Here is a 57671-nt window from a genome sequence, read left to right as displayed (position 1 = left end):
ATACAAAAGATGCTAAAATCCAAATATAGAGAAAATATAACTTTCGAAGGCGGTTGAAATAAATACATGTTTACTCAAAAAAAATCACTCCAACATACAATTTCTCAATTAGAAGAGCGTATACAAGAATTAGAATTAGAATTAAAACAAAAAGATATTGAAAAACAAGAGACTATTTCTACTATCCACGATCGTGTACAAAGCGTTGTCCAAGAGCATCAACTTGTAAATAACCAACACAATACACTTCAAAGCTTAGTTCAACAATTAAGTTCATGTTTCGAAAATGTTTCAACACGTACGACACATTCCAATGAGTTAAATAATGAAATGTTACAAAAGGAACAAAGCTTAATTCAGTCTATTGCAGAAATTATTGACTGCTCTAATGAAGGAAAAGAATCCGTTCACCGCTTACTTATTGTAATTAATAAATTAGGTGAACAATCTCAACGCACGTCTAATAGTATGAATCATCTAAGCGAACGCTCAAAGGAAATCGAGCAAATTGTAGAAGTCATTCAAAACATTGCAGCACAAACAAATTTACTTGCTTTAAATGCGAGTATTGAAGCCGCGCGTGCTGGAGAGCATGGTAAAGGATTCGCTGTCGTTGCCAATGAAGTAAGAAAACTAGCGGAAAGTACAGCAGAAAGTACAAAAAACATCGGCAACTTAACGAAAAAAATTCAAGAAGAAATTGAAAAAGCATATGATAACACAAAAGATAATTTACATTTAGTTGATGAAGGTGTAGAAATGAGCGCCGATACAAATGCTAGAATTGAAAATATTTTAGTTATGATTCAAACGTTACAAAATGGTGCTACAAATGTTATTAAGGCTATCGAAAACCAAAAGTCTTGTAATGATGACATACTACGGGAATTCGCTAACACACAACAAATGTTCCAAAAATTAAATACTACTATTATGAATCATATTCATGATGCTGAAAAAGTCGATGTTCAATTGTCTAAAAGTCTTCAAGAAACAGTAACTTCTTAATTAAAAATAAAAATCCCTTATACTGCTATAAGGGATTTTTATTTTATTTTGAATATTTATTTCTTTTCAATATTCATCCATATCTTTGTTATAATGGAAAAGTTGTTTCTTTCAACTAATAAACAAGGAGGTTATTATGGAACAATTTTACTACGTTTTAAAATATTTAATTCTCGGTCTGTTCCAAGGACTAACAGAACCAATTCCGATTTCTTCAAGTGGTCATCTCGTTTTAGCACAACATTTGCTAGGACTAAAAATAGAAGGGTTTAGCTTCGAACTACTTGTTAATTCAGCTTCATTATTAGCTGTATTACTTATTTATAGAAATGATTTAATTCGTCTAACGAAGAATGGTCTCTCTTATATATTTACAAGAGCAGAAGACGCAAAATCAGATTTCTTCTTTATTATTTATCTTGTTATTGCAACCATTCCAGCAGGTGTTATTGGTGTTTTATTTAAAGATTACATCGATCAGTACTTAAAAGGTGTGAAGATGGTTGGGATTTCCCTTCTTATTACTGCTGTCGGCCTTTGGATTATTAGAAATTTACGCGGTCGTAAAAATGATGGCGACCTTTCTATGAAAGATGCAATCATCGTCGGATTAGCACAAGCTTGCGCACTGATTCCCGGAATAAGCCGATCTGGTGCCACAATCGTAGCAGCAATGTTACTTGGTATGAAGCAAGAAACAGCACTTCGCTTCTCATTCTTACTATACATTCCTGTTAGCTTAGGTGGCTTATTGTTAAGCATTACAGACATTGCAAATGATCCAAATCTAGACACATTATTCGTACCATATGTCGTTGCATTCATCGCAACATTTATCATGACGTATATTTCACTAAAATGGTTTATGAACATTATGGCAAAAGGAAATTTAAAATATTTCTCTTTCTATTGTATTATCGTAGGTGTACTTACTCTTATTTTCTTATAAAGTAAAACTTACAAATTGAAAGCGAGTCATCTAGTGTAATAGAATGACTCGCTTTTTTATACCTCTATTAAGTTAAAATCTATTATTTACTTAGAATTTTCTGAATAGTATAATATTATTTAAGTTTACTATTACAGTAATTCTATCTTTCCTACTATTATCGTAAAAGAGGTGTTTATATGTTTATAGTTACTAAACTCATTCACATTAAGTACGAATATGAAAATGAGCTACTTTATGGGCTTAAACAATATTATCCTTCCCCTGGAACGAACGGTTGTATTAACATAGAGTTTTCACATGTTCATCGTACAAATGATAAGGCAGAATATATGATTCGTCTGTTATGGAAAACACAACAAGATTACCATACATGGCTTTCTCAAAGAGAAGGCCATGTAACTTTGAAGCACAAAATACAAGGCTATATACTTTCTTCCAAATCAAATGCTACCTATGTGCATTAACCCTTCTCTTTTTATTCCTTACGAGGGGCAAAATGATAAAGTGAAACTTTAATCAGCCCTCATCAATCGGGCTGTTCACAAATAACAAGATAAGGACCCTCTTACTTTTCATACTGTAAGAGGGCTTCTCTTATGCATACACTTTCTTCTCTTGACAATACAAACGAATAACATGTTTATTTTGTTGAAATACATCATGCGTCAGACGAATAATAATAAAGTTTCTTTTTGTTTGATCATCATGAACAAAAATCTGTTCTCCCTCCTGAAAACGCCATGCACTTTCAAAAGTCGTAATATGATCCCCACTTACAGAAAAAAGTTCATATCGCATCTCTTGTACCCTCTCTCAACTTTATAATCATAATATCCTTATATTAAATTTATTATAACTTAATCCCTATAAAATTAGTAATTATTTCTATTTCGAAAGATTTTAACTTTGTATTTAAATATTATTAGCGCTATAATGATAAACGAATTTTCATTGAAAGGAGTTTTACTTTGACTGCATATTTATTTCCAGTAAAAACAGCATTTATTTTATTCCCCTTTTTAGCAATGTTTCTTTTAATCCCTTTTTTAATATTTAATTATCGAAAATACGGTTATTTAAATAAATGGCGCTCATTTATTTTATACTCATTATTACTTTACTTATTAAATGCCTATTTTCTTGTTATTTTGCCGTTACCACAAACGTTTGATACTTGTAGCCTACAACCGGCTAATACACAACACATGCAACTCTCACCATTTTATTTCATACAAGAGATTAGTAGTCATACATCGGCAGTTTTAACGAAACCAGCTACTTATTTCTACTTATTAAAAGAGTCTGCGTTTTTACAAGTTGCATTTAATGTTCTATTAACTGTTCCATTCGGTATTTACTTACGTTATTATTTCCGACGTAGTTTCTTACAAACAATTTGCATTTCCTTTTTCCTTTCACTATTTTTCGAGCTAACACAAGTGACTGGATTATACGGTATATACAATTGTGCATACCGATTATTTGATATCGATGATTTATTTTTAAATACATTAGGTGGCGTAATTGGTTTTATCATTGCACCAATATTTACGTACTTCCTTCCGAAGACAAATGAGTTAGATAGTCATATTGATTTGGAAACGAAACCAGTCGGATTCATTCGTCGCCTTATCGCGATGCAAATTGATTGGATTTTCTTATCTATCGTTGTACCTGTCGTTAAAAACAAAGGAAATTCTTTCTTCGTTTCTAATATGCAATCTTACACGAATATGTATGAACTCATTTTCATTACGTGTTCAATCCTTATTTATTTTATTCTTATTCCATACTTTACAAATGGAAAAACAATTGGGAAAGCATTGCTTCGCATTCATCTGAAAGGAAAATCAGATCGTATTACATTAAAAGAACTATTTATTCGCTACGGTATATTTTATTTTACGTTAGGCGGAATCAATTATATTCTTTCTAGTAGCTCTATGTTAAATCATACAGAACCTTTAGTATTACTCGTTACATTGTTATTCCTATTTATCATTAACGGCCTATTCATTATTCATGTTTTACTGCATGTATTTAGCCGTGATAAACTACTATTTTATGAACATATTAGTCATACAAGAAATGCAATTACACTAAAAAAAGCTGACAAATAATTATTTGTCAGCTTTTTTATATACATAATGTGAAAATTTAATCAGTGGGGGTCTTACTGCCCGGCAAATAGCGGGATAAATAACTTTTCTGCATAAGGATTAAAAAACATTCCAAGTTCATCTAGAGACTTCCTCGCCTGTAAAAACGAATGAAACTCTGGATATATATCTTGTAATTGCTCATACGATAATGTATGCATTTTCCCCCAATGCGGACGCCCTTCATACTTCAGAAAAATTTTTTCCACTTCGCCAAAGTAAGCAGCATATTTCATACCTTTATACATATGAACAGCGATATACGCTGAATCTCTTCCATAGGCTGGACTAAGCCATATATCATCACCTTTCACATAGCGGCATTCGATCGGGAAGTGCACCTTATACTTTTTCTTTTCAATAAGATTTGAGATTTCTTCTACAACCGTCCTCATATACTTTGAAGGAATGCTATACTCCATTTCATAAAATGGTACCGTACGTGATGTAGCAAATACTTCATAGCTCGGGCCAATTATTTTTGTGTTTGGTACAGCTTTAGCTGATAATCGACTCACTCCTTTACTTATAGAAGGAAACCATTTACACCCTTTAGATAGTAAAGAGAACATCCTATTTTCAAGTAACTCCACCTTTAATTTATGCCATTTCAAATCACTGCCTGTATTCGTTGTTTCGTTCGTAAGTTTTACTTGTACTTCATCAGAATAAGGAAAAACGAAAAATTCAAAATGACGATGCTTCTTATATTCTTCTAGTTTGTTCATTACAGTGGATAATGACTGTTTTTCACTTTCATAAACGAGTGAATACGCTGGAATAACCTTTAATTTTATCTTTACAATGATACCTAACATTCCAAGTGACAACTGAAACGCTCTCCAATATTCTACGTTCTCAGTTTCCGAACAAACTATACTCTCACCATTAGATAAAACTGCCGTAATCTCTATAACTTGTGTTGATAAACTCCCAAAGGTAATACCCGTTCCATGAGTCCCCGTACTAATCGCTCCTGCAATAGATTGTGAATCAATATCCCCTAAATTTTCTTGCGCATAGCCTTTTTCCTCAAGTAACTTCCCTAAATCATATAACTTTGTTCCTGCCCATACTTCAGCAACCATCTTCTCTGCATCAATATTCACAATACCCTTCAATTCATCTAAAGAAACTAAAACTTCTTCCGTTTGCACAAGGGGGGTAAACGAGTGTCCTGAACCGACAACACGAATTTTCTTTCCCTTTTTTCGCGCAAGCCCCACAACTTCTACTACATCTTGTATACTTTCTGGATACATCGTATAATGCGGCGTTCCTTCTACATTCCCTGTCCAATTTCTCCACTTTTTCCCCTTTATAGAAAGCATTGGCCATCCCCCCGATATGTTGAATACTCCCCAACAATCTCTCCTTTTTTAACACGATACAAAAAAGGAAAGCGCTCACATAATTCACCAGCCTTACTATGACGAAACAAAATGGACTCTCCTATATCCACTCGTTCCTCGCCGCTATAAAAAATTGGCGTTTGTACCTCGCCAGCACCTTCTAAAGCTAATAGTTTTGCACCCTTCGGTCTCCAAACTTCAGGCTCTTTATCTTTTCCAACTGCTCCTGAAGCAATATATCCACCACCTAGGCAAGTGTAAATAAACTGGACTGGTTTACGCACAACTGGTAATGCAAATCCGACCGCTGGATAAAATTTCACCTCTTTATAATAATCAAACAGCTTCGGAGAATAAAAAGCAGAACCTACTGTAATCTCTGAAACTGAATTATCTTTCTCAGTTGTTTTTATACTTCCTGTTCCGCCTCCATTTACAAACCTTAGCTCAATACCAATGTTTTGTATTGCTTTTACAATATGTTCTCTTCTTTTTTTCACTTCTAGCACTGATTTCTGCTTTAAATACGAAATTACTTTACTTTTCAACCATTGATTCGGTATATGATCTCCCACCCCAGCAATTTGAGCTTCATAACCCATTACACCATCTAACATTAAATATGATGACCTTCTCACCTTTTCTACTACTTTCAACGCATCCTGCACATTTTTTACTGGGGATCTTTGTACACCAAAATGAAATTGAAAGAAACGACTACTCATATCAATATCCAAACAAACACGAAAACATCCTTTAGATTTCTCAGCAATGTTTTCTAAATACACAATATGCTCTTCACAATCCACCATACAAGTTATAATGAAACCTTTCTTTGTTAGCAAACTAATTTCATACAGAGCTCTTTCATCGTAAGCAGGATATCCAAGCAATAAATCATTAAATCCTTGTTCTATTAAAAATAAAATCTCTCTAGGTGAAAAGCACATAACACCTTGAAATCGATCATTTGCAGCTAAAATCTTTTGCATAATTGGAACAGAGCGTAACGATTTACTCGCTATACGAATCTTCTTATTTCCACTTAACTCTATAATCGATTGAATATTTCTATCTAAAGCCATTTCATCCAAAAATGCACACGGTAATGGAACTTCTTTAAAAATTCCTCGATCCACATTTTTCTCTCCTCTTCTCAATATGTCTTATACATATTGGAAAGAAAGTGTGATTTTCCTGTTTGCAAATAAAAAAAGTTTCTTCTTTACGAAGAAACTTTTTGAAACTACTTCATAGAAATAGTCGCCTCTACTGGATAATGATCAGAGTAATCATTATACGTATATTTTTGGAACCATGATGTAACAGTCCATTGTGGAGATTTCGGCTGTAACACCTTATTCTCTATATATGATGGGTTCGCATGGTCTTTACTTGCAATAATATAATCTAAATACTCAGCAGGACTATCAGGGAAATTATATTTTGCAATACTGTTTGTCGTTGCGTCCCAAGTCGCTGTATGTCCAGTATAAGATGGTACAGAAGCGTTCAATGTTTTAAACATAGATGCATACTCTGAATCATTCTTGTTCTCTGCATTAATTTTATTTACGTTCATATCACCACCAATTAACACATATTCATTATTTGGTATATTTTTATTTTTAATAAAGTCTTGAATTTCTTTTAATTGGTCTGTACGTACAGATGCAGGTGAAGTTTTTCCGCACATACTATCTTCCGCTTGCAAATGCGTACCAATCACGTGAACGAAGCGATCATTTTTCTTAATTTTCGTGTATACAAATCCTTTATTAGATAAATTATCTGGCCCGCATCCTTTTGCAAATACATATTGAATCTTTTCAGCGATTGGCCATTTGCTCACAATCGCAACGCCACCATCTTCAGGAGTTGAAGATGAATAGTTTCCCAACGTTTTATCCCATTCACTTCCACTACTACGACCTAATACTGCTGTTTGATTTGGATATTCTTTCTTCAAATTCCCTAATAAACGATCTGAAGCGCTATTATCAAACACTTCATTTAATATAACTACATCTTGATTCTTTATATAATCTGCCGCCCCGATTAAATCAGCACGCTCAGTTTGTCCCCAGTTCGGATATAAGTTTGTTGATAGCATATATACATTATGCGTCATCACTTTTAATGTATCATTTTGATTTGTAGATACTTCTGCTTGAGCTGACGTTCCGCTATATAAAGCTCCTAAACCAACACCTAAGCTAAGTACACCTTTTAGCAATTTACCTTTCACGTTTCATACCTCCATGTATTGTATAGTGATAAAAAGGCCAAATACTCTATTCTGAGATTTGACCTTTTTTAAATACTTAACGATTTCCGTACGTATCAAACCAAAGCTGAATATATCCAGCAGTAACACGTTGTGCATCCATTAAACGCTTACCTGTCATTGGTGTAACTTCAGCGCGCCATTTATCTGCATATTCTTGTGATACAGCAGCTCTCACGAACCAATCTTTCGTATTATCATTTACAATGCCAGCGTAATCTTGTTTCGCAACTACTGCCGCTCCATGAATCCAATCTTCTGGATTCGTACCTTTCCAGTTCCAATATCCATTTCCATCCGTTACTTTATAATTATCTTTTATCGTATCTACAAAGTTTTCATATTTAGAATGGAATCCTTGTGGATAAGAAAGGTTCGTAAAGTTTGCCGCATGCATCGGTTGGTTTACATCCCCTAAATAATGAAGAGATAATCCTAAATAGAAGAACGCTTGTTTCATATCTTTATTTTTATAAGACTCACCAGCTAATTTAAAATATTTAGCTCCTGTTTCCTTTGCTTGCTTTGCATACGGAATATAAGTTTTCCCATTGTCAGGGTCATAGAAATGTGAAGCAAATGTGCTATTATCATAATAAGGATTTTCATAGTCAGCAGCATAAATACCGTTCTCTAACTCAGTACGCCATTCATTTAATAGTGCAACTCGATCTTGTTTTACAAGTGTTGTATTACGAGACATAATATCAATTGCACGGTTTACAATCCATAAATGAGAATTCACGCCTTCTTTATGTTTATCTTCAGCAGACCAGCGCGGAATAACTCCAAATCTCTGTCCCCCATCATTTTCATGAGCAAATGCAACACTTTGTAATGGAGCAACTAATGTAATAGCTGCCGCTAAAGCAAGTACTTTCTTTTTCATATAAAATCCTCCATTTTATAATTGAATTATTGTAAACATTTTGTTAGGATCCTATGATGTCGTCCGGTTAACCTATGACTAGAATATCCCACCTTTCACGAAATTTCTATCACTAAATTAAAATATGCAAATGTTCATATCATTATAACTTTATACACAGTGAATATAATGAATGAATACACTTTCATTTTAATAAACTATTATTAAGGCTTGTCTAAACTAATGTAAAAAAAGAGTAAAGCATACACATGCTTTACTCTTTTTTTCTATTCGATAATATACTTGGCAATTGTACATTAACTGCCAACTTATGTATAAATCCAAACACTAATCCGATCCCTATAAATATGTATAATATCGTAAATATCTTTCCGAAGTCAGTTTTGGGACTAAATTGTCCATCACCGACAGTAGTCAGCGTCATAACGCTAAAATATAAAGCATCCAGAGGACGTAACCCCTCCACTGTACTATAAAAGATTGTACCAGATATTAATGTCAAAATTGTTAATACGAATAACACTTGAAATTCTTTATCTTTCCATGCTCGCAAACAAGCTTTTAGCATCCGTTTCAATGTCAACATAAATGAAAGCATTAGACTTCCCCTTCCAAACAAAATATCTTTAGTTACAGGAAAGTCTATCACCTTTCAGTATAGAAAAAAAGTAGCCCTCTTCTATTTCTAGAAAAGGGCTACTCTATTCGATTCTATCTTATTTAGGTGAAACAAGAATTTTCACTTGTGTTTTATCTTTTACAAGTGCTTCAAATCCTTCTTCAACAACTTGATCCACTGTAATTTTTTTCGTAATTAATTTCTCTGCTTGAATTTGACCGGAGCTAATCAATTTAATAACAGCTGGGAAGATGTGACGGTATCCTAAAATACCAATAACTTCTTTTTCTTTTAATACTAAGTTATTTGGAGTAATTGTTGCGTCTTTTTCCCATACACTAACAATTACAGTTTGTCCTTCGAAGCTTGTACTTTCAATCGCTTGGCGTAGTACAACTTCAACACCTGTTACTTCAAAGCTAACATTTACACCTAAACCATTTGTTAAGTTACGAATTTCAGCTAACACATCTTGAGTTGCTGGATTTAATACATAATCCGCACCTGCTAATTTCGCTAACTCTTGACGTTCTTTAGAAAGTTCAACTGCAATAACAGGAGTTGCTCCTGCTGCTTTAGCTGCCTGGATAACAAGAAGTCCAATTGGACCGCAACCAAATACCGCTACAGCTTCCCCTTCTTTTAATTTACTTTGACGTACTGCATGAACTGCTACTGCTGCTGGTTCTACAAGCGCACCTTGTTCATACGTCATTTCATCTGGAATGTGATGAACCATATCTTCTGGTACTACTGTATATTCAGAGAAACCGCCGCCTTCTCCGCCAAGACCGTGGAAAACAAGTTGTTCACAAACATTGTAATGTCCATGTTTACAAGCTTCACATTTACCACAAGAATAAATTGGCTCTACAACAACGCGGTCTCCCACTTTATGAGATGTAACTCCTTCACCAATCTCTATTACCTCACCACTAAACTCATGACCTAAAATAACAGGTGCTTTCACATGTGTTAATGGATGTTCTTCTGTTGGAATAAAAATAGGCCCTGCTAAATATTCATGCAAGTCTGTCCCACAAATACCACACCATTTAACTTTGATTTTCACTGTTCCTGGTTTTACTGTTGGTTCTGGTACTTCTTCTACTCGTACATCACGTTGATTATGCCAAAGTAGTGCTTTCATTTTATACATCCCTCTCTATGTATATACTTAACCTGGTGAAGTTTACAATTCTATTATAATACTTCTATCCATATATTTCAAAAAAACAATCACATCCCCACTAATTTTTTACAAATAACGTTCAATATTTTGTCACTTTGTACTTTTTTCCACATCTGTTAATTCAATTTCATTGCAGGTGAAATTAGCATTGTGCCATAATAGCATAGGAGAGGTGAATATCGCTTGAAATATTTTATTTACTTTATCGTTATCGTGGCATTTTTAGATACATTTTCACAATTACCTATTATGAGTACTTTCGCTCAAAGCCTTGGAGGAACTCCTCTTATTATCGGGCTAGTTGTCGGTATGTACTCATTCGCTAATATGATCGGTAATATTATTGCTGGAGCCGCTGTCGATAAATTTGGTGCAAAAAAAATCCTTTATATAAGCATGGGAATTACGAGTTTCATAGTCTTGTTATACACCGTTGTTCAAAGTGGTGAACAACTATTAGTTGTGCGCTTTATGCATGGATTTAGTGATGGCTTTTTAATTCCTGCTGCCTTTACATTTTTATCAAAACAAACAAATGCAAAAAGACAAGGAAAAGCAATGGCTCTATCTGGTGCTGCTGTTGGAACAGCCGCAATCGTAGGACCTGCTTTCAGCGGTATTATGAAAGCAACAGCTGGCGTAGAGTGGGTCTTCATTACTATTTCTATTTTAATGGCTCTTGGTACGATCGTATCTCTATTCTTCTTACCAAATAACGTATCAAGAAAAGATACATCAAGAACGCAAATGATGAACAAAGAAGATATGGTTGAACTTTTAAAATCAGAACCGTTATTACAAGCATATATTGGTGCTTTCACATTAATGTTTTCACAAGGAATTGTCACTTATATGTTACCAGTAAAAGTTGAGGCATTAGCGCTTAAAGCATCTACAACAGGCATGATGTTAAGTGTATTTGGTATAACTGCTATCCTCTTCTTCTTGCTTCCAACAAATCGTATTTATGATCGATTTAATCGTTCGAAACTAATGCTAATCGGAATTGCAGTTATGGCATTCGCATTATCTTTACTTGGATTATTTGCTACAAAAGGTATGCTCTTTATCGTAATGATGATTTATGGAATTGGATTCGCAATCCTCTTTCCGTCTATTAACGCTTTACTTGTTGAAAATACTACAGACGATAATCGCGGAAAGGCATTCGGATTATTTTATGCCTTCTTCTCATTAGGAGTTGTTGCTGGCTCCTTTACAGTCGGCGCAATCGGAGCATCACCTAGCATCAGCTTCATTATCGGGACAGCATTTTTATTAACATTTGCTGGGATGATTTATGTAAGAAGCAAAGTAAAAAAGACAATGATGGGATAATCCATCGTTGTCTTTTTTAAAATGCATATTTATATAATCCATAATACAATGGAAGCGTTGGAATAATGCCAATTAATTTAAATATAAAAGGTAATGGCTCATCTCGCTCTTCATATAAACGAAAAATAAAAACTGCAGTTAAAGTCCAACTGACGCTAAACAAGAAGATACATTTCCAAACAATCGAGGTTAATATTTGTATATCAAATACAAAACCAAAGAGCCCTATCGAATAGAACTCTTTTTGCCCAATATATTACTTTTGTGTATAACCAAATAACAATGTAAATAAATTGAGCCGTAAAGGCAATAATACATCTCTTCTTTTAAACAGAAAGTTTATAAATACTGACGATACTTCGACAATTTCCTCGGAAATATTTCCTTTCCCCACATAATTTGATACAGTACACATGAATAAACACTTGTATTACATAAAGTGAAACTTTAATCAGTGGGGGTTTTGTTCCTCCCCACTGATTATTAGTTGAACCAATCGGGCTTTTACGGGCAGTTGATCTCCCAACTAACTTCTTTATTTCCACTGAATTTTGAGGTGGGGATCTTACTGACCGTTAATGCGGGATAAACTAAAATAATAACTTACTGTACAAATTAAAAAGCACACTCTTCATATGAAGAATGTGCTTTTATGTTATTAACGTTTAATCCAAACAGCGCCTGCCGATTTATCTTCTGCCTGTCCAACAACTTGGAATTTAAGTCCAAGGTTTGGAACTTTTCTTCCTGCGTCTGCAATTTGCTTGTTACTATATACTTTTGAATCATCAAAAGTTGTAACACCTTGTAATCCAGAATAGTTAAACTGACCACGTGTTAATGAATTTACACTCCATGCTGGTGTTTTATCAAATGAAAATGCTGCATCTGCAATTTGCATGCCTGTATTACCGTATGCTGGTTTTCCGTTTAAATTACCAACTAGCGCTTCTGGATGAGAATCTACAACACCAAGGAATCCTTCACCTGGATGCACCCCAACCCAGTTATCTTTGAAACTATCATCTGCATACCAAACGACAAGACCTGTATTATACACTGGACCTTTTCCTGCTTTTAAACCATTATCTGATCCCGCATAATTTCTCCACTCTAAGTAGTAATAATGAGCTTTCTTCTCTGTCCCATCAGAAACAACAAAACCATTTAAATTCATTTTAGACTGTCCTTCTGCATCATCAGAAAATACAACTTGTCCATCAACAGTTACATTTACATTGTCCATCGCAAAACCTTTATATGTTACAGCCGGATCTGTAATATAGTCGAATTGTAGTTTCACTTTTTTGCCTTTAAATTGACTTAAATCATATGATTTATCAATCCATTTCCCATCTGTTGTATCTTTATCTCCTTGGACTACTTTTTCCCCAAGTCTATCAATTAATGTTTTCGTTCCATCTTCTGTTACTACATGTACTTCGACGAAATCGCACTCTGCTTCTAACTCATAATTTGCTTTATAATCGAATTTTGCATTTGTTCCCTTTGTTAAATCAAAGAATGGTGTCTCTAACGTTGTATGCATATCATCGCCTCTTGTACTATAATATGCATGCTTTCCAAACTCCGGTTTAATCGTTTCAACACTTTTACCTGGTAAGTTAACACGTACAACGCCTGGACGATTTGATTTCGTAACACTTTGATCAATATAGGTAGGAACTCCCACACCACTCTTAATTTTATCGTAATCTACTTCTAATATTTTTGCCCAGTTGCCACCCATATTCTTTTGTAAGAAGTCTTTATTTTGTGGTGAAAAACTAGTCGGCTCTGTTCCTGCGATTTTCCCTGTCCAACTACCTCCACTCATTAATGACCAAGCTTCGACTGGTGAACCATTTCCAGTATATTTCGTGTCATATTCATCTGGTAATCCAAGATCATGTCCAAATTCATGTGCAAACACACCTACAGCTCCATCTTCTGGTTCAATTGTGTAATCATGTGCTGCTACTTTACCACCAAAGTAATCTACCTTTGATTTCGTACCTTCAATCGCTACTGGATCTACTGCTAATTTTGAACGATGTGACCAGATCGCATCATCACCTAATTTACCGCCACCAGCTTCTTGACCAACACCAGCATGGATTACCATTAAATGATCAATTACACCGTCAGGTTCATTTTGATTCCCGTCCCCGTTTGTATCATATCTATCAAATTGATCAAACTGAGATAAATCTAGTCCTTTCTCAGCAGCTGCATGCAAAGCTTCTTTCACTAAATCACGTGCACCCTTTGGACCTTTATTATCGTGACCGCTGCTACCATCAGCTCCATAATCAGATGCTTTTCCTGGAACAGTTAGCCACTCCGTTACATATCCATCTGTCGTATAACTACCACCAGACTGCTCTTCATAGTATTGTTTAAACGTTTTTACTTTTGAACCATCAAATAAAGTATACGGCTCATTACCGAACAACATCTTTTGATAATGTTCTCTACTAAAGTCTTTCGAATACATATAACCTGGTGTTTGATCAATATTATTATGTTTATAATCACTAAATTCAACGAGTAACACTAATACTTTATCCGATCGAACAGATCCCTTATATGGAGCTTGCTTTGCTTTTGAAGTTGGAACTTGCCCATTCAATTGCTTTTTATTTGGTTCTGGCTTTTGCTCAAGGCTAACATTTTTTTCAGCCTTTTTTACATTTTCCTTTTCTTCCATCTTTTTCTCTTTTACTTTTTTTGTGAAATCAGATGTTTCTTGTGAGTGAGCATCTGGAAGAATTTCTTTATTCGCCTGATCTCCTTGTTTCTTTTCAATATATTGCTCAACAGCTTTTTTCGTCTCTTCTTTAGAAGATGCTGGATTAATTGTTCCTCTTTCTTTCAGAGCTTCCGCTAAACGATCTTCTTGAATTAAATTGTAATCAATTGGTGTTGTAGATACACTATCTTTCTCTTTTGCTACCGTTTCTGCATATGCTAACGGAGCACTCATTACAGATGTACATCCGATAATTGCCGCAATTGCTAATGATGACAACACTTTAAATGGTGCTTTTCTTCTCATTCCATTTCTCCCCTTTATAAAACTTAAAATTCAGATAAATCGGTGCATTTTTGTCCAAATCTCTGTTTACTACCCTCCCTATATAAAAAGACATAATTCTATAAACATTAAGCTTTTTGTTATAGAATCATGCCCTCCAGTTTTCTGGTCAGACCCTCTATCTTTTTATCCCTTGGTTCAATTAATAATCAGTGGGGGGATGAACAAAGCCCCCACTGATTAAAGTTTCACTTTATGTCGAAATATTAAAAATAAAGAGTTATGTGATATATATTAAATATCTTATATAACAAATTTAAAAGACAATATGCAAAATTGCATGAAAATTCTTTTAAATAAAAAAAGAATCCTAGTCAATTAAACTAGGATTCTTGCTTTTCTATTATTTCTCTTGTGTTTTTTCCCAATCAGCTAAGAATTTCTCAATTCCTTGATCTGTTAATGGGTGCTTCACTAATGAAGCAATTACGTTTGCTGGGATTGTTGCAATATGTGCACCGTTTAATGCTGCGTCAGTTACGTGAACGCTGTGACGTACAGATGCTGCGATGATTTCTGTTTCGATACCATGAATTGCAAAGATTTCTGCGATTTGACGAATTAAATCCATACCGTTATGACCGATATCATCTAAACGACCTAAGAATGGTGAAACGTACGTTGCACCAGCACGAGCAGCAAGTAATGCTTGAACTGCTGAGAATACTAATGTAACGTTTGTACGAATTCCTAAATCAGAGAACGCTTTTACTGCTTTTAAACCTTCTGTTGTCATTGGAACTTTTACAACAACGTTTGGAGCAATCTTCGCTAATTCTTTTCCTTCTTCAATCATTTTATCAGCTTCTAAGCTAATTACTTCTGCACTTACAGGTCCTTCTACAACGTTGCAAATTTCACGAATGCGCTCGTGGAAATCTACGCCTTCTTTTGCTACAAGTGATGGATTTGTCGTTACTCCAGCTAATACGCCTAATTCATTTGCCTCTTTAATTTCGTTAATGTTTGCTGTATCAATAAAGAATTTCATTTGTTGTTCTTCCTTCCTAATTTTCATTTTATATTTATTTATTTTTCTTAATAAGCTCTAATTCAATCGGAATAGATTTGTCCACTTTTTTACCTTGTGTTATCTCTTTTGCTGTTTGCATCGCCTTCTCTCCGATTAATTCTGGTTTTTGAGCGACTGTTGCAGCCATACGCCCATCGTTAACCGCTTTCACAGCATCTTCTGTTGCATCAAATCCAACAACTACTACATCTGTTTTTCCAGCAGACTTCAATGCTTCAAGTGCACCTAATGCCATCTCGTCGTTATGAGCAAACACGGCTTTAATATCGCTATTTGCTTGCAAAATGTTTTCCATAACAGATAATCCTTTCGCTCTATCAAAATCAGCCGCTTGTTTGGCAACTACTTTTAAAGACTTATCGGCTACGTTATGGAATCCTTTCCCACGTTCACGAGCAGCAGACGATCCAGGGATTCCTTCTAACTCAGCAACGTTTGCTCCTTCGCCGACTAATTCACGAATGTAATCACTAGCCATTTGACCACCTTCGATATTATTAGATGCAATGTGAGAAACAACCTTACCTGAATTCGCAACGCGGTCTACTGTAATAACAGGAACATTTGCTGCGTTTGCTGCACTTACTGCTGAAGCAACAGCATCTGAATCGGTCGGATTAATAACAACTACATCGACACCCTTTTGAATTAAATCTTCAACATCGTTCGTTTGCTTTGCTGCATCATTTTGCGCATCAACAGCAATCAATTCGATGCCACTATCTTTCGCTTTCTTTTCTGCCCCCTTTTTCAAAGTTACAAAGAAGGGATTATTTAAAGTTGAAACAGAGAATCCAACTTTAATAGTTTTATTTCGACCTTTATCGCTAGAATCCTTTGCCCATTCTGGCGGTTCCATTGAACAACCAGCAGTAATGACCATAATACATGCAACGAGTATAAGTAACCATTTCTTCATGAACTGTCCCTCCATTACGCTTCTTTTCTACGATCAATTAATACAGCTAATAAGATTACAAGTCCTTTTACAACTTGTTGGAAGAAAGAAGATACACCTAATAAATTTAAACCGTTATTTAGTACACCGATAATAAGTACACCGATGAATGTACCAACAATCCATCCTCTTCCCCCAGAAAGACTTGTTCCACCTAATACAACTGCTGCAATTGCATCTAATTCATAAGAAGTACCTGCAGTCGGCTGTGCAGAATCTAATCGTGATGTTAAGACAATACCTGCAAGCGCTGCCAAAATTCCGGAAAGACCGTAAATCATTACTTTAATTCTCGTAACATTAATACCTGATAGTGCTGCTGCTTCTTCATTTCCACCAATTGCAAATGTACGGCGACCAAATGTCGTTTTCTTCAAAATGAAGTACAGTACTGCGAAAGCGATCATCATTGTAACAGCGGGTACCGGAATACCAAGAAAATAACCGCGGCCAAACATTTGGAACATTAAATGATCACCAAGACCAGTGATCGGACGTCCGTCCATATAAACAAGCGTCAACCCACGAAAAATAGTCATTGTTGCTAAAGTTGCAATAAATGGAGCTACTTTTCCTTTCGCAATGATGATACCGTTTACAATTCCCATTACAAGACCTGCTAATAGTCCAACTACCATTGCAAGGAACGGATCCATGCCACTTGCCATCATTCCAGCAACAAGTGCACTTGATAATGCTAAGATAGAACCTACCGATAAGTCAATACCCCCTGTTAAAATTACGAAGGTCATTCCAAATGCAATAAGCGCATTAATCGATACTTGACGCAGTATATTAAATAAATTTGGAATTTCAATGAACGCTGGATTTAAAGCTGTAATTACGACGATAATTAATACTAAACCGATTAAAGAACCGAGTTGTTGTAATACATTCCCCTTCTTAGCCATCCTTACTCTCCCCCTGTAGCTAGTGCCATAATAGACTCTTGTGATGCCTCATCTTTCCCTAAAATTCCGCCGACTTTTCCTTCATGAATAACAAGAACTCGATCACTCATCCCTAAAACTTCCGGAAGCTCAGATGATACCATAATAACGGCATCGCCTTGCTCTGTAAGCTTATTCATAATAGAGTAAATTTCTTTTTTCGCTCCAACATCGACACCTCTTGTTGGCTCATCTAAAATGAGTAATTGCGGATGAATGCCTAGCCATTTTGCGATTACAATCTTTTGCTGATTTCCACCAGAAAGAGATTTCACTGCCTGCTCTCCGCTAGATGCTTTCACATTAAGAAGCTTCATCATATCCTCTGTAAACTGTTGTTCTAGCTCATTGCTTAGAACACTTCCCTTTGAAAGATTTTCTAAATTCGGTAAAGCTAAATTTTCTCGAATTGAAAAATCTAACACTAATCCTTCAGACTTTCTATCTTCTGTAATGAAAGCAATTCTTTGTCTAATTGCATCTATTGGACTATCAATCTTTACTTCTTGTCCATTTATAAAAATTTGTCCAGAGTCTAAAGGTTCATAACCAAATATCGCTTTCATAATATCAGTGCGACCAGCCCCCATCAAACCAGCTACACCAAGGATTTCACCTTTCCTCACTTGAAACGAAATATTTTCAAATTTCCCTTTCTTCGTTCCATTACGCATTTCAAAAATGACATCACCAATTTGACTATTTCGCTCTGGGTAACGTTCACCAATGCTGCGCCCCACCATCATACTCACTACTTCATCAAATGATGTTTCTGGAATTAATCTCTTTCCCACGTATTCTCCATCACGCAAAATCGTAATAGCATCACATATTGAGAAAATCTCTTCCATACGATGCGAAATGTACACGAATGAAACACCTTTTTTACGTAACTTATTGATTACTGTAAAGAGCGTTTCGATTTCACGATCCGTCAGTGCCGCAGTAGGTTCATCCATAATAATAACGCTCGCGTTTGTCATTAATGCTTTCGCAATTTCGATAATTTGCTGTTGTCCAACCGATAATTCCTCTGCTAACATAGCGCCTCTTACATGCAGCCCTAGCTCTGCTAGTTGCTGCTGCGCAATCGCGTTCATTTGTCGAGTGCGTAAAATACCTGTTTTCCCATACATTAACTCTTTACCGAGAAACATATTTTCAGCTACTGTTAAATTCGGCAATATGTTTAGTTCTTGATGTATAAATGCGATGCCGTACTCTTCAGCTTCTTTCGCATTTTTAAAGGTGCGCTCTTGCCCATCAATCTTGATTGTCCCACCATCTTTTTTGTATACACCTGTTAAAATCTTCATGAGCGTTGATTTACCCGCTCCATTTTCCCCCATCAATGCATGGACTTCTCCTGTTTCAATCATAAACTGTGCATTCTTCAAAACAGGATTGCCATTGAACGCCTTTGAAATGTTTTTCATTTCAATATGCATTCCCATCACTTCCCTTTATTAAAAAATCACGCCTGCATGTAAAATTACATTTGCATAAGGCGTAGCCTCGCCTGTACGAATAATTGCCTTCGCTTTCTTTGTATGCTCTTTAAATTGTTCATGAGATACATACTCAAATGCTGGCTCTATTAATTTCTGTTCGATCTCTTTATTTACTTCCGCATTATTTATAATGACTTCTTCTGCTAACGTCACTTTTTCGATTGCCATATCATCAGCTACAACTTGTAACACCTCTAAAAAACTCGGTTTTCCAATCTCAACAGCTAAATCAATTCGTTTTACTCCGTCAGGAATTGGTAAACCGCAATCAGCAATTACAACCGTATCTGTATGCCCAAGTGAAGCAAGGACTGCCGCGATTTCACTGTTTAATACACCATGCTTTTTCATCCAACAATCACCTGCACTTCACGTACTTGATCTCTCGTTGGCATACCGCCCTGTGCCCCAAGTTTCGTTACAGAAAGACCACCGGCAATATTCGCGAAACGAATTGCTTTTTGAAGTGTCTCTCCTTCAGAAAGTGCAACTGCTAACGCACCATTAAATGTATCACCAGCTCCAGTTGTATCCACTACATCAACAGCAATGCTAGGAACATGTACAATCTCTGTTCCATTATGGAAACGAACACCGTTAGAACCTTCTGTCATCAATAATTTATTTGGATACTTCGCCAATAAATCTTCAATTGGTGATGTAAAATCATCTAATACGATGCGGCACTCATGTTCATTTGGCGTAATATAAGTTGCTTTTTCTAAAATTTCTTCTGATAAAACTTGTGCTGGCGCTGGATTCAACATAACAGGAATATTATGTTCCTCACAAATAGCCAATACATATTTTACTGTTTCAAGTGGAATTTCTAGTTGAAGAACAACCATATCCGCTTTTACAAGAAGGTCTTTGGAGCGATCTACAACTGGCTTATTTACAAGAGCATTTGCCCCTTGTACGACAACAATACTGTTATCTTCTTCTGCTAAAACGATATGAGCAATTCCTGTCGTTCTATCTGTAACCGGTACCACATAATCGATAAAAATGCGTTCGTTCTCTAAATTTTTTCTAACTACTGTTCCATAATCATCATTTCCTACCGCTCCAACCATTGCTACATTTGCTCCTAACCTAGCTGCAGCAACTGCTTGGTTTGCCCCTTTCCCTCCTGGGATTGTATGAAACGCTTCACCAATTACTGTTTCTCCTGCTTTCGGCCGTTTTTTTGAAACAGCCACTAAGTCCATTGAAATGCTTCCTACTACTGCAATATTTGGCATCTGTTTCATCTCCTTACTTCGTTGTATTTCGTTCTATAATTTCAATTGGCAAACGATAGTGTTTCTCTTCTAATGTATTTCCTTCCATTTGCTCTAACAACAACTCTGTTGCAATTTTCCCCATTTCATATATCGGTTGTGCAACTGTTGTAATAGATGGATACATCATTTCCGTTAAAGAAATGCCATCAAATCCGATAATTTGTAAATCATCTGGAATGGCAATCCCCTTTTGAAGTGCAGCCTTTACAATACCAATCGCAATTAAATCATTCCCAGCAACAATACCATCAATATGCGGGTATTCTTCTAATAATTCCATCGCTACACGCTCACTATTTGCTGGCTCAAACGTACTCTCCGCAATCATATACGAAAGATTATTTTGCGTAATAACGTCTACAAAACCTTCAAAACGTTCATTTGCAGTACTCACATCACGTGGTCCGCGAATATGTGCAATATGTTTACATCCTTTATCTAGTAACAACTTTGTCGCAGCCTGACTTCCTGCATAGTTATCTGCATATACAGTAGGAATACGCTCATTAAACATACGGTCAATCGCAACAACCGGAACAGATAAATTCATGTAATTAACACTATTTTGTGGATTCGTTGCTACAATAAATCCATCTACATTATTTTGTCTAAGTACATCAATGTATTGTTTCTCTTTTTCTAAACTTTCATCAGAGTTACAAAGAACAACTGTGTAACCTTGTTTATGTGCTACATCTTCTACGGCACGTGCAACTTCTGGAAAGAACGGATTCACGATATTCGGAACAACTAAGCCAATTAAACGAGACTTTTTATTATACAGTGAACGCGCTACTGTACTAGGCTTATAATCTAACATCTCTATTGCACGCTCTACCTTTTTTAATGTATCTTCATGAACATATCCATTTTTATTTAGAACTCTGGAAACGGTCGCAACAGATACTCCCGCTAATTTCGCAACGTCTTTAATCGTACTCATTCTCTTTTCTCCTCATTTAATGTAACCGTTTACAGAAAATAATATAACGTATTTCTAAAAATACGTCAATCATTTCTCACTAAAAAGCTTTTAAGGTTATACTCAAAAAAGCACCGCCATAAGGCGATGCTTCTTCATTACGAGTATGATACAGTTTTTTCTTTTTCTTCAACAGCAGGCTCTTCAGCATCTTTTTTACGATCTGATAGTTTAATTTTTTGTAAGAAAATCGTAAAGATGGCACCTACTACGATAAATACTAATCCTGTTAAGAATACAGTATGAAGCGAGTCTACTAAAGAGTTTTTCAAAATAGGTACAATGCTGTTAGCAAACGCTTCTGGCATTTGTTTTAATGCCTCTGGGCTAAATAGCATCGAATATAAACCTTGTGGATCTGTGTGAATCATATCTTTAAATTTCGTTACCATTTGTCCCGCTTCTTTCGGGAATGTATCTAATACAGGTACTAATTTATTTGTTAACGTTGTACCTGAAGTGTTATTCATAATTGATCCTAAAATTGTAATACCAAATGTTCCACCAATTTGACGGAAGAACTGACTTGATGACGTTACGACACCAAGGTCTTTTTTCGGGAAGCTTTCTTGTAACGCTAATGTTAATGTCGGCATTACAAGACCCATTCCTAAACCGATAACCATCATATAAGAAGTAGCTGTAAGCTTCGTTGTGTGCATATCCATCCTTGTTAATAACCAAAAACCACCGGCCATAATAAGCATACCTGCGATAATTTGTGGTTTTACACCAACTTTTAATACAAGTTGCCCACCGATAATACTCATTACAATCATTGTAATCATCATTGGAGTCATAATTGTTCCTGATTCAGCAGCACTTACTCCTACAATACCTTGCATGAAGAATGGTACGAACATAATCGCGCCGAACATTCCAATACTCATAAAGAATCCAATCGCATTCAGTATTGTAAATGTGCGATTTTTAAAGAAATGCATTGGTAAAATCGGCTCTTCAGCTTTCGTTTCAACAATAACAAAGCTAACGATACCAATTACAGCTAGTGCGAATAAACCGATAATTTGCCAAGAATCCCATGCATAATCTTTTCCGCCAAACGTTAGCGCAAGTAATAAACTTACAACACCTAGAATCATCGTAAAGATTCCAGCGATATCAATTTTAATTGGTCCTGTTTGTTTATGTGATTTTAATCCCATTGCAATAAAGATTGTTGCTAAAATACCAACCGGTAAGTTAATGTAGAATACCCATCTCCAGTTCACTGCATCTACAATCCAACCACCAACTTGCGGTCCAATTACAGAAGCAAGACCGTATAACGCACCAAAAATACCTTGCCATTTCGCACGTTCTTTTCCCGTGAACATATCTCCAATAATAATCATAGCCATTGGCATCATAATACCGCCACCAAGACCTTGAATACCACGGAAAATAATTAATTCTGTCATACCATTCGCCATACCACATAACGCCGAACCAATCATGAAAATAACTAGCCCTGTTATATATACGTTACGACGACCAAGTAAATCCGCTAATTTACCTGCAATTGGTACAACTGTCGTTGATGTTAACATATAAGCTGTCGTTAACCATGTCATTAAACTTAATCCGCCTAGGTCACCGACGATACGTGGCATTGCTGTACCAACAATTGTTCCATCTAATGCAGCAAATAGCATCGCGATTACTAAACCGATTAACAACAACTTTCTATTTTGATTTTCTTGTTGCTCCATGTAATCTCCTCAATTCCTCTTAGTTATTCTCTTTTTTCTCTTGTGTCCCGCAAATAATGGTTTCTAACTTCTCAAAGAGACGTAATAAATCTTCTCTTTCTTGCAACTCTAAATGTGAAAAGTATTTTGCAATATGCTCGTTGCGAGCTGTCATTGCCTCTTCTACTCTAGCTTTCCCCTTTTTCGTTAACTCGATGATGACAACACGACGGTCATCTTTGTCGTGATAGCGTTCTACAAGTTCTTGATCGATTAGACGATCAATCATCACTGTAATCGCGCTAGGCTTCACATACATCTTTTTTGCTAATGTTGTCGCTCTTGAAGCCCCATAATGATCTAAAATCTTTAAAATATAAAACTGCGGTGGTGTAAGTCCTGTTGCTTGCATTTGTTCTAATAACTCCGTCTGCATTTTCTTTCCAATCGAAAAGGCAAGAGCTTGAATTTTATCGATATGCGTCATATCATTTGGCATGTTATCCACCTCTTATTTAAACAATAAAATATTTAACGTATTTAAATATTAATCCCGCGAACAAAATCCGTCAATACTTTTATTCATAAAAACGTTTACATTTTTGTCACAAAGTTGTATAATTTTCGACGAAGTTAATATTGACAGTCACGGAGAAACGGAGTACACGGCTATGAATCATAAAAAAGGAAACTTTTTTATATTTCATGGCCTTTTTATATTCTCTGTCTTAAAACGCTTCGAATTAATTAGGGGAGGATTTTCATTTTATGTTTTTCACACAATTATTTAAACCTGCGCCCCACGCGGAACGCTTACCAGCTGATCGCGTTGATAGCGAATACCGTAAATTACGTTTACAAGTATTCTTAGGTATCTTCATCGGTTATGCAGGCTACTACTTTGTTCGAAAAAACTTTTCACTAGCAATGCCATACTTAATCGAGCAAGGCTTTAGTAAAGGGGAACTTGGGGTTATCCTTTCAGCAGTTTCTATTGCTTACGGATTAAGTAAATTTCTTATGGGTATCGTATCCGATCGTTGTAATCCTCGCTACTTTTTAGCAGCTGGGCTATTTTTATCAGGTATCATTAATATTATTTTCGGCTCATTTTCTTTCATTACAACGAGCATTATACTTATGTTTGTACTTCAGTTTTTAAATGGATGGGTACAAGGTATGGGATGGCCTCCTTGTGGTCGTACGATGGTGCACTGGTTCTCTATTAGCGAACGTGGTACAAAAATGTCTATTTGGAACGTCGCTCATAATGTTGGCGGAGCGCTTATGCCTTCCCTTGTAACATTAGGCTTATACTTCTTCGCAGATGACTGGAAAAGTATTTTTTACTTCCCAGGTATTCTTTCAATTTTAGTTGGTATTTATGTATTAATTACGATGAAAGATACACCTCAATCTTGTGGACTACCTTCTATTGAAGAACATACTGGGGAATATCCACCAGATGAAAAAGTAAAAGATCGCGAACGCGAACTTTCAGTAAAGGAAATTTTATTTAAATACGTATTAAACAATAAGTTTTTATGGTACATCGCTATTGCGAACGTTTTCGTATATTTCGTACGTTACGGCGTTGTAGACTGGGCTCCTACTTATTTAGTAGAAGAAAAAAGCTTTACTCATAGTAGCTCACGTACTGCTTACGCTCTATATGAATGGGCTGGTATTCCAGGTACACTTCTTTGCGGATGGATGAGTGATAAACTATTTAAAGGACGTCGTGCACCTGCTGGTATTCTATTTATGGTTGGTGTATTTATCGCAGTTCTTGTTTACTGGTTAAACCCTCCTGGTAATCCAATGGTTGATAGTATCGCACTTGTCGCAATTGGATTTTTAATTTACGGACCGGTTATGTTAATTGGTCTACACGCTCTAGATTTAGCACCAAAGAAAGCTGCTGGAACTGCAGCAGGCTTAACTGGATTCTTCGGTTACTTAGGCGGAGCAGCTTTCGCTAGTGCAGCTATGGGCTTTATCGTAGATGCATTCGGATGGGATGGCGGATTCATCTTATTACTTGCATCTTGCGTACTTGCAATGTTCTTCCTTGCTCTTACTTTAAATACAGGGTCAGTAAAATCAAAACAAGCTTAAATAATATATAACAAGCATAAAAATAGCTCTTAGCATTTACATACATGCTAAGAGCTATTTTTTATTTTCATTGCTGTTCCTACTAATGATAACAACCCATTCCTTCCCTACTATAAGATTAAAAGATTTGATGAAACACCTTTATTAAAACGGCTAACGTAACAGATGCAGCAAATCCCCCTAAACAAATAAGACTGACACCTTGGCTATATGACAAATTTTGAAATGATTTCATTACTTCCATCCTCCCTATCTCCCCTTTGATACTTTTATTTTACCAATGGGAAAAATTTCATAACATCGATTTCTCTAACAACTAACTTACAAATTTGTAAGTTAACATCTTTTCAACTTATATATCTAGTATTTCCACAAATAAGAGTCATTTATACATAAAAAAAGACCTCAGTTATACTAAGGTCTTCGTTACATTCTATTTCATTTTACAATCATCACTGGACATTTCACACGCTTTGCTATTTTATGACTTACACTTCCCAGCACCATTTCTTGCAGTGTATTGAGCCCTCTACTTCCAGCAATGACAAGATCTATATCTCCTGTATTCACATATTGAACAATTGTATCTCCAGGATCACCATGTAATATCGTAATTGTATAAGAAATGTTCTCTTTCTTTAATAAACCTTCAATCTCTTTTAATTTATCTTTTCGACTAGCTGATATTGTTTCTAAATCTGTTTGACCTTGTATAATATCTGATTTTGCCGTTCTATTATCTACTACGTACACAACTTCAACATTTGTTTCTTCGCTACATTTTGCAATATATGTTGCATGTTCCGCTGCTCGAAGTGCATGTTCAGAACCGTCACATGCTAATATAATTTGTTTGTACATATGCTGAATCCCCTTTTCGTTATCCTACTCGTATTATATAATAAAGCCCCCTAAAAAGGAGGCTTTTAACTAGCAATTCTTTTATTATAAGTAGCTAAATTTGCAACAAGTTTTGAGCTACGTTCATTTAATCCTGTTATACTTACTTTCACGCCACTTTGTTCATATTTCATAATAACTTTATCAATTGATGCCACTGCCGAATCATCCCATACGTGCGCATGAGTAAAGTTCATTTCGATTTCTTTTATATCTTCATCCAATGAAAAAGCATTTATAAAATCTGCTGTAGATGCAAAGAAGAGTTGACCGTGAATTTCGTATATTTTCTTATTTTCAATATATAAATGTTTCACGTGAATCTTTGCCATATTGAATGCAAATAAAACCGCACTAATTACTGTTCCGATAATTACACCTAATCCCAAATTATGAGTGATAAGAACGACCACGACTGTTACGATCATGACGAATGCGTTCCCTTTTGGCACTTTATGAATCGTTGCTACAGAGTTCCAATCAAACGTTCCGATTGAAACCATAATCATAACTGCAACTAAAGCTGCCATCGGAATATGAACGACATAATCTCCTAAAACGAATAGTAATACGATTAAAAATCCGCCCGCTACAAATGTTGATAGGCGACCTCGTCCACCTGATTTAATATTAATAACAGATTGACCGATCATTGCACAACCTGCCATTCCTCCGAAGAAACCAGCAACAATGTTTGCGATCCCTTGTCCACGTGCCTCTTTATGCTTATTACTTTCCGTATGCGTCATATCATCTAAAACTGAAGCTGTTAATAATGATTCTAGTAAACCGATAATTGCAAGCATAACTGCATAAGGTAAAATAATCCCTAATGTCTCAAGTGTAAAAGGCACGTCAGGAATACTAAAGAACGGTAATTCTTTCGGCAGGCTTCCCATATCTCCTACTGTTTTCAACTGTAATCCGCTCATAAGTGCAATACTCGTCACAATAATAATTGAAATAAGCGTAGAAGGTACAGCCGTTGTAATACGTGGAAATAAATATATAATTGCAAGTCCTAATACAACGAGTGCATACATTTGCCAAGTTGCATTTTTAAAATGTGGCAATTGCGCTGTAAAAACTAAAATTCCAAGTGAATTTAAAAAACCACTCATAACAGATTTCGGAACAAACTTCATAAATGAGCTCAGTTTGAACACGCCAAAAATAATCTGGACAATACCTGTTAATATTGTTGTAGCAAATAAATATTGCAAACCATGATCTTTAACAAGCGTTACCATTAATAATGCCATTGCACCTGTTGCAGCTGAAATCATTCCAGTTCTTCCGCCAACAAATGAAATGGTAACTGCAATACAAAAGGCTGCGTATAGTCCAACTGTCGGATCCACGCCTGCAATAACAGAGAAGGCTATCGCTTCAGGGATTAACGCTAAAGCAACGACAATTCCTGATAACACGTCCCCTTTCACATTAGAAAACCAGTCATTTTTTATCGTTTGAAACAAAATATCACTCCTCTACTCCTTTATAATTTGATTTTCTCCATAAGAAAATCTAGCCGACTGCACGAAAGCTATTATATAACGAGTAGAAGATTTTTTGCTATGTAAAAGTTTCCTAAAAATGATGTTACCTTCGTAGCTTCTTTTTTAGGAAACTTTAAATATACTATCACCTATTGTTGATTTAACGTACAATGATTTCGGATTCTACAGTATGTCAAATGAAGAAAACTTTGTTTGGATGGATGAAAAATGCACATGTAATTTAGTTCATTTAAAGTTCTATAGATATTTCCACTTCATATATGAGGTTTAGTTTGGATAGTTTAGGGTTAGAGGAGTTTATACTAATTTAATGAAAATAGTAAGAGCACTCTTTCGAGTGCTCATTTTATGCAGATACAGTTGCTTTATCCTTACGGAATATACCCATTAACCCACCGATTAATAGTAATACGCCTGGTAATAAGTAAATTATAGAAATACAAATAAATCCACCGATAGCAGCCACAGTCATCATAATACCGCCAACCTTCGCTTTACTTCTTACCATAACAGATCCAACAATTCCTAAGATTGATAGAGCCACAGCTCCCCAACCTAAACCAATAACAGTATTTGCTCCATCAGCTTCAAAAGCAGCTCCCATACCGCCGATCAATAAAGCAACAAATGCACAAATAATACCAAAAATACCTCCAATAAGACCTAATACAAATTCAACTGTTCTTTTCATTTCAATCTCTCCTTATTTAGCAACTTCAAATTCAAATTTCACTGATTTCTCGTCAAATGTAAATGTAGGTTTAAATGTACCAACAAACTTATCGCCTTCTGGTACATCAAATAACATTTTGTTTGTAATTTGGTTACCTGGCGCAATATTTTCATTTATAAACGTATTTTCCCCACCAAAGTACTCTTTGAATTGGTTGCCGTTAGTATCAGCAATTTTTAATTCAGAAGTTCCAAAATATATATCTTTTTTGCCATTATTTTTAGCGTTAAAACCGATTTCTAGTACTTTCCCTTTTTCAGCTTTTACGTATTCGTTAGGCTCAACGAATTTAGCTGAACTGAAAGTAAGTTGTAGACCATTAACTTCTACAGTATCTCCAATTTTATAAATCTTGCTTTCAGCTTTTTCCTTTTTATCTTTCTTTTCAGCCTGTTTAGGAGCATCGTTTTTACTCACTTCTTTAACTTCAGTTTCACCACAAGCAGATAAACTAAAAGCAAGTGCACCTGTTAAAGCAATAGTACCCAATTTTTTATACATTCTTTTTCCTCCGATTATGTAAAATGTAAGATTTTCGAAACTATCATAACAGAAACAGTTACAACTTTTTTGTCATATTTTGTCGAGGAAAATAAAAAAAGACGCTATATCAGTAGCATCTTTTCTCATTTCATTAATGTCCACCGTGTCCTTGACCACTTTCCTGAACAATTTCTAACCTCTCATCTAGTATTCCTTGTGTTTCAAATGAAATATCACTCGTACTTCCTAATAAGAAACCGTGATTATATGGTCCAAGTGTTGGATCATCTTTAAACTTCGGCTGAATGCTTGCAAGGAAGTCATACACTGGTTGTGAAGCTTTACCTTCTTCTAATAATACAACAGGTGCGTGTTTACCCATATGTGAAAAAGGTGCCCCAGCAACTGCTAAATCTGGTGTTTTGCTTGAAACAAATGATAAACCGTGACCAGGTTTTGTGAATCCCCAGCCAAATTTTGTTTTTTCATCTTTAAACTTAGCGAACGCAATCGAGTTTTCTGTAGGGGTCTCTCCACTAATACGCGTTACTTTCCCGTATTTGCTTAGCTCTTTTTCTACTTCTTTTGAAACAATTTTTTCTGGCCCTAATACATATATATTTGCTTTATCTTTTCTCATTTTTAATGCCTCTATTGTCGCTTCTGGCACCTTATCTTTTTCTGTATATAAAAGCGGTTCTGGCATATGAGAAATCCAGTTTACAGCTGGTGTTGTATATAAACGTCCTTCTTCTTCAGACGAACCAATAATAACACTATTTGGGTAGCTTCCTGTTATATCGGCATACTCCTTATCAACATCCTTCGCAAATATAGCTGGATCTGTTTCTTTTATTTGTTTTACTTTATAACCTTTTAATTGCTCAAGCGCGCTAGTACCTACATCCCCCATCACCATAATTTGTGTTCCATCTTTCGTTCCGATTGGATTTAATCGTTTTATTTCTTTTAACGTCATTTCCGGTATCTTTTCTTTTTCTATAAATAAAATCGGCCCGTTATTCGGATGATGAATAAGGTCTGCACTCGCAATACCTAATTGCCACTCGCTTGCTGGTACTAAAATAACAGCACCTGGCTGGTTCTCCTTATGAGTTGCTGGCCATATCGTTTGTGAAGTTAATACTGCCATTTGCAAAGGGTCGTTTGTGTTTAATCTCGTTACATTTTTTAAACTTGTCGTTAATAAATCATTAGATGCACCTTGGTTCATTTCTTTTGGCGCCGTTACCTCCTGATTCATTTTCATTTCCTTTTGCTCTGTTTTCTTCTCTTTTGTAGATTCATGGTTTTTATGGTCTGTATTCGTTTGTCCGCATGCAGCAAGACCAACTGCTGTAATTATTGTTATCCCAAAAATTCGGGTCATTTTTTTCACTATACCGCCTCCGTATTAATCATTTTTGAGCCAATATGATTACCTAAAATGTAATTTCAACTCCACAATAACAAGCAATTCTGAAGAAATTATGCAGACACATCATAATCTGCACCATTTCTTCATGATTTTGCATTACACTTTAAGTAACGATTATAAATATGGAGGGCTCTCTATGATTGATATACTGCTCGTAGACGATGAACCGAGAATGCTTGAATTATTAACGCTTTATCTTACACCAATTGGATATAACTGCGTATGTGCGACTTCAGGAGAAGAAGCTATTTTACATATAGAAAATCGAAACTTTAAATTTGTTTTACTCGATATTATGATGCCAAAGATGGACGGATGGGAAACGTGCAAAAAAATCCGATCTTTTAGTAACATTCCTATTATTATGGTTACAGCTCGTGATCAAACAGTAGATGTCGTTCAAGGATTAAAAATTGGAGCCGATGATTACGTAACGAAACCTTTCCATGAAGAAGAACTTTTCGCAAGAATTGAAGCCGTTTTAAGACGTACAAATGAACATAAACAAATCCAATATCACGGTATTGTATGGGATGAAACAAAACACTTCGTTTCTGTCCATAATGAAGAACTCCTTCTCACACCAATTGAATTTTCTTTACTCGGATTATTTTTACGCCATGTGAACTACGTATTAAACCGTGATCAGCTCATCGAACGAATTTGGGGGTTAAACACAAATACAGAAGATCGCACAGTCGATTCACATATTCGTAATTTACGTGATAAATTGCGAAAAGCAAATTTCCCTATTGATCATCATTTAAAAACCGTGTATGGAGTAGGTTATCGATGGATTAATACTGAACAGTAAGGGGCAAAACGATGAAACGAATTTCAATTCAATTCGGATTTTATTTTTTAATTGTTACACTTTTAATTGAAAGTGTTCTCTTTATTTTGCTCTATTATAGTCTTGTAAACACTAGAGTAAATGAAGAAATGACAGCTTTATTAAAGCGAGGAAATAGTCATCGAGATGTACTTGAAAAATATTACGATGAGCAAACCATCTCTCACGTAGCATTAATGGAATCTGAAGCTGAAACAACTGTCGTTATTACAAATGCAAATAAAGAAATACTAGCTAAATCTAACGAAATAAACACGACTATAAACGATCATATTAGTAAAATGCAAACTCGAACAGACCATAATGGAGCGATTATAGAAAATCATTGGAAAACATCTAATTATATATGTACAGTTAGCCCCATTGTAGTAGATGGAAAACATGAAGGCTATGTGTACATGTTTCTTGGAACAGAATCAATTGAAAAGTTAGTTAATGGATTAACGAAACAATTCATTATTGCTGGTGCCATCACGTTTCTACTCACAGTCATCACAATTTTCCTATTATCTCGATTATTAACAAAACCATTGTTACACATGAAACATGCCACTGAAAAAATGAGTAAAGGTGATTTATCTGTTTCATTAACAACTACTCGAAATGATGAAATTGGTGAACTAGCATCATCTATTCAGACGCTCGCAAATGATCTACATTATATGAAAACAGAGCGAAGTGAATTTCTAGCAAGTGTTGCTCACGAATTACGAACACCGTTAACATACGTAAGAGGTTATGCTGACATTGCTTTAAAAGAAAGCACCCCTTCTGAACAACGTTTGCGATATTTATCAATTATAAAAGATGAGTCTGATTACATTACAAACTTAGTTCAAGATTTATTTTCACTTGCACAAATGGAACAACATAACTTTTCTATTCAAGTAAAGGAAGTGCATTTACACACCTTCCTTACGCGTATATGTGAAAAAGTAAACGCCATGTATAAAGAAAGGTACATTAAAGTTTCTTTCTCTTGTCCTCCTACACTGCTAGTAAACTTAGATGAACAACGATTCGAACAAGTTGTTGTGAATATTTTAAATAACGCTTATAGACATTCAAAAGAGCATTCTCATATAAACATTTCTGTTACAGAAGAACATAAACATATTTCCATTGCAATTGAAGATGAAGGCGAAGGTATTCCGCTTGAAGACCTCCCTCACATTTTCGAACGCTTTTATCGAGTTGATAAAGCAAGATCACGAGCTACAGGTGGAACTGGTTTAGGACTATCTATCGTGAAAGAAATTGTAGAGCTACACGGCGGGACGATTACTGTCACGAGTGAAGTTGATCATGGATCTTGTTTTATCATTTCATTACCATCTGTAAAGAAACACGACTACCATCAGTAGTCGTGTTTCTTTATCCCGCATTAACGGGCAGTAAGACCCCCTACATCAAAATTCAGCGGAAGCAAAGAAGTTAGGTGGGGGATCAACTGCCCGTAAAAGCCCGATTGGTTCAACTAATAATCAGTGGGAGATGAACAAAACCCCCACTGATTAAAGTTTCACTTTATCATTTTACTTTATAATATAAATTTACAAATTGCCCAAAACGTTTCGTATCCGTTAAAGTTAAATTAATTTCTGGATTCTTTTCTTTAAATAATGGGACACCTGAGCCTAATATATGCGGTGTAATCGTAACAATATATTCATCAATTAGATTATTTTTAAAGAATTCTCTCAGTAGCTCTCCTCCACCAACCATCCATATTTTAGACCCTTCTTGTGCTTTTAACCTTTTTGTAAACTCCACTACATCTTCATTTACAAATTCCACGTTTCCGTCTGAACCTTTTTCTGAACGAGAAAAAACATAACATGCTTTATCTAAGTACGGGAATGTTTCCGTATGCTCTACTACATAATCGTACGTTTTCTTTCCCATAATTATTGTATCAATCGTTTCGTACATTTCTGTATAACCATTATCTCCCTCTCCTTCCGTTTCCATTAACCACTCTAAATCATCATTTTCTTTCGCAATATATCCATCTAAACTCGCCGCTATAAATAAAACTATTTCACGTGACATATCTTTTCCTCCTTGTATCTCATCTTGATAACATATGATGTAAACAATATACTAACAATAAAACATGACAATTTATGTCACGTTAAAAAGAAAAGGTGATACATTTGTCAAAAGCTAAACGCTTATTAGATATTCTTATATTTGCTTCTGCGAAAAAAACATTTACAGCTCAAGAAATAGCTGATGAATTTAATATTTCCGTTCGTACGGTTCATAGATACATTTTAGATTTAAGTGATATGGGGTTGCCCATTTACGCAGAACAAGGTCGTAACGGCGGCTATAAAGTATTAACGAATAGAGTAATTCCGCCTATTTTATTTACGGAAGAAGAAGCAGTCTCTATCTTTTTTGCTTTTCAATCTTTAAGTTACTATCGCGACTTACCTTTTAACACAGAAATCAATTCCGTTACACATAAACTGTATAGCTCCCTACAACATGATGCGAAAGTGAAAGTTGATAAAATACGTTCTTACATCGCTTTTTGGAATCCGAAGCGCACAATTGATACACCTCTTTTAAACGAAGTGTTAACCGCGGCTATTGAAAATAAAAATTTACACTTTCAATACGAATCTAAATCGGGGTTAAAAACAAAACATGTTCATCCTATCGGTGTATATGCTCATGACGGGCTATGGTACTTACCGTCCTATGACTATGGCAGGAAAAAAGTATTACTGTATCGCATCGATCGTATTCTTTCCATATTATCAACGGAAGAAAATGAGGATACATTCATGAATTTAGAAGAGTGGTTTGCCTCTAACTCTAACGTAGTACACATCCCTACTCAGTTACATGTTTTACTGACAACAGAAGGCGTACGCCAATGTAAAAGCGTCCCTTATCTTGAGGAATTCGTTATAATAAACGAGGATGGGACAGGATATATAAATTCAACAATTGATAAAGGAGAAATCAATTTTATTACCCCTTTATTTTATAGACTCGGAAAAAATGCAAAAGTTTTAGAACCGACAGAATTGATAGATGGTTTACGTATACGTGCGAAAGAAATTTTACATATGTATGGAGACGAAAAAAGCTGCTAAATATAAGCAGCTTTTTCGTCGATTTGTTTCTATTATTTTGATTGTTGACGAATATCGAACCACCAACGATTTTTCTCATTCATATTCTCATTGCCACTAAACCCACTGTAACGGAAAGCATCAAGGAAGATTGAATCTAGCTTATCCTCATCTACAAAATAACCTAAGTTAACCTTCACCGTTTGTCCTGGTGTGATACTGCCAATATTGTAAAAGCTTTTCCCTTCTCCGTGAGGTTCTAAATAATCAACTTCGCCCGTCATAATATTTTTTTCTGTAATTCCATCTCTTTCAGCGTAATTCCATACATTCCCCTTACTTTTAAGCACTTGTATGGATGGATGCATATAGATTTCTTCTGTCGCCTGTTTACCTATATTTTTCACTGTTGTTGTCAGGTAGACAAATTTAGGATGAATTAATTTTGATTCTACTAATTGATCAATTGAATCTTTACCATTTCCAACTTTATATTCATCCCGTCTATATGGTATCAATTGTCCAGCTTGATCCAAAGCCTGATTCCTACTTAGTATTCCTAAGCCCAGTTCATTAAAGTTTTCTTGTTTAAAATCTTTGATTGAATCAAAAACTTCAACCTTTTCTATCACATATTCAATTTTGCTGTTATCCATGATAATCGTTACTGGAACTTTTTGTCCTATATGAAATAGTCGTTTACTATCTTTTTTCAAAGGAATCACCTTAGTTTTTTTAGGCTTACTTTCGTCGCTAAAATACTTTTTATCATAATCTGTTATATGTGATGCCTTTTCTTTTGACGTAGGCTCAAGTGAAATACTCCCTAACACATCCACCATTTGTTCTTCATTTATATCGTTTCCAATATAACTTTGTAACATGATCCCTTCTTCCTCAAAGAATAGAAAAACTACCCTGTCCATCATTAAATCTTTGTTACCAGTTTCTCTATGGACAATTACTGCCTTCTTACCATTTATCTCTTTTTCTTCATAACTTTTCGAGTACAGAGTTGGAAAATCTGAATTTCCCCCTACTCTCCAAAGAACGAATGAAAAGCCTCCATTTGCATAGTTATCTTTAAATGAATATTTCATAGCAGAGTCATCAATTGCTTCCATATTTTCTGGCAATTTACCAACCTTCAACTTATACCACTGATCACTCTTTTTCGAATCCTTATTTGTTAAGGAAACATTTACTTCATAATTTTGTTTTTGAACAATCATATTATAGACTTTTACTGCACCAAAAACGGTTGTCGGCATACCAATCAATAAGCAGGCAGCAGCGATTAACATACGATGTCTTTTACTCTTTTTCTGTGGTCGCTCGCCCTTCAGCTTCATTTCCTCCATAAACAGTTTCTTTTTGCGCGTATATGTATGTGAAAATTCATGTTGTTCTTCGGATTTATCAAAATCATCTAAAGCAATTTTTTCAGCAAGTTCATATATTTCTTTGGAGTTCTTTGAATTCGTCATGTTGTATACCTCCTATCATATTTTGGACTCGTTTTCGAGCGCGTTCAAACTGCTTGCGGACATTAGCCTCCGTAATCCCCATTACACTTGAAATTTCTTGATACGTTAAGTTATAGAAGACTTTATACTTAAACACCTGTCTGTTAGATTCATTTAACTCTTTTAGCAATGTATCAATTTGAACCTCAGACATTTTACGTTTTTCCCACTCTTCAATATTTTCATCTACTGCTTCTATTGATTCTCTTTCATATTCTTCTAAAAATGTTTCATGTCGTTTATTTTTCCGGTAACTATCAATCGCCTTGTTTTTCGCGATCCTCAAAATATAGCGTTTAAGCTCTTCAGTGCTCAAGCTATGGAGCTTTTCCAAGTTCTTATAAAGAGTAATAAACGTCTCTTGAACCGTATCTTCAGCCTGTTGAATATTATTTAAAATAGAATAAGCTACATAATAAATTTTTTGTTCATACAACTCATATAGCTCTTCCATCTTTTCATAATCTTTGTTTGTAACTTTCATATAATTCCTCCTCTCACTCTATATAACGAATGAGCACTGTAACTTTGTGACACTGCAAAATCTTTTTATAGATAAAATTTAATAATAGAATAAACAAAAGCCCAATTTCTCTATTTTAACTGAGAAATTGGGCTTTTTAATATTAGAATTTTCCTGACTGTATCTCTAAGAAAAATTCTTTTACACCTTTTCAATATGTATTATTTGCTCTATCGCTTCTTTTAACAAATGCTTTGTCTCTTCAAAGTTATGATTCTGTTTTTCTCCCGATTGTACCATATAAAACTCAGCAAACGGGCGCTCTTTATATCTTGGTACGACATGCATATGGTAATGTGTTAACTCGTTAAATACTCCACCATTTTGACAAACTGTAACTCCATCTGGTTTGTATAATGCCTTAATCGCTTTTGCAATAAGCTTAGAAGCATCCATAACGGATTTTGCTACAACATCATTTAATTCATCTACTTCTACAACATGCTGCTTCGGCACAATTAAAGTATGACCTGGATAGAAAGGTTCATGATCTAAAAAACATGTTACATACTCATCTTCGTATACTCTATATATTTTTTCCTCTTCATTTGCTAATTTACAACCTAAACATTCCATCATACTTTCTCCCTTTATTAAAAACATAAAAACGTGAGAGCCGTATTCTCACGTTTTTATGTTTCATTTTATTAGTTCAATTGTTTCCGTAACCTTTATACTATCTTTTACAGATTGAACAATCGTACAATTTTTCACTGCAAGTTGCAGCGCCTTGTCCAGCTGCTCTTCTGTAATGTTTTCTGCTTTAATTTTATAGTGCAAATGAACACTTTCAACTGGCTTCGATAAAGCTTCACTTCTACCAATTTCAGTTTCGATTGTAAACGTATCATATGTAATACGTTTCTTTTCTAAAATTGTTCGAAAGACAATTGCACTACATCCTGCGATAGAAGAAATGAGTAATTGTAACGGTGAATACCCGTTTTCTTTTCCAATCACTAATTGACCATACGATAAATCTGCTTCTATATCATCGTGTTTGATTGTTAGTTTCATTTGTTTTTTCCATCTCCACTTTCATCGGTTTCTGCCGTTTCTTACTAATATAATAATATATATAGCAGAAAATGATAAATGGAATACCACAGTATAACGCCATTCTTTGTTCAGGAATAAACGCTAAACTAATAACAACGATGCTATTTGTAATTAAGGCTAAAATTGGGACAATTGGGTATAGTGGTGTTCTATACTTTAAGTCCTCTAACTTTCCTCCGCCTTTTATATACTGACTTCTAAAGCGAAGTTGCGATAGAGCAATAATGATCCAACTTGAAACAGCCGATAAACCAGCTATCGATAATAAATACATGTATACTGTATCTTCTGCAAGGAAACTTGTGAATAGAGATAATCCAGCTACCGCAATCGTTACGACTAGCGCTGTAATTGGAATACCACGCTTATTTACTTTCTGGAAGGAAGTTGGTGCCATTCCCTCATTTGCAAGTGACCATAGTATACGCGTCGCTGCATATAATCCAGAGTTCGCTACAGATAATAACGCAGTAATAATAACGAAGTTCATAATATCAGCTGCGTATGGAATACCAATTTTATCAAATACGACTACGAATGGACTTTCAATTACGCCTGCTTCTTTCCAAGAAATTAATCCTACTAAAATCGTCATTGTTAAAATGAAGAATAACATAATGCGCCATACTGTATTACGGATTGCACGTGGAATTGTTTTTTCTGGATTTTCACTTTCTCCCGCTGCAATTCCGATTAACTCTGTTCCTTGGAACGAGAAGTTAACTGTAATCATTGTAAGTAATACGGCAGCTAGTCCATTCGGGAAAAGTCCACCATCGCTTACAAAGTTAGAGAAAAGAGGTGCTGCTTCTTTTCCGTCATATGATATAAATCCTAATAATGCACTACCACCAAGCACAACAAATGCAAGAATTGTAATTACTTTAATACTAGAGAACCAAAATTCTAATTCGGCATAACTTTTCGCCGAAATTGCGTTTGAAGCATATAAAATAACACCGAATACAAGGCACCATACCCAAACATCAACATTTGGAAACCATCTTTTCATCATTAAACCGATTGACGTTAATTCTAGACCCACTGTTACTGCCCAGCCGAGCCAGTATAACCAGCCAATCATAAAGCCCGTTCCTGGTCCAATAAACTTCGTCGCATACTTTTGGAAAGATCCTGAAACCGGCATCGCTACCGTTAACTCTCCAAGACAAAGCATTGTTAAATACATAATAAATCCGCCTACTAAATATGAAAGGATGGCTCCCCCTGGTCCAGCCTGATTAATGGTGTAACCTGAACCTAAGAAGAAACCAGTTCCGATTACACCACCAAGTGCGATCATAAATAAATGTCTACTCTTCATCGTACGATGTAATTTCTCATTCGTTGGTTGCTGCATCTAAATCCTCCCCCTACCATACCCCTATATCCTGTTAAAATTTTCTGATAATAAAAATATACACGAAAGCGATTACATTTTCTATATAAAATTAAAACTTTTCTGATAAAACAATATAAAAATCGAATTATTGCAAGATTCAGATTCTATTTAGAGGAAAATAAGGATAAACAAGGAAAAAACCCTTACATATATTGTAAGAGTCAACGGAGTTCTAATCTTCTCGATAAAATTGATAAACTATAATTTACGATAAAGTACATACAAGCTACTACTATAAACGTCGGAATCATGTAATTCACATTTTGCCCGCTAATAATTTGAGCATTATGCATAAGCTCAGGGAGTGATATAACAACCGCTAGCGACGTATCCTTCAGCAATGAAATAAATTGACTGACAAGCGGCGGAACCATTCTCCTTAATGCTTGTGGCAAAATAATATGCCAAAGCGCTTGAACATACGTTAATCCCGAAGATCTTGCAGCTTCAACCTGCCCTTTTTCAATAGACAATAGACCACTTCTAACAATTTCAGATATCATTGCTGCCTCAAATATTGTTAAAGCAACAATTGCAGCTGTTATAATTTCTAATTTCAAGCCTGCTTCTGGAAGTGCAAAATACGTGAAAAATATAATTAACAGTAGTGGTAAGTTTCGAATCACTTCAACTATAACTCCTAATACTTGTGAGACGACAGGTATTTTCGTGTAGCGCAATATACCGATTACACTTCCAATAATAAAACTAAGTACAATTGCTATGAGCGCTACCTCTAATGTTATAAGTAATCCTTTTAATAAAAATAGAATATGATCTCCTGTAATTGCTCCCTTGAAATCCATTTACACCGCCTCCTTTGCTAAGCGTTTTTCTAAATAACGCACTAGCATACTGAGCGGAATTGTTAATATTAAATAAAACATCCCGACAAATATATAAACATCAAACGTAACAAACGTCTTCGTTGAAATTAAATCTCCTTGATACATTAAATCAGCACCAGCAATAATTCCAAGTATTGAAGAGTTTTTAACTAAATTGAGAAACTGGTTTCCTAAAGGGGGAATTACAATTTTCACTGCTTGGGGTAAGACAACATAATACATCGCCTGCACATACGTTAGCCCTGAAGAGCGAGCAGCTTCCATCTGCCCTTTCGCAACTGATAAAATACCAGCGCGAATTACTTCTGCAATAAAAGCTGCCGTATATACCGTAAGCGTAACTGTTCCTGCTACAAAACCATTTAAAGTAATTCCTATTACAGGTAAAGCAAAATAGAATATAAATGCAATTAATACAAGTGGAATATTTCTTACAAACTCCACAAAAGCTGATCCTATCCAATTTAAAATGCGAATAGGTGCAATACGCATTACTGCCAAAATTACTCCTAAAATAAAACTACCTATCAATGCAATTACACTAGACATAACTGTATATTTAAACCCTTCTAAATACATATCAATGTTATTCGTTAATATAGAAAAATCAGGCACATATTCTCCCCTCTTTCTTTACAAGAAGAGGATGAGTACTCTCATCCTCTCACTTTTACTATCTACTTTTCTGGTTTTTGTCCAATCCACTTCTCATATAATTTGTCATACTCCCCGCTTGCTTTCATGTCTTTAATTAAAGTATTAATCTCTTTCGTTAAATCATCTGCCCCTTTTTGCACTGCAATTCCATACGGTTCATCTGTGAAAATTTTTCCTACTACTTCATAATTAGAATCTTGTTTTGCCATTCCGTAAAGGATCGCATTATCTGTCGTTAACACATCACCTTTACCTGCCTTTAACGCTGTAAATGCCTCACTATAATTTTCAAACTCTAATACAGTCGCTTCTGGTGACTTTTGACGAATGTTATTTGTAGATGTTGATCCTTTTACAGCTAATACTTTAACGCCTTGTTTTATATCATCGACGCTCTTAATATTGCTTCCTTTTTTCACAAGTAACGATTGTCCTGCTTTAAAATATACATCTGAAAAATCCACTTCTTTTTTGCGTTCTTCCGTAATTGTCATTGTTGCAATAATTGCATCAATATCACCATTTTTCAGCATTGGAATGCGTGTTTTAGACGTTACTTCTTTCAGCTCTAGCTTCTTTTCATCTCCAAGAATCTTTTTCGCCAGTGCCTTGGCGACATCAACATCGAATCCTTCTACCTGCCCTGTTGAAGGATTTTTTAATCCAAATAAATTCGTATCATTCTTCACCCCAACTACTAATTTCCCTCGTTTCTTAATTTGCTCAACAGCCCCGCCTTGCTTCGTATTTGTTTCCTTTGCCTCATCTTTCTTACTTCCGCATCCAGCAACAACAAGCACGAATAAACATGAAAATACGATTAAAGTAAATAACTTTTTCATTTTAAGCATGAAATTCCTCCTCTAATGATTTAGCACCCGACTTAAAAATAAACGGGCTCTTTCTTGTTCAGGGTTTGCAAAAAAGTTCGCCGGTGTTGTATCTTCAATAATTTGGCCATCATCCATAAATAAGATCCTATCTGCTACCTCTCTAGCAAATCCCATTTCATGCGTGACAACGACCATTGTCATCCCTTCTTTAGCCAGTGCTTTCATAACATCAAGTACCTCTCCAATCATCTCTGGATCAAGAGCAGACGTAGGCTCATCGAATAGCATAATTTCCGGCTGCATTGCAAGTCCTCTAGCAATTGCCACCCGTTGCTGTTGTCCTCCGGATAATTGATGTGGATATACGTTAGCCTTCTCAGGGATTCCTACTTTCTCTAAATAAAACATTGCTGTTTTCTCTGCTTCTTCTTTGGAAACTTTATTTACTTTAATCGGTGCTAATGTAATATTTTGAAGAACCGTTTTATGTGGATATAAATAAAAATGTTGAAAGACCATCCCAATATTTCGCCGCAATTCATTCATGTCCGTTTTTTTATTGTGTACCTCTGTATTTTGTACAATTAATTCTCCATCTGTAATTGCCTCTAATTGATTTATACATCGAAGCAATGTACTTTTTCCTGATCCTGAAGGCCCGACAACTACTACCACTTCGCCTTTTTTCACTTGCACATTAATATTTTTCAAAACTTGAAAGTTACCATAATATTTATTTACATTACGAAATTCTATCAACATACTCCCCCTTCCCCTAACAATGCATGTACATTCTTTTTATATTCAAAAATAGTCCCAAAAATAACTTTTAGCTTCAATTTGTCCATAAAAAAAGCAAAGGGTTTCCCCTTTGCTTCTTCATTTTTATTCTATTAAGATACTTCTTCTTTCTTATCTTTCCCGTATTCATGCTCCCAAAAATCAGCATTTTTAATTCCTAATGGCCCTGGATCGAATACTGGATCTTTTCCTTCTTTTTTCTGTTTTTCATAATCCTTTAATGCGACTAATGCAGGTTTTTGTAACAATAAAATCGCAATGATATTTACCCATGCCATAATTCCTACCCCAATGTCGCCTAAAGCCCAAGCCGTTGCTGCTGTTTTTATACAGCCGTAGAATACAGCTCCTAAAAATACAAACTTTAGTACCATGGACATCCAAGGGCGATCTTTATCACGATTTAAGTACGCGATATTCGTTTCTGCAATGTAGTAATACGCCATAATTGTTGTAAACGCGAAGAATAATAACGAGATTGCAACGAAACCATTTCCAAATCCAGGGAAAACAGATTCTACCGCCGCCTGTGTATATCCTGGTCCTGGCTGAGCGCCGTTTAGTTTATTAACGATAAAGTTTTTTCCGCTTGCATCAAATACGTTATACATGCCTGTAATAATCATCATAAATGCTGTTGCTGAACAAACAAATAATGTATCAATGTAAACGGAAAATGCTTGTACTAAACCTTGCTTAGCTGGATGTGATACTTCGGCTGCAGCTGCTGCGTGTGGTCCAGTCCCTTGTCCTGCTTCATTGGAATAAATACCACGTTTTACCCCCCAAGAGATTGCTAAACCGATAATACCACCGAAAGCAGCTTCTAATGCAAATGCACTTCTTATAATTAACATAAATGCTTCTGGCAATTTTTCAATATTCATAGCAACAATGACGCAAGCTACTAAAATATAGCCTATTGCCATAAACGGTACGACAACTTGCGCTACGTTAACAATTCGCTTTACTCCACCGAAAATGATAAGAGCTAATACGACAACTAATATAGCCCCTGATACGGTAGTATTAATACCAAAAGCAGTTTCTAAACTTACAGCAATACTATTTGCTTGTACACCTGGTAGTAAAAGCCCCGTTGCAAGAATTGTCGCTGCAACGAATACTAAAGCATACCATTTCACACCTAAACCTTTTTCAATGTAATAAGCAGGTCCACCACGAAACTGCCCTTGATGTTTCGTCTTATATATTTGCGCGAGTGTTGATTCTACATAAGCTGATCCTGCTCCTAAAAAGGCTACTGCCCACATCCAAAATACAGCTCCTGGTCCACCGAATGCAACCGCTGTTGCTACCCCAGCGATATTCCCTGTTCCAACACGTCCTGATAACGAAAGTGCTAACGCTTGGAATGAAGAAACACCAGCTTCTGATTTTTCCCCTTGAAATGTCAGCTTCACCATTTCTCCTACATGTCTTACTTGTAAAAACTTCGTTCGAATAGAAAAATATAAACCTACTCCTAAACATAAATAAACAAGTGCTGGACTCCAAACAATATTATTTAACCAATTTACGAAAGCTTCCAACATTCCCCCTCCTTTTTATAAAGAATATTCAGAATATATATAAAATTATAAGTGTATACCGAATCTAGGACAATATTATTTTAATAAAGTAAACATATTTTTGTATAAAAAAACAAAGTATATATTTGTTTTATATACTTTGTTTTGAACTAAATGTATTATATATTCACAATTGCTTCTCTTTTAATAATTCTTTCGTATAGCTCTTCTGATAATTTCAAGAAGTTATCAGGCATATCTTTCCCTTTAAACTTCTTTTGAAGCGTTCCATATAAACCTATATCACGTAAACGTAAAAATAGTGGTAACGATTCATACCAACTATCCGCCAGCCTGTGCTCATACTCATATCCTTTTCGTAACACTTGTAACTGTTTACGAGCAAAATCTGTCTTCTCTTCTGCTGTCCACGGTGTAAATAGAACAGAGTAGTATAAAACCATCGCTAAATCATGTATAAAGTAATTATAAGCAGCATCATCAAAATCAAAGATTGTTAGCTCTTTACCATCATAATGAAAATTGCCTTGATGAATATCACCGTGCATAAGACCGAACGTTTCTCTTTCAACTGGAAGAGCCTTAATTTCATCCATTAATACCGCTGCAATCTCTTTCACTTGACCATCTTCTAATTCATTAACAATTCCACTTTCGTCTTCTTCCCACGTATCACGGTAGTCTGTTTTAGGATAATCCATTGTAAGGCGATGCAGTTGCCCAATCGCTTTTCCCCACGCTTCAAAATAAGCATCTCCCCAATAAGGCGATTCTGCTCCTTTTACTTGCTCACCTTTTGCATATATAAATAAAGAAGCGAAAAAGAAAGTCCCATCCTCTGCTACGATTTCTTCTACGAGATTTCGAGACGTTGAATAAAGAGGTCCTGCTACCTTTGCCCCATTCTCCGCAACATATCGTAAAAAATCTAGTTCAGCCTCTACCTCTTGTTTAGAACGATGAGAAGAATGTGTTAAACGTAATACATAATCTTCATCATTATCACCCTTCGCCTTAAAAATATAATTCTCAAAATCTCCAAGTGGCTTTTCTTCTACTGTTACATGAAACAAATTCGCTGCTCTTTTTAAAATCTCTTTCGTAAAAACACGTTCTACAGCTATTTCCATATATATCCCTCCTATATATCTTCTTAATTCGACACAAATGTTAGAAGTACTGCTATGAATAATCTAAAAACAAAAAAGGTTGAGTCACTAAATCAACCTTTACATTATTAAAAGTTTTATTTATCAATTCTTCATCAATTGATTCTCGTATATAACATTTATTTTTATTTCTCTTCACCTTTTGTCTGCATTGAATTGAAAGTCCAATTTAATTTTAATGAATCTCCTTGAAATACATTTTGCTCTGCATTATTATCTACAAATGTGAACATTACATAGAAAGTATCATCATCACCAGGAGCAAGTCCATTTCCTTCTCGGTCTACAACACCTTTTTGTACAAGATCAGGAATACTTCCATTTTGCGTAGATACCTTTAATTCAGATAATGTAGTAGACCAAATTGGAACCTCATTTTTATCCAAATTCCACAAGAAATCAACACGGATATGATCACCAAAATCAGCATTTCCATTATCTCCTTTAGCATCGATTACACTGTAATCTGTCAGGAGTTTCACATCTCCTATTGCTAAAGTTCCTTTGTTTACTAATTGAAAACCACGCTCCATTTCATCACCTGGTTTAATATTATCGACATTAATAACAACTTCAGGGTTCACACTCAAATCTAAAGTACCCGCTGCAAAAGTGTTTTGTGACACTTCCTTATCACTAAAATACGCATATGTTCCCCCGCCAATTAAAGATAAGCCAAGTGCTGCAGTTACAACACCCATACCAAGTTTTTTCTTAATACTCATTTCACAAGTCCCCCTATTTTTAAAGTTCAAACTACAAACCTTATTTCCATCCCACAAAATAATTTAAGCAACTACCTTGTCCCACAGCGAAAGTGAACCAAATTTAAACTAGTTACTTCATATATCAAAACGACTATTACTTTTAAAATAACCGGTAATGTTACCGTAAATCATTACCGGTTATTTGTTAGCCAATCTCATTTCATTTACTATTCATTGTCTGATTGCATTATTTACTCTAGAAGTTTGCCCACTTATTTTTTTGGTTCTAAGCCAATAGAGCGTAAGATTTTATCTAATGTCACTGGACCTACATTTTCTTTCGGTTTCTGATTTTCTTTAGCATCTGGACTCTTTTTCAAGAAGTTTTTCTCAATAAAACGAATATCTGTTTCATCTACAACACCATCTTGATTTATATCTCCATCTTTTACAGATACTTTTCCTTTTCCATACGATAAAGCTGCTATTCTAGCATCTTGAATGTCTACCATTTTATCTCCATTTACATCACCTGCAAGGTTATCATCCATGTCAACTCTAAAGTTTTGTCCCACTAATTCACCGTCTTGCACCTTCCCTATTTTTGTTGTTAATTTACTATTTAAATGACCTGGCATTTCTACGAAAATATCATATTCTTTATCGCTTACTGGGACACTATGAATTTCAAATTGCCCGTTATCACCAATCGTTCCTGTATATTTCTTTCCATCCTTGCCAACTGCGTACACTTTTGCTCCTAGTTTTGTATAGTCTTTCTTACCTAAATACCCCTCTTCATTCAAGAAAGCTTCCGGGCCAATATACCCTGTAATCGTTGAATGTTTCGAAACAATAGCAAAAGATTTATCTTTAAACGCAGGAATCTCAATGCCTTCTGATGCAACAGCTTTTGTATAAGAGAACTTCTCTACTCCAAATGCAGTTAAATCATTAAAGTATTCATCGTTCGTCATCTCGAATGTAACATCTAAAAATGGTGTATCTCCATCTAATCCTTTAAATTCTTTTCCTTCTAATGATGCCCCAACTTTCACCTTGTTTTCCCAAGCTCCTTCTTCACTTATCTTCGGATCTTCTAATTTAAGGTTCAGTCCATGTTGTTTTACATATTCCGTAAGTGCTGGATTTGGTTTCACATCTGTAAATTTAAAGAGCTGCTTGTAATAAGGAATTTCAAATGTACCTGACATAAGCTGTTTTACATTATTAAGATTCAAAGTTAATGTAATTTTCTCTCCTAATTTGATTTTATCTTTGTCATAACTTGGAACAGCGTATTCTGTCCCTTCCTTTACAAAGACGTAATCTTTATATCCAGTTGCCATATTCCCTGCAGTTGCAAGATCATATCCAAATAATTTTAAATTTAACGGCTCGTTTATTTCCTCTGGAAGTACTCCAAATTTAAAATCACCATTTGCTTGAATTGTATTCAGCCAACCTGATGGAAAGGCTGAGTTTTGATAATATACAATTTGGTTCGCTTTTTGATCATACTGCAAGCCTTTTGCCTTCAATGCATCTACTGTAGAATCATAAATATTACCATGCACCCATAATGCACGTTGGCCGTCTTCTTCTTTAAACATAGAATCATTGACTTCATGTATACCAGGTTGTACATCCTTAAATTTCATTTCCGGTATAACATTATCAATGATAATGCTATCGCCTTTTGTATACGATTTTCCTTCTTTATCATATCCAACGAAGTTCAATTCGTAATCTCCATCAGGCAACATAACAGGTTTATCCCCAATTGGATGAGCTGGATCTCCTGTGAATGGAAGTACATACCCTCCCATACCAGAAAACATTATATATTCAATATTCGGTGTTAGACTACTTGCATTAAGTGTACCAACGACTCCTAATGCCTTTCCTGTCTTTCGGTCCTTCACAACTGCATCAATAGTTTCAAGAGGACTATTTAGTTTAAATGTCAAAGGCGAACTTGGTCTCTCCATAAACGGATGGAATTTAGATGCATCTGTTGCCATTGCATCTCTCAGTAAATCTACAGACGCAATCCCTTTTTCTGTGAATTTAACTGCAAATGGTACTTGATATACTTCTTTTTCATTGTTTTTATTTGAAATATGAATATAGCCCTCATATCTACCAAATTCAGCGTTTTCTGGAATGATAATTTCAGGGCTAATTTCCTCTGATGTACTAGGAGCTACTTTAATAGAATCTGGTACATTTAGCTTCACACCATTCTTCGCTGCATCTTGCACACCTACACTTGTAGATGAAAACTCTACTTCTAATTTAAACTCTTTTCCATCAGTTTTACTGCTGTTCTTAATTAAGACTTTTCGACTATCTTTAATAGGCCCATTTTCAATTTGATTTTTATACCCAAACGCAATAGAACCTGTTTTTTCTTCAATTTCTACTTCTTCATCATCTACAACGTTTGATGTTTTATCGATAACCTCGATAGATGTATCTGCATGAACTGCACGATATGCATCAATTCGTCCAGAGCCCACCTCAAATACAGAACGCTCTTCTTTTAGGTCAACTGCGGTATTCATAAGTGCTTCTTTTACTTCAAATGGACTATAGTTTGGATGTTCTTGTAAAATAAGTGCCGCTACCCCTGCAGTATGAGGAGTTGCCATAGATGTACCTGACATACGTCCATACGCTACCGGATAATTTTCTCCATCTTTTGGATCATTAATATATTCAGGAACAGTTGAGAAAATAGACACACCTGGTGCTACAATATCTGGCTTAATATCATCTGTTTTAGTTGCAGGACCACGGGAGCTGAAATCAGCCAAGTGATCTCCCTCTGTTTTTATATTACTAAGTTCTCCAAATGCTAACGACACATCTCCTTGTACAGCTTTTGCTTGCAATTTCTCACCATCTACTTTTGTTAAGCGGAACGATGGAATAGATGAAGTACTTTCCCCAAGATAACTTGTAATTTCCCCATCTACATTGTTGTATACAATTACCGCCTTTGCGCCTGCTTCCTTAGCATTTTTAATTTTTTCATCAAATGTAATCTCACCACGTTGGATAAGAGCTAACTTCCCTTTTACATCTTTCCCTGTAAAATCACCTGATTTCCCAAGCCCTGCATATACAACCGATAAGGATTGTCCTTTCAAATCTTCAATCTTATCAGTAAAGCTTTTTCCAAGTAGCATCATCTTATCTACATGTACATCACCTGCATCGGCGGAAAACGTTGGAATATTCACTGCAGCGTCACTGGCTCCAACTGTAATTGGAAGTGCTGCTGCACTAGGTGATCCTATAGTACCTTCTTCCGGACCACTATTACCAGCTGCTACTACTGTAACAACACCTGCTAACATCGCATTGTTCACTGCAACAGAAGTAGGATATAAAGGATCATTAATAGACGCTCCTAGTGATAAATTGATAACATCCATATCGTCTTTCACTGCTTTATCAATCGCAGCAAGAATACCGCTTGTTTGTCCACTTCCATATGGACCTAATACGCGATATGAATATAAGTCTACATCTGGAGCAACGCCCTTCACTGCATAATCCACACTATTCTGTTTGTCTGCAGCAATTGTCCCAGCTACATGCGTACCGTGGGATGTATAATATGCACTTCCCTCATAAATCTCAGGATATCCTCCAGAATTTTGCCAATCCTTATACGTTGTCTCCATTGGATCAGCATCATTATTAACAAAGTCCCATCCTTTTATTGAGTTCGGATCTATTTTAGTTGGATCTTCACCTTGTTTTGCACGATACCCTTTATATGCATCTTTCAAATCCGGGTGGTTGTAATCAATACCTGTGTCTAGTACACCTACCTTAATTCCTTTTCCTGTTATTTTTTCATCATGTAGCTTGTCTACACCAATTTGTGGTACACTATCTGCCATTTTTGGTTCAACAGCAGTCTTAGCTGTTTCTTTCGGCAAATCAATTTTAACCTCATGATCTTCCCATACGCGCTTAACGATACCGGTACGAACTAAGTCTTCGATTATATTTGCTGGTAAAGAAATCGCTACACCATTAAAAGCATTCTTATATTCTCTTGTTATCTTTGCAGATTTTACATTTGTCCCTTTCTCTTTATTCTTTTGAAGCTGTTCAAGCTCTGCTTTAAACCCTTTATGTGATGCCTCTACCTTTTGTTCCGCATTTGAAAGAGCTATCTTTTTCCCTTTAGCCGCTTGTTTTAATACCTCAATTTTGCTAGGCGCTTGCTTAAATTCTATAATCACATTTACATTATTAGGACTTGCTGTATTGATACCTGGCGAAATAACAAAACCTGGTTTTGTATCTAACGTTTTTAAGGCATTACGTTGTTCCTTTGTAAGGCCTTTTAAGATAGCATCTGCATCATCAATTCCAGTTAAAGTAGATGTATTTACCTCTTCCGCTAATACGTTATATGGAATCCCTTGAGACAATAACATTCCAACTGTTAACGTTCCAATAAGAACCTTTCCAAATTTCCCTCGTTTCATATTGCATCTCCCCATTATTAATATTATTTTTTGAAACAAATTGATTCTTAAATTCCCATGTAGCATCGGAAACTCTATCAATCTCAATCTTTTGTATCATGAAAGATTTCCAACGCCACTACCATCCCCATACCTCATATAGCTAACCACTCACTTTACTCTTTTTATAAGAGCCCCCCATCATTTATTTCCAACAAAAGATTTTCATAAAATGAATTATTAACAATATTAAAATGTAATTCTATTTTTATTATTTCACATTTTGATTATTCTGAAAATTAAACAAAAGGAGTATCTTTTCTCTAAGGATTCTATGCCTACATAGTACAAAAGAACTATCTTGTCCTTTATTCTTTGTGATACAGAATAAATCGACACGATAGTTCTTTGATAGATTTCTTATTTAATCTAGCGGAACCAATTGATTTCGAACTGCATAAATCACTGCTTGCGATCGACTTTTCACATTTAGTTTTTTAAAAATTTTATTGATGTGTATTTTAACTGTTTTATCACTAATATATAAAACTTCAGCAATTTCTTTATTACTAAGTCCTTTTACTAGTTCAAAGAGAATTTCCTTTTCACGTTCCGTCAGTTCATTTTCATTTGATTCTACTTTCATTTTTTGCTGATGATATGTAATTAATTTTTTAGTCATACGCGGATGAATAACTGAATCACCTCGATATAACATTCGAATTGCTGCTACTACCTGCTCTGATGAGGAATCCTTCAATAAATAACCATCAGCACCGGCCTGAAGTGCATCCATTAAATACTCATCATGTTCATACATTGTAAACACAAGTACTCGGCAACTCGGATAAATTTTTTTCACTAACTCTGTAGCTTCAATCCCATTTTTCCCTGGCAGGTTAATATCCATCAAAATACAATCTGGTCCGCATTCTTCTACTTTTCCCAATACTTCATCCCCAGAGCTAGCTTCTCCAACCACTTTCATATCAGATTCATCTTCTAGTATGCTCCGAATTGCATCCCGTAAAAAAGCATGATCATCTACTACTAATATTTTAATCATTTTACGCACCCCTTGTTTGTGAATCTGGAATTAACAGTGTAATTTCTGTCCCCTTTCCTATAGAACTATCAATCTGTAAAGTAGCCCCTAATTGGTCAGCTTGTTCATTCATATGTAATATACCATAATGTGGCTCATTCTTTGTTTTAACCATAGACTCAAATAGTGAAAATCCAACTCCATTATCCTTAACCCTTAAAAGAACGTGTTCACTTTGATAACTGAGTAAAACATCAGCCTTTTTTGCTTGTGCATGTTTTACAATGTTTTGCAAACTCTCTTGTAATGTATCAAATATAACTCTTTCTTTTGAAAAACTAAGCGCACGTGCATGACCTCTTTCATGATAGGTAATGTCTAGTTCATATTCTCGTTTTAAAGATTTTATTTTACTTGCTATTGCCTGCTTAAGGCCTAATTGTTGTGTCGGATATGGTTTTAAAGCATAAATAGAATAGCGAACTTCTCCTAGACTTCCTCTTAAATCTTTTATGCTTTTCTCAACTACTTGCTGCATATCTTTTGGTTTATCATGGTATTTTTTCCGTGCGGATTCTAGTTGGAATATTACCCCCGCTAATGTTTGCGCAATACCATCGTGAATTTCACGGGCAATTCTATTTCTTTCTTCTAAAATCATTCTTTTTTTCTGTTCAGAAATCAATATCCTTGTTTTAACAACGTTAGCTAATTGGTTAGAAAATGTAGCTAACGACTGTACATCTTCTGGAAAGAAACCCGCATTTCTACTTTTCCCTGCAACAAACATTCCGACTAATTCATCATTTACTATAAGAGGAAAATATACAAGTGAGCGTATAACACTATCAAATATTTCATCTCCAGGAGCCGTACCAATTTTCCAATCATTAAATACAAGATTTTTAGAAAGTTTCTCAAACGCCCTTAATATTTCTGAATCATCAGAAATATGAGAGCGCACTTTCCCATCTTTTAATAGAATACTCCAGTTCCCATCATCTTTTGTCCATATTACATATGCTTGTATGCCAAAAAAACCTTTAAGTGCTTGTTTAATATGTTTCAAATTTCCTCCAGTTAATCCTCGACTAATTTCGGTCGTAATAAGAAATAACTCATATAATCGTTCCTTCTCCATCCTTATCCGTACAGAAAAAGAACTAATAACTGAAGCTGCTACAAGTGGAAAAAAGAAAAACAGTACTGTAATCTCGTTTATTTCCACACTATATATACTAATTAATACATGCATCAGGGCCGCATAAGAGAAACCAAAAGTTTCGCAAAGAAATACCGTTACAGTTTTTTTATACCACTGATATATTGAATATGGCTGTGGAAGAAGTATCATCAACAAATCGTAAAAACGATTGTTGAAAAAACAAAAAAACACGCAAAATAATAACAAAGATATTAAATTTTCATATAGAACTGACATAACTATCTTATTAAGTAATAAGGACATACATTTGTTTGAAAACCATTCGGCCAAAATCAAACTAAGTGCATGCTGAGTACTATTAAATAACATTCTTTGTATCGGTGAACGACGATGCAGGTGAATAATTAGCGTTACGAGTACAATAGCAGTAATAGTTATATGGATTCCAAACTGCCAACTCATAGCATAGATTATCGGAAAAGTAAGCGAGCTAGTTCCTCTCCAAAATCTTACAGGAAAATACTCTGCAATCCCCATAAATAGTAACAACATTATTAGTATTGTTGAATGAGAAGGGATTTTAATTTCAAGTAAAGATATAGTTATAGTAACCAAACCAAGAAAAGAAATAAAATAAAGATAAGAACTAGCAATCTTTTCTCTCATAAAGATAGAATTTACATCCTTCAAAACAACCCCTTCTTTCTTTATAAAAACTTCATTTTCCCTATTATCCAATAAAAAACCGGCACTGGCAAAATGGAAGAACATCCACTAGCCAATCACCGGCTGTGTACTGTACCTAAAAAGGCAAGACACAATACTAGTATTATAAATCGCTTTTCTTAAATTTCCTATTCATCAAATGATGTAATTATGCATCCCGCTAGATTTACTCTCCTATAGTACAAAAGATATATATTAATATCGCAAATATATACGTTCTTTCCATTTCCCTACTTTTCTAAAAAATCCAAGCATAATTTTCTCACAAAAAACAAAAATTAACAGAAGTAATTTCAATGTAAAGGAGATGGAAAGTATGACCGAACAGAAGCACTCACAACAAGATAATAACAAAAAGCATATGTTTCCATCACTTCCGGAAAATATTAATTACATTGAAAATAAGCTATGTCACTCAGATGATATAAAAAAATTAGATGTCCCATTTCAAAACGGAAAAGGAACAATCTTATATATCGAATCTTTAGCAGACCCAAATTTGATTCACCAATTAGCTCTTGAGCCTTTATTAACTCGGTCGGATTTGGCTTTAGATAAAGCTTTTGCCACATTAAATATGAAAAAAGAAACGAATTTAAATTATGGTGTGCAGCTTTTATTACAAGGTAAATCCTTATATTTTCATGAACACGTCGACAGTTTTTTTATTTTCGAAACAGCTTTATCTTTAAAGCGAGATATAGCAGAGCCTGATAATGAAGGGATTGTGCGCGGTCCACATACTGGTTTTGTAGAGGATCTAGCAACTAATTTAGCTTCGATTCGTAAGCTCATAAAAAGTCCAAATATCGTCGTTAAATATTTCACACTTGGTGAAGAAATGCATACGAAAGTGGCAATTGCTTATATGCAAAACATAGCGAATGACGATTTAGTTACAGAAGTAAAAAGAAGGTTAGAAACGATTAAGACAGATGCACTTATGCCTCCAGGATATATACAAGAATTTATAGAGGATACGTCTTTCTCACCATTTCCGCAGCAATTAAATACAGAGCGTCCAGATAGGACCGCTGCAAATTTAATGGAAGGACGAGTTGCTATTTTATCTGATGGAGATCCCACAGCGCTTATCGTTCCTGTTACGTTATTTGCTTTCTATCAATCACCAGACGATTATAATAACCGCTGGATTGTCGGTTCTTTCGTCCGAATGATTCGCTTAGTGAGTTTCTTGATTGCTTTTCTCTTACCAGCTATATATATCGCAACCGTAGCCTTTCATCCTGATGTATTGCCGCTCGAACTTGTGTATACAATTAAAGCTTCATTAGAGAAAGTACCACTTCCTCCTATTTTTGAAGCTCTCTTAATGGAATTAATCTTTGAATTATTACGGGAAGCTGGTATTCGCTTACCAAGCCGAGTTGGACAAACAATCGGTATTGTAGGTGGTTTAGTAATTGGTGATGCAATTGTAAAAGCTGGACTTGTTTCTTATACGATGATTATTGTTGTAGCTTTAACTGCCATCTCATCTTTTCTCGTTCCATCAAACGATATGAGTTCAGCAGTTCGAATTCTTCGTTTTCCATTAATGATTCTTGCTGCTATATTCGGATACGTCGGAATATCATTCGGTCTAATTATAACTTTCGTTCATTTATGTCAATTACATTCATTTCATACGCCATATCTTTCTCCTGTTGCCCCGATGCGGATAAAAGATATGAAAGATTCTTTCGTAAGACTTCCAATTTGGTCGTTTTGGGAACGACCACATGATCCAAAACCGAAAAAAATGCAACGACAACATGTAACGAGAGAGGATGAGGACGGTGACAAACACGCAAAGTAAAATTTCGCTCGTTCAATTTACCTTTTTCGTTATTCAATGCCAAATCGGAGTTGGTATCCTTTCTCTACCTAACCGTCTTCACCCAATAGCAAAAGGAGGTGGATGGATTTCCGCTCTCGTCGCTGGGCTTGCAATTCAACTTATTATTTTACTTATGTGGCTTTTCTTAAAGCGATTTCCTGATGCAGATATGTATGAAAGCGTTTGTATGCTATTTGGTAATAAGTTTGGAAAACTATTAGGTTTTGCTTATGTTTTTTATTTTACGCTTATTGGTATGACGGTTATGTTGAATGCTTGTAATGTCATTAAAGTATGGATATTACAAGCTACTCCTTGGTCTGCCATTCTCATGCTATTTACGATAGCTTGCTGCTATATAGCCTATAATACATTTAAAGTCATCGTACGATTTTATGTCATGGCCTCTATCCTCATTATTCCAATGGCCCTTTTAATTGCCCTAGGGCTTTCCCGAGCTGATTTCTCTTATATTTTTCCCATTACAGAAGCCGGCTGGTGGAATATAATTCAAGCATCCAAGGAAACAATTACAGCCATGTATGGTTTTGAAATCATTCTTATCGCTTTTCCAAAAGTAAATGGCAGTTCTGTCGCAAAACTGAAGGCCATTTCTATCGCTAATGGATTTGTAACACTTTTTTATACTTTTACTGTTTGGATTTGCTTTATCGTATTTAGTCCAAAACAAATTGAGCTTATTCCAGAACCAGTTGCTTACTTATTACGCTCCTTACATATCGGAATTATAGACCGAACTGATTTACTATTTATACCAATTTGGATGATAACTGTTGCAGCTTCTATCGCTAGTTATTATTGCGCTGCTTCAATCGGAATAGGACATATATTCAATCTTGCTAATCATAAAAAAGCTGTTCCAATCATTGGTATTATTGCTTTTAGTGTAGCCTTATTTATAGATACACCTGAAGAATTAAAAGTAATCTCAACTTTCACTGATAAGTTCACCTATATTTTCATAGTTGTCCTTCCTCTTTTATTTCTACTTTATTCTGTGATACGAAATAAGAAAGGAGAACAGTATGTTCAAAAAAAGAGTTAAATTACTTTTTGTATTATGTACTAGTTCCCTCCTTTCTGGATGCTGGGATCAAGAACCATTAAGGGAGGCAAGGTTAGCTTATAGTATTGGATCTGATATTACGGAAGAGAATCAACTCCAGCAAACAATCGAGCTCGTAAAAAGTTCAAGCGGAGAGCAATCTTCATTCGAAAATGAAATACATTCAGCAACGGGGCATAACATAAGGGATACAAGCGATGCCCTAAAAAAAAATGTTACTGGGAATATTCGTTATTTTAAATATGGTGTTCAATTACTAGGAACCAAAATCCTAAAAAAAGGTATATTACCTTTTTTAGATGTCAGCTTTCGGGACCCAACAAACCCAACTGCTTTAGTAAAACTTATTGCAGTAGATGGTGAAACATCCGAGATACTAGAAAAAAAGAAAGTAGGAAATTTACTAATTGGAGATTTTCTAAAGAAAAAAGTGAAAAGCTTAGAAGATATGAGTGTATTTCCAAAAGAAACTTTAGAGACAGCTGCTACAAAAATGTTAGATCCCGGTAAAGACTTTACCCTCCCTTCTATAAAAATAAAAGGAAAAGAAGTAATTACAAACGGTCTAGCTTTATTTAACAATGATAAATTAACTGGGCATTTACCTTTGAAACAATCTGTTTTATTCGTATTATTAACCGGAAAAATGGGAACAAGTGCCCGTATAACCCAGAAGCTTACTAGCGATGAATCAGAGAAAACATCTGATTATTTAACAATGGAAATTAGCAACCGAAAGTTAAAACGAGACTTAAAAATAACAACAGATAAAAAAGGAAATGTTTATGCTCACATTAAGCTCCAACTAAAAGTTATAGCGCTTGAAGCTCCGAGAGATAATCTTTACAAAATGGATGAAAGAAAAAAACTAAATAAAGAATTGTCTAAACAACTTACGAAAGAAGCTAAAAAGATAACGAAAAAGTTACAAAAAGCAAACTGTGATGCTTTCGGTATCGGCAGACACCTTATCGCCTACCACCCTGACTTATGGAAGAAGAAAAATTGGAATAAAGATTATGCAAAAGTAAAATTCAAACCTGAGGTAGAGGTAAACATTTTGTACAGTGGTGTCCTAAAATAAAAGGTTGTATGCCGCATGGGCATACAACCTTTTTATTTCGTATATCGATACACAATTGATTCATATGGTCTTAAGCTAAGTTTTGTAATATCCTTGCTAGCATCTTTATAATTCGACAGTAGTATTTCTTGTTTCATTCCATCTAATTGAACGTGCGCTGGTACAGAGTACGTTATTTCTTCTCCATAGAAGTTATTTATAACAAGCAGCACTTCACTTTCTGTAGTACGAGTATATGCCCAAATCTTAGGATCATTTTTATCCAAAATAGCATATTCTCCTTCTGTAATTACATCATACGTTTTCCTAAGTTCTACTAACTTTTTATAATGATAAAATACGGACTCTTTATCTTCTAATGCCTTCTCTACGTTTATTTCTTTAAAGTTTTCAGCCGCTGAAATCCAAGGTGTACTTGTTGTAAAACCACTGTTCATCTCTTCATTCCACTGCATCGGAGTGCGAGAGTTGTCACGAGATTTTTGCTTTAAAATCCCGATAATCTCTTCTTTTGATAGCCCTTCTTTTAGCTTTATATCGTATATATTTAACGATTCCACATCACGATATTGCTCGATGGACTCAAATTTAGGATCCGTCATACCGATTTCTTCCCCTTGATAAATATAAGGCGTTCCTTGCAGCATGTGCATGGCTGTCGCTAACATTTTTGCAGATTCGTTTCGGTACTTTCCATCATCACCAAAGCGTGACA

Annotated in this window: 52 protein-coding genes and 1 pseudogene (1 of these 53 only partly in view); 12 read left to right on the top strand and 41 right to left on the bottom strand. The window is 35.3% G+C overall.

What is annotated here, in order from left to right; translation table 11 throughout:
* Positions 1 to 66: 66 nt before the first annotated feature.
* The 3 genes from ACTL4X_RS03540 to ACTL4X_RS03530 all read left to right on the top strand — a co-directional run bounded on the left by ACTL4X_RS03540 (position 67) and on the right by ACTL4X_RS03530 (position 2424).
* Positions 67 to 1008 carry a methyl-accepting chemotaxis protein gene (locus ACTL4X_RS03540; RefSeq protein WP_000495039.1) on the top strand — a complete coding sequence of 314 codons (942 nt, stop codon included), beginning with the start codon at positions 67 to 69 and terminating at the stop codon, positions 1006 to 1008.
* A 136-nt stretch (positions 1009 to 1144) separates the two neighbouring features.
* The gene (locus tag ACTL4X_RS03535; protein WP_000434794.1) at positions 1145 to 1957 is read left to right on the top strand and encodes an undecaprenyl-diphosphate phosphatase; all 813 of its coding nucleotides are present in this window, start codon (positions 1145 to 1147) and stop codon (positions 1955 to 1957) included.
* A gap of 179 nt (positions 1958 to 2136) precedes the next feature.
* Positions 2137 to 2424, top strand: coding sequence for a hypothetical protein (locus tag ACTL4X_RS03530; protein WP_000471238.1), 288 nt, complete (start codon positions 2137 to 2139; stop codon positions 2422 to 2424).
* Between the two features lie 130 nt (positions 2425 to 2554).
* On the opposite strand, the gene ACTL4X_RS03525 is transcribed toward ACTL4X_RS03530, so the two are convergent.
* On the bottom strand, positions 2555 to 2758 hold the full coding sequence (locus tag ACTL4X_RS03525) for a hypothetical protein (protein ID WP_001268332.1): 204 nt from the start codon (positions 2756 to 2758) through the stop codon (positions 2555 to 2557).
* 170 nt (positions 2759 to 2928) lie between these two features.
* On the opposite strand from ACTL4X_RS03525, the gene ACTL4X_RS03520 reads away from it, so the two are divergent.
* A complete protein-coding gene (locus ACTL4X_RS03520) occupies positions 2929 to 4080 on the top strand; it encodes a VanZ family protein (RefSeq protein WP_071740698.1) in 1152 nt (383 codons plus the stop codon).
* A 53-nt stretch (positions 4081 to 4133) separates the two neighbouring features.
* Here ACTL4X_RS03520 and ACTL4X_RS03515 read toward each other — a convergent pair whose 3' ends face one another.
* The 6 genes from ACTL4X_RS03515 to bdhA form a co-directional block, all read right to left on the bottom strand.
* Entirely contained in the window at positions 4134 to 5450 is a 1317-nt protein-coding gene (locus ACTL4X_RS03515) for a D-arabinono-1,4-lactone oxidase (protein WP_000948912.1), read from the bottom strand.
* Complete coding sequence (locus ACTL4X_RS03510; RefSeq protein WP_025687254.1) at positions 5438 to 6610, bottom strand: amino acid deaminase/aldolase; 1173 nt, start codon at positions 6608 to 6610, stop codon at positions 5438 to 5440. Before ACTL4X_RS03510 ends, ACTL4X_RS03515 begins: the two co-directional genes overlap by 13 nt.
* A gap of 107 nt (positions 6611 to 6717) precedes the next feature.
* The gene (sph, locus tag ACTL4X_RS03505) at positions 6718 to 7719 is read right to left on the bottom strand and encodes a sphingomyelinase C (RefSeq protein WP_025687255.1); all 1002 of its coding nucleotides are present in this window, start codon (positions 7717 to 7719) and stop codon (positions 6718 to 6720) included.
* A gap of 76 nt (positions 7720 to 7795) precedes the next feature.
* On the bottom strand, positions 7796 to 8647 hold the full coding sequence (cerA, locus tag ACTL4X_RS03500) for a phospholipase CerA (protein ID WP_000730997.1): 852 nt from the start codon (positions 8645 to 8647) through the stop codon (positions 7796 to 7798).
* Positions 8648 to 8900: 253 nt separating this feature from the next.
* On the bottom strand, positions 8901 to 9245 hold the full coding sequence (locus tag ACTL4X_RS03495; RefSeq protein ID WP_000948241.1) for a potassium channel family protein: 345 nt from the start codon (positions 9243 to 9245) through the stop codon (positions 8901 to 8903).
* Positions 9246 to 9363: 118 nt separating this feature from the next.
* Positions 9364 to 10416, bottom strand: coding sequence for a (R,R)-butanediol dehydrogenase (gene bdhA / locus ACTL4X_RS03490; protein ID WP_000645827.1), 1053 nt, complete (start codon positions 10414 to 10416; stop codon positions 9364 to 9366).
* A 225-nt stretch (positions 10417 to 10641) separates the two neighbouring features.
* Between bdhA and ACTL4X_RS03485 the strand changes: the two genes are divergently transcribed.
* The gene (locus ACTL4X_RS03485; RefSeq protein ID WP_000873271.1) at positions 10642 to 11796 is read left to right on the top strand and encodes an MFS transporter; all 1155 of its coding nucleotides are present in this window, start codon (positions 10642 to 10644) and stop codon (positions 11794 to 11796) included.
* A gap of 16 nt (positions 11797 to 11812) precedes the next feature.
* Here the strand turns inward: ACTL4X_RS03485 and ACTL4X_RS03480 are convergent.
* The 11 genes and pseudogenes from ACTL4X_RS03480 to ACTL4X_RS03430 all read right to left on the bottom strand — a co-directional run.
* A pseudogene (locus tag ACTL4X_RS03480) lies at positions 11813 to 12025 on the bottom strand (hypothetical protein); the annotation flags it as partial.
* A gap of 429 nt (positions 12026 to 12454) precedes the next feature.
* Positions 12455 to 14854 carry a M6 family metalloprotease immune inhibitor InhA2 gene (gene inhA2 / locus ACTL4X_RS03475; RefSeq protein WP_001252987.1) on the bottom strand — a complete coding sequence of 800 codons (2400 nt, stop codon included), beginning with the start codon at positions 14852 to 14854 and terminating at the stop codon, positions 12455 to 12457.
* A 382-nt stretch (positions 14855 to 15236) separates the two neighbouring features.
* Positions 15237 to 15884 carry a fructose-6-phosphate aldolase gene (gene fsa, locus ACTL4X_RS03470; protein WP_000667670.1) on the bottom strand — a complete coding sequence of 216 codons (648 nt, stop codon included), beginning with the start codon at positions 15882 to 15884 and terminating at the stop codon, positions 15237 to 15239.
* A gap of 34 nt (positions 15885 to 15918) precedes the next feature.
* Positions 15919 to 16845 (bottom strand): ribose ABC transporter substrate-binding protein RbsB, encoded by a 927-nt coding sequence (rbsB, locus tag ACTL4X_RS03465; protein WP_000758976.1) that lies wholly within the window; start codon positions 16843 to 16845, stop codon positions 15919 to 15921.
* Between the two features lie 14 nt (positions 16846 to 16859).
* Positions 16860 to 17795, bottom strand: a complete 936-nt coding sequence (locus tag ACTL4X_RS03460; RefSeq protein ID WP_001074646.1) for an ABC transporter permease subunit — start codon at positions 17793 to 17795, stop codon at positions 16860 to 16862.
* 2 nt (positions 17796 to 17797) lie between these two features.
* Entirely contained in the window at positions 17798 to 19282 is a 1485-nt protein-coding gene (gene rbsA / locus ACTL4X_RS03455; protein ID WP_000546779.1) for a ribose ABC transporter ATP-binding protein RbsA, read from the bottom strand.
* An 18-nt stretch (positions 19283 to 19300) separates the two neighbouring features.
* Positions 19301 to 19696, bottom strand: coding sequence for a D-ribose pyranase (gene rbsD, locus ACTL4X_RS03450; protein ID WP_000716151.1), 396 nt, complete (start codon positions 19694 to 19696; stop codon positions 19301 to 19303).
* On the bottom strand, positions 19693 to 20589 hold the full coding sequence (rbsK, locus tag ACTL4X_RS03445; protein ID WP_071740696.1) for a ribokinase: 897 nt from the start codon (positions 20587 to 20589) through the stop codon (positions 19693 to 19695). The genes rbsD and rbsK overlap by 4 nt, the downstream gene beginning before the upstream one ends.
* 13 nt (positions 20590 to 20602) lie before the next feature.
* Positions 20603 to 21574: a ribose operon transcriptional repressor RbsR gene (gene rbsR / locus ACTL4X_RS03440; RefSeq protein WP_000104051.1), complete on the bottom strand. Its 972-nt coding sequence runs from the start codon at positions 21572 to 21574 to the stop codon at positions 20603 to 20605.
* A 137-nt stretch (positions 21575 to 21711) separates the two neighbouring features.
* The gene (locus ACTL4X_RS03435) at positions 21712 to 23325 is read right to left on the bottom strand and encodes an MDR family MFS transporter (protein WP_071740695.1); all 1614 of its coding nucleotides are present in this window, start codon (positions 23323 to 23325) and stop codon (positions 21712 to 21714) included.
* Positions 23326 to 23344: 19 nt separating this feature from the next.
* The gene (locus ACTL4X_RS03430; RefSeq protein ID WP_001132365.1) at positions 23345 to 23803 is read right to left on the bottom strand and encodes a MarR family winged helix-turn-helix transcriptional regulator; all 459 of its coding nucleotides are present in this window, start codon (positions 23801 to 23803) and stop codon (positions 23345 to 23347) included.
* A gap of 269 nt (positions 23804 to 24072) precedes the next feature.
* On the opposite strand from ACTL4X_RS03430, the gene glpT reads away from it, so the two are divergent.
* On the top strand, positions 24073 to 25422 hold the full coding sequence (glpT, locus tag ACTL4X_RS03425) for a glycerol-3-phosphate transporter (RefSeq protein WP_000466385.1): 1350 nt from the start codon (positions 24073 to 24075) through the stop codon (positions 25420 to 25422).
* Between the two features lie 118 nt (positions 25423 to 25540).
* On the opposite strand, the gene ACTL4X_RS03420 is transcribed toward glpT, so the two are convergent.
* The 6 genes from ACTL4X_RS03420 to ACTL4X_RS03395 form a co-directional block, all read right to left on the bottom strand.
* A complete protein-coding gene (locus ACTL4X_RS03420) occupies positions 25541 to 25657 on the bottom strand; it encodes a DUF4027 family protein (RefSeq protein ID WP_000834733.1) in 117 nt (38 codons plus the stop codon).
* Between the two features lie 203 nt (positions 25658 to 25860).
* Positions 25861 to 26283 (bottom strand): universal stress protein, encoded by a 423-nt coding sequence (locus ACTL4X_RS03415; RefSeq protein WP_000277999.1) that lies wholly within the window; start codon positions 26281 to 26283, stop codon positions 25861 to 25863.
* Positions 26284 to 26348: 65 nt separating this feature from the next.
* A complete protein-coding gene (locus ACTL4X_RS03410) occupies positions 26349 to 27800 on the bottom strand; it encodes a SulP family inorganic anion transporter (protein ID WP_000487893.1) in 1452 nt (483 codons plus the stop codon).
* 388 nt (positions 27801 to 28188) lie between these two features.
* Positions 28189 to 28533, bottom strand: coding sequence for a DUF4064 domain-containing protein (locus ACTL4X_RS03405; RefSeq protein WP_441394981.1), 345 nt, complete (start codon positions 28531 to 28533; stop codon positions 28189 to 28191).
* Between the two features lie 12 nt (positions 28534 to 28545).
* Positions 28546 to 29076 (bottom strand): DUF4352 domain-containing protein, encoded by a 531-nt coding sequence (locus tag ACTL4X_RS03400; RefSeq protein WP_000277063.1) that lies wholly within the window; start codon positions 29074 to 29076, stop codon positions 28546 to 28548.
* A gap of 133 nt (positions 29077 to 29209) precedes the next feature.
* Positions 29210 to 30457 (bottom strand): cell wall-binding repeat-containing protein, encoded by a 1248-nt coding sequence (locus ACTL4X_RS03395; RefSeq protein WP_000738875.1) that lies wholly within the window; start codon positions 30455 to 30457, stop codon positions 29210 to 29212.
* Between the two features lie 175 nt (positions 30458 to 30632).
* On the opposite strand from ACTL4X_RS03395, the gene ACTL4X_RS03390 reads away from it, so the two are divergent.
* Positions 30633 to 31310 (top strand): response regulator transcription factor, encoded by a 678-nt coding sequence (locus ACTL4X_RS03390; protein WP_000565476.1) that lies wholly within the window; start codon positions 30633 to 30635, stop codon positions 31308 to 31310.
* Between the two features lie 11 nt (positions 31311 to 31321).
* Positions 31322 to 32713, top strand: coding sequence for a sensor histidine kinase (locus ACTL4X_RS03385; RefSeq protein WP_000822528.1), 1392 nt, complete (start codon positions 31322 to 31324; stop codon positions 32711 to 32713).
* 166 nt (positions 32714 to 32879) lie between these two features.
* Here the strand turns inward: ACTL4X_RS03385 and ACTL4X_RS03380 are convergent, their stop codons facing one another.
* On the bottom strand, positions 32880 to 33401 hold the full coding sequence (locus tag ACTL4X_RS03380) for a dihydrofolate reductase family protein (protein WP_000085779.1): 522 nt from the start codon (positions 33399 to 33401) through the stop codon (positions 32880 to 32882).
* Between the two features lie 104 nt (positions 33402 to 33505).
* On the opposite strand from ACTL4X_RS03380, the gene ACTL4X_RS03375 reads away from it, so the two are divergent.
* Complete coding sequence (locus ACTL4X_RS03375) at positions 33506 to 34459, top strand: helix-turn-helix transcriptional regulator (RefSeq protein WP_000030256.1); 954 nt, start codon at positions 33506 to 33508, stop codon at positions 34457 to 34459.
* A gap of 32 nt (positions 34460 to 34491) precedes the next feature.
* Here ACTL4X_RS03375 and ACTL4X_RS03370 read toward each other — a convergent pair whose 3' ends face one another.
* From ACTL4X_RS03370 to ACTL4X_RS03300, 15 genes are all read right to left on the bottom strand, one after another.
* Positions 34492 to 35925 carry an ECF-type sigma factor negative effector gene (locus tag ACTL4X_RS03370; protein ID WP_000185128.1) on the bottom strand — a complete coding sequence of 478 codons (1434 nt, stop codon included), beginning with the start codon at positions 35923 to 35925 and terminating at the stop codon, positions 34492 to 34494.
* Positions 35891 to 36448 carry an RNA polymerase sigma factor gene (locus ACTL4X_RS03365; protein ID WP_000869258.1) on the bottom strand — a complete coding sequence of 186 codons (558 nt, stop codon included), beginning with the start codon at positions 36446 to 36448 and terminating at the stop codon, positions 35891 to 35893. The genes ACTL4X_RS03370 and ACTL4X_RS03365 overlap by 35 nt, the downstream gene beginning before the upstream one ends.
* 180 nt (positions 36449 to 36628) lie before the next feature.
* Positions 36629 to 37066, bottom strand: a complete 438-nt coding sequence (locus ACTL4X_RS03360; protein ID WP_225989760.1) for an HIT family protein — start codon at positions 37064 to 37066, stop codon at positions 36629 to 36631.
* A 60-nt stretch (positions 37067 to 37126) separates the two neighbouring features.
* A complete protein-coding gene (locus ACTL4X_RS03355; RefSeq protein WP_000778843.1) occupies positions 37127 to 37504 on the bottom strand; it encodes an OsmC family protein in 378 nt (125 codons plus the stop codon).
* Positions 37479 to 38906, bottom strand: a complete 1428-nt coding sequence (locus ACTL4X_RS03350) for an amino acid permease (protein WP_001187097.1) — start codon at positions 38904 to 38906, stop codon at positions 37479 to 37481. Before ACTL4X_RS03350 ends, ACTL4X_RS03355 begins: the two co-directional genes overlap by 26 nt.
* Before the next feature lie 203 nt (positions 38907 to 39109).
* Entirely contained in the window at positions 39110 to 39754 is a 645-nt protein-coding gene (locus tag ACTL4X_RS03345; RefSeq protein WP_000345960.1) for an amino acid ABC transporter permease, read from the bottom strand.
* Entirely contained in the window at positions 39755 to 40411 is a 657-nt protein-coding gene (locus ACTL4X_RS03340) for an amino acid ABC transporter permease (RefSeq protein ID WP_001112667.1), read from the bottom strand.
* A 62-nt stretch (positions 40412 to 40473) separates the two neighbouring features.
* Positions 40474 to 41304, bottom strand: a complete 831-nt coding sequence (gene glnH / locus ACTL4X_RS03335; RefSeq protein WP_000916491.1) for a glutamine ABC transporter substrate-binding protein GlnH — start codon at positions 41302 to 41304, stop codon at positions 40474 to 40476.
* Positions 41305 to 41316: 12 nt separating this feature from the next.
* A complete protein-coding gene (locus ACTL4X_RS03330; protein ID WP_006917993.1) occupies positions 41317 to 42048 on the bottom strand; it encodes an amino acid ABC transporter ATP-binding protein in 732 nt (243 codons plus the stop codon).
* Between the two features lie 131 nt (positions 42049 to 42179).
* Entirely contained in the window at positions 42180 to 43640 is a 1461-nt protein-coding gene (locus tag ACTL4X_RS03325; RefSeq protein ID WP_000387160.1) for an alanine/glycine:cation symporter family protein, read from the bottom strand.
* Positions 43641 to 43798: 158 nt separating this feature from the next.
* Positions 43799 to 44770 carry a phosphotransferase enzyme family protein gene (locus ACTL4X_RS03320; protein WP_000401644.1) on the bottom strand — a complete coding sequence of 324 codons (972 nt, stop codon included), beginning with the start codon at positions 44768 to 44770 and terminating at the stop codon, positions 43799 to 43801.
* Between the two features lie 164 nt (positions 44771 to 44934).
* A complete protein-coding gene (locus ACTL4X_RS03315; protein ID WP_000023366.1) occupies positions 44935 to 45534 on the bottom strand; it encodes a TasA family protein in 600 nt (199 codons plus the stop codon).
* 254 nt (positions 45535 to 45788) lie between these two features.
* Entirely contained in the window at positions 45789 to 50030 is a 4242-nt protein-coding gene (locus ACTL4X_RS03310; protein WP_441394980.1) for a S8 family serine peptidase, read from the bottom strand.
* Positions 50031 to 50433: 403 nt separating this feature from the next.
* Complete coding sequence (locus ACTL4X_RS03305) at positions 50434 to 51075, bottom strand: response regulator (RefSeq protein ID WP_000590668.1); 642 nt, start codon at positions 51073 to 51075, stop codon at positions 50434 to 50436.
* A gap of 1 nt (position 51076) precedes the next feature.
* Positions 51077 to 52909, bottom strand: coding sequence for a GAF domain-containing sensor histidine kinase (locus ACTL4X_RS03300; protein WP_002182443.1), 1833 nt, complete (start codon positions 52907 to 52909; stop codon positions 51077 to 51079).
* A 352-nt stretch (positions 52910 to 53261) separates the two neighbouring features.
* Here ACTL4X_RS03300 and gerKA point away from each other — a divergent pair, with 352 nt between their 5' ends.
* Genes gerKA through gerKC form a run of 3 tightly spaced genes read left to right on the top strand, consistent with a single transcriptional unit; the run spans position 53262 to position 56956 of the window.
* Complete coding sequence (gene gerKA / locus ACTL4X_RS03295; protein ID WP_000139277.1) at positions 53262 to 54764, top strand: spore germination protein GerKA; 1503 nt, start codon at positions 53262 to 53264, stop codon at positions 54762 to 54764.
* Entirely contained in the window at positions 54745 to 55851 is a 1107-nt protein-coding gene (locus tag ACTL4X_RS03290; RefSeq protein ID WP_000185798.1) for a GerAB/ArcD/ProY family transporter, read from the top strand. The genes gerKA and ACTL4X_RS03290 overlap by 20 nt, the downstream gene beginning before the upstream one ends.
* Positions 55832 to 56956, top strand: a complete 1125-nt coding sequence (gene gerKC, locus ACTL4X_RS03285; protein WP_000474042.1) for a spore germination protein GerKC — start codon at positions 55832 to 55834, stop codon at positions 56954 to 56956. The genes ACTL4X_RS03290 and gerKC overlap by 20 nt, the downstream gene beginning before the upstream one ends.
* Positions 56957 to 56988: 32 nt before the next feature.
* On the opposite strand, the gene treC is transcribed toward gerKC, so the two are convergent.
* On the bottom strand, positions 56989 to 57671 hold the 3' end of the coding sequence (gene treC / locus ACTL4X_RS03280) for an alpha,alpha-phosphotrehalase (RefSeq protein ID WP_017657287.1). The gene runs 979 nt beyond the window's last position; 683 of the gene's 1662 nt are visible here — the last part of the coding sequence; its start codon lies off the right edge, out of view; its stop codon occupies positions 56989 to 56991.

The organism is Bacillus sp. RE35 (genome assembly GCF_052146655.1).
Taxonomy (GTDB): domain Bacteria; phylum Bacillota; class Bacilli; order Bacillales; family Bacillaceae_G; genus Bacillus_A; species Bacillus_A cereus.
The sequence above is the reverse complement of the archived record's forward strand: the minus strand, read 5'-3'. Positions and strand labels throughout refer to the sequence as shown.

Coding starts and splice junctions, on each gene's coding strand:
- ACTL4X_RS03540 (WP_000495039.1), top strand. CDS start 67: ATGTTTACTCAAAAAAAATCACTCCAACATACAATTTCTCAATTAGAA.
- ACTL4X_RS03535 (WP_000434794.1), top strand. CDS start 1,145: ATGGAACAATTTTACTACGTTTTAAAATATTTAATTCTCGGTCTGTTC.
- ACTL4X_RS03530 (WP_000471238.1), top strand. CDS start 2,137: ATGTTTATAGTTACTAAACTCATTCACATTAAGTACGAATATGAAAAT.
- ACTL4X_RS03525 (WP_001268332.1), bottom strand. CDS start 2,758: ATGCGATATGAACTTTTTTCTGTAAGTGGGGATCATATTACGACTTTT.
- ACTL4X_RS03515 (WP_000948912.1), bottom strand. CDS start 5,450: ATGCTTTCTATAAAGGGGAAAAAGTGGAGAAATTGGACAGGGAATGTA.
- cerA (WP_000730997.1), bottom strand. CDS start 8,647: ATGAAAAAGAAAGTACTTGCTTTAGCGGCAGCTATTACATTAGTTGCT.
- ACTL4X_RS03495 (WP_000948241.1), bottom strand. CDS start 9,245: ATGCTTTCATTTATGTTGACATTGAAACGGATGCTAAAAGCTTGTTTG.
- bdhA (WP_000645827.1), bottom strand. CDS start 10,416: ATGAAAGCACTACTTTGGCATAATCAACGTGATGTACGAGTAGAAGAA.
- inhA2 (WP_001252987.1), bottom strand. CDS start 14,854: ATGAGAAGAAAAGCACCATTTAAAGTGTTGTCATCATTAGCAATTGCG.
- fsa (WP_000667670.1), bottom strand. CDS start 15,884: ATGAAATTCTTTATTGATACAGCAAACATTAACGAAATTAAAGAGGCA.
- rbsB (WP_000758976.1), bottom strand. CDS start 16,845: ATGAAGAAATGGTTACTTATACTCGTTGCATGTATTATGGTCATTACT.
- ACTL4X_RS03460 (WP_001074646.1), bottom strand. CDS start 17,795: ATGGCTAAGAAGGGGAATGTATTACAACAACTCGGTTCTTTAATCGGT.
- rbsA (WP_000546779.1), bottom strand. CDS start 19,282: ATGCATATTGAAATGAAAAACATTTCAAAGGCGTTCAATGGCAATCCT.
- rbsD (WP_000716151.1), bottom strand. CDS start 19,696: ATGAAAAAGCATGGTGTATTAAACAGTGAAATCGCGGCAGTCCTTGCT.
- rbsK (WP_071740696.1), bottom strand. CDS start 20,589: ATGCCAAATATTGCAGTAGTAGGAAGCATTTCAATGGACTTAGTGGCT.
- rbsR (WP_000104051.1), bottom strand. CDS start 21,574: ATGAGTACGATTAAAGACGTTGCGAAATTAGCGGGAGTATCTGTTGCG.
- ACTL4X_RS03435 (WP_071740695.1), bottom strand. CDS start 23,325: ATGGAGCAACAAGAAAATCAAAATAGAAAGTTGTTGTTAATCGGTTTA.
- ACTL4X_RS03430 (WP_001132365.1), bottom strand. CDS start 23,803: ATGCCAAATGATATGACGCATATCGATAAAATTCAAGCTCTTGCCTTT.
- glpT (WP_000466385.1), top strand. CDS start 24,073: ATGTTTTTCACACAATTATTTAAACCTGCGCCCCACGCGGAACGCTTA.
- ACTL4X_RS03420 (WP_000834733.1), bottom strand. CDS start 25,657: ATGAAATCATTTCAAAATTTGTCATATAGCCAAGGTGTCAGTCTTATT.
- ACTL4X_RS03415 (WP_000277999.1), bottom strand. CDS start 26,283: ATGTACAAACAAATTATATTAGCATGTGACGGTTCTGAACATGCACTT.
- ACTL4X_RS03405 (WP_441394981.1), bottom strand. CDS start 28,533: ATGAAAAGAACAGTTGAATTTGTATTAGGTCTTATTGGAGGTATTTTT.
- ACTL4X_RS03400 (WP_000277063.1), bottom strand. CDS start 29,076: ATGTATAAAAAATTGGGTACTATTGCTTTAACAGGTGCACTTGCTTTT.
- ACTL4X_RS03390 (WP_000565476.1), top strand. CDS start 30,633: ATGATTGATATACTGCTCGTAGACGATGAACCGAGAATGCTTGAATTA.
- ACTL4X_RS03385 (WP_000822528.1), top strand. CDS start 31,322: ATGAAACGAATTTCAATTCAATTCGGATTTTATTTTTTAATTGTTACA.
- ACTL4X_RS03380 (WP_000085779.1), bottom strand. CDS start 33,401: ATGTCACGTGAAATAGTTTTATTTATAGCGGCGAGTTTAGATGGATAT.
- ACTL4X_RS03370 (WP_000185128.1), bottom strand. CDS start 35,925: ATGACGAATTCAAAGAACTCCAAAGAAATATATGAACTTGCTGAAAAA.
- ACTL4X_RS03365 (WP_000869258.1), bottom strand. CDS start 36,448: ATGAAAGTTACAAACAAAGATTATGAAAAGATGGAAGAGCTATATGAG.
- ACTL4X_RS03360 (WP_225989760.1), bottom strand. CDS start 37,066: ATGATGGAATGTTTAGGTTGTAAATTAGCAAATGAAGAGGAAAAAATA.
- ACTL4X_RS03355 (WP_000778843.1), bottom strand. CDS start 37,504: ATGAAACTAACAATCAAACACGATGATATAGAAGCAGATTTATCGTAT.
- ACTL4X_RS03350 (WP_001187097.1), bottom strand. CDS start 38,906: ATGCAGCAACCAACGAATGAGAAATTACATCGTACGATGAAGAGTAGA.
- ACTL4X_RS03345 (WP_000345960.1), bottom strand. CDS start 39,754: ATGGATTTCAAGGGAGCAATTACAGGAGATCATATTCTATTTTTATTA.
- glnH (WP_000916491.1), bottom strand. CDS start 41,304: ATGCTTAAAATGAAAAAGTTATTTACTTTAATCGTATTTTCATGTTTA.
- ACTL4X_RS03330 (WP_006917993.1), bottom strand. CDS start 42,048: ATGTTGATAGAATTTCGTAATGTAAATAAATATTATGGTAACTTTCAA.
- ACTL4X_RS03320 (WP_000401644.1), bottom strand. CDS start 44,770: ATGGAAATAGCTGTAGAACGTGTTTTTACGAAAGAGATTTTAAAAAGA.
- ACTL4X_RS03315 (WP_000023366.1), bottom strand. CDS start 45,534: ATGAGTATTAAGAAAAAACTTGGTATGGGTGTTGTAACTGCAGCACTT.
- ACTL4X_RS03310 (WP_441394980.1), bottom strand. CDS start 50,030: ATGAAACGAGGGAAATTTGGAAAGGTTCTTATTGGAACGTTAACAGTT.
- ACTL4X_RS03305 (WP_000590668.1), bottom strand. CDS start 51,075: ATGATTAAAATATTAGTAGTAGATGATCATGCTTTTTTACGGGATGCA.
- gerKA (WP_000139277.1), top strand. CDS start 53,262: ATGACCGAACAGAAGCACTCACAACAAGATAATAACAAAAAGCATATG.
- gerKC (WP_000474042.1), top strand. CDS start 55,832: ATGTTCAAAAAAAGAGTTAAATTACTTTTTGTATTATGTACTAGTTCC.